Annotated in this window: 47 protein-coding genes (1 of these 47 running past the window's edge); 25 read left to right on the top strand and 22 right to left on the bottom strand. The window is 65.6% G+C overall.

The features are described from left to right. On the top strand, positions 1–106 hold the 3' portion of the coding sequence (locus Rhe02_RS30415) for a tetratricopeptide repeat protein (protein WP_203911844.1). It extends 2,246 nt beyond the left edge of the window; 106 of the gene's 2,352 nt are visible here — the last part of the coding sequence; the start codon falls outside the window, past its left edge; it ends in the stop codon at positions 104–106. A gap of 313 nt (positions 107–419) precedes the next feature. Here Rhe02_RS30415 and Rhe02_RS30410 read toward each other — a convergent pair whose 3' ends face one another. Then, entirely contained in the window at positions 420–1,271 is an 852-nt protein-coding gene (locus tag Rhe02_RS30410) for a toll/interleukin-1 receptor domain-containing protein (RefSeq protein ID WP_203911843.1), read from the bottom strand. Between the two features lie 1,200 nt (positions 1,272–2,471). Here Rhe02_RS30410 and Rhe02_RS30405 point away from each other — a divergent pair. The 3 genes from Rhe02_RS30405 to Rhe02_RS30395 all read left to right on the top strand — a co-directional run bounded on the left by Rhe02_RS30405 (position 2,472) and on the right by Rhe02_RS30395 (position 6,376). Beyond that, entirely contained in the window at positions 2,472–3,467 is a 996-nt protein-coding gene (locus Rhe02_RS30405; RefSeq protein ID WP_203911842.1) for a hypothetical protein, read from the top strand. 1,417 nt (positions 3,468–4,884) lie between these two features. Further along, positions 4,885–5,361: an NUDIX hydrolase gene (locus Rhe02_RS30400; RefSeq protein ID WP_203911841.1), complete on the top strand. Its 477-nt coding sequence runs from the start codon at positions 4,885–4,887 to the stop codon at positions 5,359–5,361. Positions 5,362–5,677: 316 nt separating this feature from the next. Further along, positions 5,678–6,376, top strand: coding sequence for a hypothetical protein (locus tag Rhe02_RS30395; protein WP_203911840.1), 699 nt, complete (start codon positions 5,678–5,680; stop codon positions 6,374–6,376). Between the two features lie 774 nt (positions 6,377–7,150). On the opposite strand, the gene Rhe02_RS30390 is transcribed toward Rhe02_RS30395, so the two are convergent. Further along, positions 7,151–7,687 carry a hypothetical protein gene (locus tag Rhe02_RS30390; protein ID WP_203911839.1) on the bottom strand — a complete coding sequence of 179 codons (537 nt, stop codon included), beginning with the start codon at positions 7,685–7,687 and terminating at the stop codon, positions 7,151–7,153. 156 nt (positions 7,688–7,843) lie between these two features. Here Rhe02_RS30390 and Rhe02_RS30385 point away from each other — a divergent pair, with 156 nt between their 5' ends. Further along, positions 7,844–8,179, top strand: a complete 336-nt coding sequence (locus tag Rhe02_RS30385) for a hypothetical protein (RefSeq protein ID WP_203911838.1) — start codon at positions 7,844–7,846, stop codon at positions 8,177–8,179. Between the two features lies 1 nt (position 8,180). On the opposite strand, the gene Rhe02_RS30380 is transcribed toward Rhe02_RS30385, so the two are convergent. Next, the gene (locus Rhe02_RS30380) at positions 8,181–11,264 is read right to left on the bottom strand and encodes an AfsR/SARP family transcriptional regulator (RefSeq protein ID WP_203911837.1); all 3,084 of its coding nucleotides are present in this window, start codon (positions 11,262–11,264) and stop codon (positions 8,181–8,183) included. 99 nt (positions 11,265–11,363) lie between these two features. Between Rhe02_RS30380 and Rhe02_RS30375 the strand changes: the two genes are divergently transcribed. From Rhe02_RS30375 to Rhe02_RS30350, 6 genes are all read left to right on the top strand, one after another. After that, the gene (locus Rhe02_RS30375) at positions 11,364–12,335 is read left to right on the top strand and encodes an SMP-30/gluconolactonase/LRE family protein (RefSeq protein ID WP_203911836.1); all 972 of its coding nucleotides are present in this window, start codon (positions 11,364–11,366) and stop codon (positions 12,333–12,335) included. 222 nt (positions 12,336–12,557) lie between these two features. Continuing rightward, positions 12,558–14,039: a peptidoglycan-binding domain-containing protein gene (locus tag Rhe02_RS30370; protein WP_203911835.1), complete on the top strand. Its 1,482-nt coding sequence runs from the start codon at positions 12,558–12,560 to the stop codon at positions 14,037–14,039. 181 nt (positions 14,040–14,220) lie between these two features. Next, positions 14,221–15,315, top strand: a complete 1,095-nt coding sequence (locus Rhe02_RS30365; protein WP_203911834.1) for a ricin-type beta-trefoil lectin domain protein — start codon at positions 14,221–14,223, stop codon at positions 15,313–15,315. Positions 15,316–15,427: 112 nt separating this feature from the next. Beyond that, positions 15,428–15,781, top strand: coding sequence for an ArsR/SmtB family transcription factor (locus tag Rhe02_RS30360; RefSeq protein WP_203911833.1), 354 nt, complete (start codon positions 15,428–15,430; stop codon positions 15,779–15,781). Between the two features lie 62 nt (positions 15,782–15,843). Next, positions 15,844–16,050, top strand: coding sequence for a hypothetical protein (locus Rhe02_RS30355; RefSeq protein WP_308442033.1), 207 nt, complete (start codon positions 15,844–15,846; stop codon positions 16,048–16,050). Beyond that, complete coding sequence (locus tag Rhe02_RS30350; protein WP_203911832.1) at positions 16,050–17,024, top strand: NAD(P)-dependent alcohol dehydrogenase; 975 nt, start codon at positions 16,050–16,052, stop codon at positions 17,022–17,024. The genes Rhe02_RS30355 and Rhe02_RS30350 overlap by 1 nt, the downstream gene beginning before the upstream one ends. Here Rhe02_RS30350 and Rhe02_RS30345 read toward each other — a convergent pair. Further along, positions 17,021–17,314 (bottom strand): antibiotic biosynthesis monooxygenase family protein, encoded by a 294-nt coding sequence (locus Rhe02_RS30345; RefSeq protein ID WP_203911831.1) that lies wholly within the window; start codon positions 17,312–17,314, stop codon positions 17,021–17,023. The genes Rhe02_RS30350 and Rhe02_RS30345 overlap by 4 nt on opposite strands. A gap of 24 nt (positions 17,315–17,338) precedes the next feature. On the opposite strand from Rhe02_RS30345, the gene Rhe02_RS30340 reads away from it, so the two are divergent. After that, positions 17,339–18,217 carry an LLM class F420-dependent oxidoreductase gene (locus tag Rhe02_RS30340; RefSeq protein WP_203911830.1) on the top strand — a complete coding sequence of 293 codons (879 nt, stop codon included), beginning with the start codon at positions 17,339–17,341 and terminating at the stop codon, positions 18,215–18,217. On the opposite strand, the gene mug is transcribed toward Rhe02_RS30340, so the two are convergent. Then, positions 18,210–18,710 carry a G/U mismatch-specific DNA glycosylase gene (gene mug, locus Rhe02_RS30335; protein ID WP_308442031.1) on the bottom strand — a complete coding sequence of 167 codons (501 nt, stop codon included), beginning with the start codon at positions 18,708–18,710 and terminating at the stop codon, positions 18,210–18,212. The genes Rhe02_RS30340 and mug overlap by 8 nt on opposite strands. A 157-nt stretch (positions 18,711–18,867) precedes the next feature. On the opposite strand from mug, the gene Rhe02_RS30330 reads away from it, so the two are divergent. Beyond that, positions 18,868–20,883: a glycosyl hydrolase family 28-related protein gene (locus Rhe02_RS30330; RefSeq protein WP_203911828.1), complete on the top strand. Its 2,016-nt coding sequence runs from the start codon at positions 18,868–18,870 to the stop codon at positions 20,881–20,883. Positions 20,884–21,168: 285 nt separating this feature from the next. On the opposite strand, the gene Rhe02_RS30325 is transcribed toward Rhe02_RS30330, so the two are convergent. The 3 genes from Rhe02_RS30325 to Rhe02_RS30315 form a co-directional block, all read right to left on the bottom strand. After that, positions 21,169–21,339 (bottom strand): hypothetical protein, encoded by a 171-nt coding sequence (locus Rhe02_RS30325; protein WP_203911827.1) that lies wholly within the window; start codon positions 21,337–21,339, stop codon positions 21,169–21,171. Positions 21,340–21,477: 138 nt separating this feature from the next. Continuing rightward, a complete protein-coding gene (locus Rhe02_RS30320; protein ID WP_203911826.1) occupies positions 21,478–23,025 on the bottom strand; it encodes an AMP-binding protein in 1,548 nt (515 codons plus the stop codon). A 12-nt stretch (positions 23,026–23,037) separates the two neighbouring features. Further along, positions 23,038–24,228 carry an FAD-dependent monooxygenase gene (locus Rhe02_RS30315; RefSeq protein WP_203911825.1) on the bottom strand — a complete coding sequence of 397 codons (1,191 nt, stop codon included), beginning with the start codon at positions 24,226–24,228 and terminating at the stop codon, positions 23,038–23,040. A gap of 152 nt (positions 24,229–24,380) precedes the next feature. Between Rhe02_RS30315 and Rhe02_RS30310 the strand changes: the two genes are divergently transcribed. Then, the gene (locus tag Rhe02_RS30310) at positions 24,381–25,295 is read left to right on the top strand and encodes a TetR/AcrR family transcriptional regulator C-terminal domain-containing protein (protein WP_239124144.1); all 915 of its coding nucleotides are present in this window, start codon (positions 24,381–24,383) and stop codon (positions 25,293–25,295) included. Here Rhe02_RS30310 and Rhe02_RS30305 read toward each other — a convergent pair. Further along, positions 25,276–25,875: an HD domain-containing protein gene (locus Rhe02_RS30305; protein ID WP_239124143.1), complete on the bottom strand. Its 600-nt coding sequence runs from the start codon at positions 25,873–25,875 to the stop codon at positions 25,276–25,278. The two genes, Rhe02_RS30310 and Rhe02_RS30305, sit on opposite strands and share 20 nt — an antisense overlap. Before the next feature lie 8 nt (positions 25,876–25,883). After that, positions 25,884–26,867 (bottom strand): GlxA family transcriptional regulator, encoded by a 984-nt coding sequence (locus Rhe02_RS30300; protein ID WP_239124142.1) that lies wholly within the window; start codon positions 26,865–26,867, stop codon positions 25,884–25,886. Positions 26,868–27,309: 442 nt separating this feature from the next. Between Rhe02_RS30300 and Rhe02_RS30295 the strand changes: the two genes are divergently transcribed. Next, on the top strand, positions 27,310–28,539 hold the full coding sequence (locus Rhe02_RS30295) for an RNA polymerase sigma factor (protein WP_203911823.1): 1,230 nt from the start codon (positions 27,310–27,312) through the stop codon (positions 28,537–28,539). On the opposite strand, the gene Rhe02_RS30290 is transcribed toward Rhe02_RS30295, so the two are convergent. Next, a complete protein-coding gene (locus tag Rhe02_RS30290; RefSeq protein ID WP_203911822.1) occupies positions 28,523–29,194 on the bottom strand; it encodes a hypothetical protein in 672 nt (223 codons plus the stop codon). The genes Rhe02_RS30295 and Rhe02_RS30290 overlap by 17 nt on opposite strands. A gap of 321 nt (positions 29,195–29,515) precedes the next feature. Further along, positions 29,516–30,001 (bottom strand): transglycosylase SLT domain-containing protein, encoded by a 486-nt coding sequence (locus Rhe02_RS50100; RefSeq protein ID WP_239124141.1) that lies wholly within the window; start codon positions 29,999–30,001, stop codon positions 29,516–29,518. 329 nt (positions 30,002–30,330) lie between these two features. On the opposite strand from Rhe02_RS50100, the gene Rhe02_RS50615 reads away from it, so the two are divergent. Then, positions 30,331–31,752 carry a helix-hairpin-helix domain-containing protein gene (locus Rhe02_RS50615; RefSeq protein ID WP_275412654.1) on the top strand — a complete coding sequence of 474 codons (1,422 nt, stop codon included), beginning with the start codon at positions 30,331–30,333 and terminating at the stop codon, positions 31,750–31,752. Beyond that, positions 31,749–32,744: an OmpA family protein gene (locus Rhe02_RS30275; protein ID WP_203911821.1), complete on the top strand. Its 996-nt coding sequence runs from the start codon at positions 31,749–31,751 to the stop codon at positions 32,742–32,744. Before Rhe02_RS50615 ends, Rhe02_RS30275 begins: the two co-directional genes overlap by 4 nt. On the opposite strand, the gene Rhe02_RS30270 is transcribed toward Rhe02_RS30275, so the two are convergent. Further along, positions 32,707–33,264: a GNAT family N-acetyltransferase gene (locus Rhe02_RS30270; RefSeq protein ID WP_203911820.1), complete on the bottom strand. Its 558-nt coding sequence runs from the start codon at positions 33,262–33,264 to the stop codon at positions 32,707–32,709. The genes Rhe02_RS30275 and Rhe02_RS30270 overlap by 38 nt on opposite strands. Positions 33,265–33,312: 48 nt before the next feature. Here Rhe02_RS30270 and Rhe02_RS30265 point away from each other — a divergent pair, with 48 nt between their 5' ends. Next, positions 33,313–33,879, top strand: coding sequence for a TetR/AcrR family transcriptional regulator (locus tag Rhe02_RS30265; protein WP_203911819.1), 567 nt, complete (start codon positions 33,313–33,315; stop codon positions 33,877–33,879). 80 nt (positions 33,880–33,959) lie between these two features. Then, complete coding sequence (locus tag Rhe02_RS30260; RefSeq protein WP_203911818.1) at positions 33,960–35,570, top strand: MFS transporter; 1,611 nt, start codon at positions 33,960–33,962, stop codon at positions 35,568–35,570. Between the two features lie 8 nt (positions 35,571–35,578). On the opposite strand, the gene Rhe02_RS30255 is transcribed toward Rhe02_RS30260, so the two are convergent. The 5 genes from Rhe02_RS30255 to Rhe02_RS30235 are packed head-to-tail and all read right to left on the bottom strand — an operon-like array spanning position 35,579 to position 44,348. Beyond that, positions 35,579–36,412, bottom strand: coding sequence for an ABC transporter ATP-binding protein (locus Rhe02_RS30255; RefSeq protein WP_203911817.1), 834 nt, complete (start codon positions 36,410–36,412; stop codon positions 35,579–35,581). Continuing rightward, complete coding sequence (locus Rhe02_RS30250; protein WP_203911816.1) at positions 36,409–39,372, bottom strand: FtsX-like permease family protein; 2,964 nt, start codon at positions 39,370–39,372, stop codon at positions 36,409–36,411. The genes Rhe02_RS30255 and Rhe02_RS30250 overlap by 4 nt, the downstream gene beginning before the upstream one ends. Continuing rightward, positions 39,369–42,320, bottom strand: coding sequence for an ABC transporter permease family protein (locus tag Rhe02_RS30245; protein WP_203911815.1), 2,952 nt, complete (start codon positions 42,318–42,320; stop codon positions 39,369–39,371). The genes Rhe02_RS30250 and Rhe02_RS30245 overlap by 4 nt, the downstream gene beginning before the upstream one ends. Before the next feature lie 48 nt (positions 42,321–42,368). Then, on the bottom strand, positions 42,369–43,031 hold the full coding sequence (locus tag Rhe02_RS30240) for an ABC transporter ATP-binding protein (RefSeq protein WP_203911814.1): 663 nt from the start codon (positions 43,029–43,031) through the stop codon (positions 42,369–42,371). Positions 43,032–43,079: 48 nt separating this feature from the next. Beyond that, positions 43,080–44,348 carry an FAD-binding oxidoreductase gene (locus tag Rhe02_RS30235; RefSeq protein WP_203911813.1) on the bottom strand — a complete coding sequence of 423 codons (1,269 nt, stop codon included), beginning with the start codon at positions 44,346–44,348 and terminating at the stop codon, positions 43,080–43,082. An 81-nt stretch (positions 44,349–44,429) separates the two neighbouring features. Between Rhe02_RS30235 and Rhe02_RS30230 the strand changes: the two genes are divergently transcribed. Next, complete coding sequence (locus tag Rhe02_RS30230; RefSeq protein ID WP_203911812.1) at positions 44,430–44,795, top strand: STAS domain-containing protein; 366 nt, start codon at positions 44,430–44,432, stop codon at positions 44,793–44,795. Here the strand turns inward: Rhe02_RS30230 and Rhe02_RS30225 are convergent. Beyond that, a complete protein-coding gene (locus Rhe02_RS30225; RefSeq protein ID WP_203911811.1) occupies positions 44,706–45,674 on the bottom strand; it encodes a sigma-70 family RNA polymerase sigma factor in 969 nt (322 codons plus the stop codon). The two genes, Rhe02_RS30230 and Rhe02_RS30225, sit on opposite strands and share 90 nt — an antisense overlap. Positions 45,675–45,812: 138 nt before the next feature. On the opposite strand from Rhe02_RS30225, the gene Rhe02_RS30220 reads away from it, so the two are divergent. From Rhe02_RS30220 to Rhe02_RS30200, 5 genes are all read left to right on the top strand, one after another. After that, positions 45,813–46,670, top strand: a complete 858-nt coding sequence (locus Rhe02_RS30220) for a hypothetical protein (RefSeq protein ID WP_203911810.1) — start codon at positions 45,813–45,815, stop codon at positions 46,668–46,670. A 79-nt stretch (positions 46,671–46,749) separates the two neighbouring features. Continuing rightward, positions 46,750–47,580, top strand: coding sequence for an SMP-30/gluconolactonase/LRE family protein (locus Rhe02_RS30215; protein WP_203911809.1), 831 nt, complete (start codon positions 46,750–46,752; stop codon positions 47,578–47,580). 23 nt (positions 47,581–47,603) lie between these two features. Further along, positions 47,604–48,518, top strand: coding sequence for an ABC transporter ATP-binding protein (locus Rhe02_RS30210; protein WP_203911808.1), 915 nt, complete (start codon positions 47,604–47,606; stop codon positions 48,516–48,518). Next, positions 48,515–49,402, top strand: a complete 888-nt coding sequence (locus tag Rhe02_RS30205; RefSeq protein WP_203911807.1) for an ABC transporter permease subunit — start codon at positions 48,515–48,517, stop codon at positions 49,400–49,402. Before Rhe02_RS30210 ends, Rhe02_RS30205 begins: the two co-directional genes overlap by 4 nt. Before the next feature lie 79 nt (positions 49,403–49,481). After that, a complete protein-coding gene (locus Rhe02_RS30200) occupies positions 49,482–49,682 on the top strand; it encodes a hypothetical protein (RefSeq protein ID WP_203911806.1) in 201 nt (66 codons plus the stop codon). Between the two features lie 3 nt (positions 49,683–49,685). On the opposite strand, the gene Rhe02_RS30195 is transcribed toward Rhe02_RS30200, so the two are convergent. The 3 genes from Rhe02_RS30195 to Rhe02_RS30185 all read right to left on the bottom strand — a co-directional run bounded on the left by Rhe02_RS30195 (position 49,686) and on the right by Rhe02_RS30185 (position 57,018). Then, positions 49,686–53,330: a glycoside hydrolase family 48 protein gene (locus tag Rhe02_RS30195; RefSeq protein WP_203911805.1), complete on the bottom strand. Its 3,645-nt coding sequence runs from the start codon at positions 53,328–53,330 to the stop codon at positions 49,686–49,688. A gap of 160 nt (positions 53,331–53,490) precedes the next feature. Then, a complete protein-coding gene (locus Rhe02_RS30190; RefSeq protein WP_203911804.1) occupies positions 53,491–53,988 on the bottom strand; it encodes a hypothetical protein in 498 nt (165 codons plus the stop codon). Between the two features lie 126 nt (positions 53,989–54,114). Further along, positions 54,115–57,018 carry a glycoside hydrolase family 9 protein gene (locus Rhe02_RS30185; protein ID WP_373320728.1) on the bottom strand — a complete coding sequence of 968 codons (2,904 nt, stop codon included), beginning with the start codon at positions 57,016–57,018 and terminating at the stop codon, positions 54,115–54,117. Positions 57,019–57,671: the final 653 nt, after the last annotated feature.

Raw genomic sequence — 57,671 nt, 5'->3', positions numbered from 1 at the left:
GACCCTGGCCGACCGGATCCGAGTACTGGGAACCGACCACCCCCACACTCTCACGTCACGCAACAACCTCGCCGCTGCTCTACGCGCCGCAGATCAAACCACCTAAGCCCCACAAATTCGCTGACACCGAGCATCCACTGCGTGCCCTCAGGCCGGCTCAAAGCCAATCCCGGCTCCCGGCCAAGCGACGTCCGCAAACATCACATGATCGGCCAGCCGCATCACGGCATGGAAAGTATCAACTGGGACACACAGGGGAGAGCATCACCCGAGACAAGACATCCGGGCTGTTTCCGCACTGCCGAGTTGTTCTTCATTGTCATTAAACGGCCGCGTACGCGGCCGACCCTGGCCGCCGACGGGACACCCGAGGTTCAAACCTCTGCCAGGTCAGTTTCATCAGTCCATCAAACACGACGCTACGAGGTTGCTGCCTGAATCGTGGAGTGGATCACCGTTGTGACCTCGTCCTCTAGTTCATCCAGCAGAGACAAGGCGCGTCTCAACGGATCTCGTAACTTTCGTATCGCATCATGCTCCATCCAATTGCTTGAGGGAGCAGCAAGGAACGCCATTGATTCTTCTTTGAACGCCGCGATGCGTCGGTCGACCGCGACCAGAGGTTCGATTAGATCTGCGATCTCCTCGACCGCCTGGTTGATGCGCATATCATATCGATCTTCATCGAGTGGCTTCGTGGAAAGCTTTCCGTCATTCAGAATGCTGCGATCTTGGAACCACTGCGCCCAGCCGATCACGAAGTTCAGGTAACCAAGGTACTCATTCAAGACGTGACGTGCATCTCGCATCTTGCGGCCACTCTCAAGCCACCAGGCAGTCAGCTCACCAGCTATCGGCACCAATTTCACATCTAGGCTTGCCAATAGCTTTCCCAATGCAGCGCGATAGCGAAGAGGATCTTTCCACTGACGCATGTCTGCATAACGAATGTGCTTAACCGAGATAGGTACGTCGCAGTCGTCAACTAAGACTGGGAGGATTCGAAAACCGTCGGTCTGCTTCTGCTTTACTTTTGCAACGCCAAGTTCCTCGGCGACCCACGCCGAATTCACAGAGGACGTTGACACGACATACAGCAAGTCAGTGGCCGCAGCCAGCCCTTCGTAGATTCTTTCGACAAATGAATCGCCAATTCGGATGTCGCGGTCATCGAGAAAGGTCTCCACGCCAGCGGCCGTCAAGCTAGCATCCAGCATTCGCACGATCGATTCATCTCTATGGCTATAGCTAATGAAGACGCGCCGTGCCATTAAACCTCCCAGCTCCGCTGTTCTCACTCGACCCTTAAGGGCCATCCGAGCCGCTGAACCTTGGCAGCGCTCGCTGAAGTAAGTATTGCGCCGTGCCAGCTGAACACAATGCTTATGTTCATACCGAAGAGTCAGATCAACGACCAGTTACGGGACCGCCCACCCCCTTCTGGCATTATGGCCGGGTCCGCGCCGCCGGGCTCGGCCTCCGGCCGCCCAGCGGGGCGGAGCCGGCCGCTTCCTCTTTGTCTTAAACATTGAGAATCGCAAAGTTGGCCGCGTTCGCGTGCGGTCATTTCATATTTTCAGATCCCCGGATCGAACTAATTTTCTCATCGACATGCCCCGAAAGTTCTAGCCCATGTCGCAGGTCCGTTGTGGTTCCACTCCACTGCTCCCGCCGAGGGTCGTCGCTTCGCTCCTCCACCGCCGTGCTTCCAGACCTCTCGCCTCCGGCGGGGAGCTCAAGCTCCGAGCTGGGGGCACGCGAAGGCCACCCCGCCGGAGGTCGCTCCCGGGCAGAGCCCAGCAGACAAGAAAGCGGGCCGCCAAGCGTCCGTGCGACCGCCGCCGGGTCCGCGACTGCGGGGCAGCCCGCTTTCTCGCCCGCTGCCCGAAGGGCGGGAGCGACGGTGACGGGCAGGGGCAACCTCTACGGAAACCGAGATCGAACGGGCCAGCGGTGGGCCAGTACCCCAGTCCCAGAGTGGTCATGAGCGGGCACCATCGGGCGGATTCACCGCTGGTCACACTATCCAAAACAGACGTATGTTCGAGTTGATCGGAAATTCCCAAGCTGACGGTGCAAGAGACGCAATGGCGGTTGTGGGATTCCTGTCCTCTACCCAATCACCAATCGCGAACGCGACTCCACTTGAGACCAAGTTGAGGATCAAGTTTACGTTGGCCTCTGCGAGTCCAAGCTCACCGACGGCCCAGAAGTAGCCCACCAAAGCTACGGCGGCAAGCCAGAGAGGACGTATGTCGCGAATACGATGTGCCGCACCAGCGGCCCCTTCCGGGGTTGGGAATCGAGTACAGGACAGGAATCCTGCCCAAGTCTAGGCTACCGCGCCCAAGGTGTAGCCAAGATCGACGTTGGCTAGTCAACTCCTCCAAGGTCAGGTAGTGAGCAGGAACCGCTAAAGTTGTCGATCGCAGCTATTCAGGGCCCATCCGACAAGCCGAGAGGATGTGTACGTGCGCACCGTCGAGATTGAGGCTTGGGCACTTCGAGTGATCAACCGGCTAACTGCGGGTGCGAAGGTCGAGGATTCCAACGTTGAACTCAAGAGCGTGTGGCCGAGTGAACCCAACAAGGCGGCTCGCCGCATCGCCGGTTTATGCAACTCCATCGCCGGAGATCAAGCACTTTGGCTGATCGGCGTCGACGAAAAGTCCGGCGTCACCGGAGTTGCCGCCGACGATCTCGCGACGTGGTGGCCGGCCGTCAGCGCCAACTTTGACGGCGCCGTACCAGCCCTGCGCGATGTAGCGTTCCAGGTCCAAGGTAAGGAGGTCGTCGCTCTGCTTTTCCAGACGGACCAAGCGCCGTATGTCGTTCAAAACGAGGTTTTTGGCAAGCAAGGCGGAGGACCCGTGGCACTGGAGGTGCCGTGGCGTAACGGCACTACCGTGCGTACCGCCACACGCGCAGAACTGATCCGCATATTACTTCCGGCGTCCGACCTGCCGACGTTGACCTTGATGGACGCCGAAGCGGCCCTAGACCGCCGCGAGGAGGACTCCTATTCCCTCACCCTCACAGCTGTGTACTACGTCCATGCCGCGATGGGTGACTCAATCGTATTGCCCAACCACCAGGCCGAGGGATGGCTGGCCTTTCCCAAGGACAAGGCCTACTTTGACGATGTCGAGGTCGGCCTATTTGCTCAGCGCCAATCTCGATGGGGCTCGATCGGTGTCGTCGCCCGCACCGAGGACCGCCGTGTGCACACTGTGCACCAAGGAGAAGATCAGATAATCATCGACGGCCCGGGGTTCTTTAGGTCCTATCTCCGATGCTCCCTTACCAAGGAAATGTGGGCTGGCAAGGTTGCGGTGATGTTGGACTTCGGCATCACCATGCGCCCCGCCAGAAGTGACCTCGCCATGACAGCGCAAGGCACCGTGCATCTCACGAAACATGAAGACGTTGCAAAAGGTCGTCGGGCAGCTGAATGGAAGAGCAGGTGAGTAAGCGATCTCCAGCCTGGCGCTGTGCCATGATCTGAGCTCTCAAGAAGACCCGGCGAGTACACCCCCAATCAAAGCTCATCAGCCGTCCGGCCATGGCGTCTTCCATACAGCAGCAAAGTACAGCAACGCCATCGACCGATAGCGGACCCCGGAACACCGCGATGGCCGTCTGACCTCTTGTTTGACCGTTAGCGATCTTCCTGCGGTTAATCCGTAGGTTCAGGGTCGCTGTTCCTGCGCCGGGTGATTCTGCGGCAGGTCCGTGGCCCGAGGCGGGTCAAGAGTGCGTCACCTGAACGGCTATGTCTTTCACCTGATTAACCGGGTTGCCGTGTCTGCAATTGGGTCAGAGATGACTGGGTGGTGGTTTCAGGTATTCCAGTGTCGTACCAATATGGATACGCCTGTTATGTCTAGCCCAAGCAGGAGCTTGGCTTGTGGAGTGACGTCCGGTGGGAGAGCTAATGATGCAGGACCATGAGAGTGGCCAGATCTTTCTCCAGATTGGGAAGCCTCCGACTGCGCCGCCGAAGAGGCGAAGGCGCTCAAGACGGTTCACGATCTTGCTGGCGGCGCTCGCTGTACTCGTGGTTGCGGGTGGCGGGGTTGTCCTTTGGTTGGCGGTCAACGACAAGTCCCTGGCAGATGCCGCTCAGGAAGTGACCGAGTCACCGTTAGAGACCGCGAAGAGGAAATGTGCACCAAGCTCGGCGTACGCCACTGTTGGCGACGAGGGAAACACTTTGATCTTAAAGTCTCAAGGGGAGGAGCAGCCAGGGATCAGCTATTCACAGCTGGAGTGCTTCTGGACCGAGCTCGACGTCTCTGACGCCTTGAGGTCCGAGTTGGGTGCGACTCGGGCTCTCGACGGCCGGCGCTCTGGAGACTGGGGGTCCTTTCACGCCTCCTGGTCCTACCATCCCGACAGCGGCGTCAACATGACCATCACGAGAAAGTAAGAGGATCGCCGCTCGGCCGCACGGATCAGGCATCACGTACGGCCGAGGTGTAGCTGCCCATGAGGGCCTGAACTGAGTCTCGACTTCTGGTGGGCTGCTGTGATCCGTGCCTGCAAGGACGTCTGGGAACGGGCCTACCGTCCTGGCCTGTTCGCGTGGGCCGGAAGGATCAAGGTAGGTGAGCAATGAGTCGGATCGCTGTTGATCACGCCAACTTGCTAACGGATTTGCTAACGAAACGAGTCGGACCGTGACGTTCGCGTGAGACGAGGCGGACGCGATCATGTGGTTGGCCAGGACCGTCGAGACTGCGATGAGCGGGTGGGACAGGACTTGGAATCCTCATAACCCAGAGGTCGCAGGTTCAAATCCTGTCCCCGCTACAACGGGAAACGCTCGATCAGAGATCACTCTGGTCGAGCGTTTTTCATTTCCCCGGAAATGAGGCACCAGCCGTGCCAGGCCGCATCGACTATTTCGACGACCCAGCCGCTCCGCGCGCTAACAGCGTCGTCCCCTCGGCCAATGCGTTGGTAGTCAACGATTCTGGTGACATCCTCATGATCCGCCGCTCAGACAACGGCAACTGGGCTTTGCCAGGCGGTGCGATGGAACTGGGCGAGTCACTTCCCGCCGCAGCCGTCCGCGAGACCGCCGAGGAAACCGGCATCCAGGTCGAGGTCACTGGCCTTGTCGGCATCTACACCGACCCGCGACACGTCATCCTCTACACGAGCGATGGCGAAGCGCGCCAAGAGTTCTCGGTCGTCTTCCTCGCTCGCCCGTTATCCGGTGAGCCCACACCCAGCGACGAATCCCGCGAAGTCCGCTGGGTGCCGCGAGACGAACTGGCCGGCCTCACCATGGACCGCTCCATGCGAATGCGCGTAGACCACTTCATTGCTGCGCTCGACCGGCCGCACCTTGGCTAGCAACCGGGCACAGAAGGCTCCTCGTAGGGTTCATCCCGCTGCGCGCCGAGCCGGTGCCGGCCGGCCAGACCGTCCGCGCGCAATGCACTCGGATTGGCGGATGATTCGCAGGAGGCGGAGATCGTCAGGGACGGCCTGGTGACTAGGCAAGATCCAACCCGCATGAGGACGGGGTGCGTGGTCACCCCGATCTGCTGACGCTTGATCATCCCTAGGCCTCTCCGGGGCACGACTCGCCAACACCATGCCGGCCCGGATCAAACGGGCTCGCTCCACACTGGACGACGGCTTGTTTGCCCCTGATAGAACTATGGCCATGGATCTCAATGACGACTCGCCAGACTGGGCGCGTACCCAGAGATACCAAGGTCTTTCGCCTATTTGGCGTTCAGTCGCAATAGTTATCGGCACCGGCCTCGTGGTCTTTCTTGCCTCGGTCACGTCGATATGGCTGCTCCTCGGGCGCCCGAGCATCGCGACACAACGGCTCGACACCGACGCTCTGCTTGAGGTTGCCCGGATCGCGCTGATCATTACTGGGGGCATCGGCGGGATAGTGGCATTGGTCGTCGCGTACCGGAAGCAACGTATAACGGAACGAGCGGATGCACGCCAGGAGCTTTCGGCCCGTGAGGCCAATTACCAGCTGTTCACCGAGGTTTTCAACAGCACGAGTCTCCTACTTGGGAATGCATCACCTGCCGTTCGGCTCGCAGGCGTCTATGCGATGGCTGAATTGGCGGACGGCTGGCCGAGGTTTCGGCGATTGTGTGTCGATGTGCTATGCGCATATGTGCGACTACCGATGGTGGACGACCACGACAGAGACGCGGAGGAGACCGTTCGGCACACGCTCTTGACCATTCTCGAGGAGCGTATTGAAAGCAACGCTTGGTCCGACGCGAAGCCGCATCTTGATGGCATCGAGTGGGGTGACATGTCCGCGAGCGGAACGATGCGCTTGCGAAAGCTGGTCCGTGACACGGTAAGCCAGCACGAGAACGACAGTCGATGATGGAGCGGCTGCCGTGGGCCGTGCGCCGGAGGGAATCGGGGCAGCGGATTGTGGGCGGGTTTGCCTATGATGCTGGCTCGTCCTTAAAGGAGCAGAATGGTCATCGAGATACCCAGCCATTGGCCGAATGCGGGTTACGGCATCCCTTCCGTGTGCGCCAAACATGGCCGGCCGGAGGTGCAGCGCACGAAGGTGAAGCTGGAGACCGCCACGCCCGATTGGCAATACCTGCTGCTCCTCTTCGGGGTTGTCGTGTACTTCCTGGTCCGCGGTTTCCTCGGGGATGACGTTGGCGGTGTCGGCGTGGCCGTTCTGCGACAGATGTGTGCGGGAGCGCATTCGCCTCATGTGGATCGCGGCAGGCTTCGCTGTTGGCGGCTTGGCGCTGTTGGTGGTGGCGATCGGCTGGTCGAAGCCGTTCTGGGCCGTCTTGGCCGCGGTGCTAATGGTGACCGGGATGGTAGCGCTGGTCAGAAGGGGCTGGCTGTGGCGGCGCCTGTTGGGGGCGAAGCTTAGTGAGAACGCCGCTTGGATTACGGTGGCGAAGCCGCATCCCGCGTTTGAGGAGCAGCTGGCACCGTATCTGCCGGCCGTGGCGGAGTTCCGCACCGCAAAGGGTGGTCTGGCGCCCGCGAAGACTGGCAGCGCGGTCCCATGGATTGTGGCACTGATACTGGGATCCCTGTGTGTTCTTGGGTCGTTGACGGAGATTCTGGCGCAATTGTGGTCAGCCGCCGTAGGAGCCGCTCCGCGAAGCCGTAATTGCGCTGCGGCTCAAGACTTTGACAGCCGCTGCCGCACCATTTGCATCACCCGGATGATTTCGCGGACCCGGTCGCCGCTTGTTTTCAGCAACGCTTTCACGTCGCCCGGGTAGCTGTTCAATACGAAAAGCACGGTGGATTCGCCTGGCGGCAAGGTCGCGCCGAAGTATCGCTCGTGAGGTGATTTGGTCTCCACGATGGTGCCGTCGGCGCTGACTCCCCACGAATGCTGTCGCCACAGGTCTTCGTGCAGGGCGTAGCCGGTGCCGATGGCCGCGATCCGGCTGTCGAGCCAGGAATTGGCGACATTGGCGTGGCAGTCGCCGCCCAGGTCCAAGGCAGTGACCGTGGTCTCCTGCAGCACCCCGATCGCGAGGAGCAGATCGAGGTCGGGCTCGGGATGGAGCGGGGGGACGACGAGGTCGCCGCCGTGGGCCAGGAGCAGGCGGCACCACGCCCGCCATCGGTCGCGGAAATTCTCGTCAGCGTCGTAGCCGGTCACTCGCTCCCGGTATAGCGCTAATAGGCGGTCACGGTCGGCCAGCACCTGCCGACCCTAGCCCATCGGCAACGGCTGCTGCGGCTCGTTGGCTTAGTTGGTCTGGCGTGTGGGCGATGTATGAGTGGAGGGTGCCAGGCTCTGCGTGCTACTCGACGGCAGTGACCGCGAAAGCGTTCTGCCATCAGGATGAAGGAGGGTGCGTTGAGAAGGAAAGCTGGCTCGATGGCTATGGCGGTGCTGGCCGCGGCGGCGCTTGGGGCGGTGGCTGCGCCGGTGGCGGCCCAGGCCGGAGATACCTGGGGCAGCCAGAACTGCACGCTTTACTCGTTCACCGCGACCCGCGGGGCGATTCAGTGTTACATCGGCAGTTGGCGCGCGCGGGTCAAGGTGGACTGCTACAAGTTTGACGGCACCTACACCGCGCGTTACGGCAGCTACGTCGACGTCGGGACTTCGAGCGCTACGTGCCCGTCGGGCTATGAGGCGGGGGAAGTCTACGCGCAGTACAACCAGGGGCCGACAAAGAAGTTGACCTGACCTAGCGCGCCACGGCAGCCCTGGCCCGGTCCAGGCAGAGGCTGTAGCCGGTCTGTTCACAGATGGCGAGCGCTTGCCGTGCGGCCGACGGCGAGCGCTCGATCTCAGCGATGGTGGTCAGCGCTTGTGCTTCTTCTTTCCGGTACCCGTCCGTGTCGGCGAGGGTCAGTGCTCGGCGAGCCAGGGCAAGGGCCTCATCGCGATCACGTTGTGCGTAGCGCAGCTGGGCCAGCAGGTCGAGCGCCTGCGATTCCGATTGGCGAAGCTCGATGGCCTCGCTTTCGCGCAGGGCCGCCTTGACCGCGTCGGCCGCGTCGGCGAGGTCGCCGCTTGCCCGGTGGATTCGGGCCAGCGTGATTGTGGCGGAAACATGGAGCCGAATGTCATCGATCTCCCGGGACAGCCGGATCGCGGCATCGGCATGTTTGCGAGCCGGGCCAAGGCGCCGCGCGTGCAGGTAAAGATTGGCAAAAGCGTTGGCGGTGATGGATTCGATCGACCGGTCGTTGAGGCTTTCGCTCATGGCCCGAGCCTGCTCGAGCTGCTCGGTTGCGGCCGGTACGGCACCGAGCTCGATGTAGGTAAGGCCCAGGTTGGCCAGGGTGGTCGCCTCGCCGAACCTGTTGCCGGTCTGACGATAGAGATCGATGGCCTCGGTGAGGCGTTCGACGGCTGGATGAAGTGCGCCGAGGTCGCGCAGCAGCAGGCCGATGTTGCCCAGGTTGACCGCGACACTGGCGGGTCGGCCGAGCCGTCGGTTGATGGCGAGCGCCTGTTCGAAGTGGTCCAGGGCGGCTCGAGGTTCGCCACGATCGGCGTGGGCGATTCCGAGACTGCCGACGATGGTGGCGGCACCCTGTTCCCAGCCGGCCCGGCCCGCCTGCTCGCGTGCCTCGCCGAACAGCTCGATCGCCCGTGGCATGCGGCCCGCGCTGCGGTGCATGATGGCCAGGCTGAGCAGCATCGCGGCCCGCCCGCCCGGGTCGTCGGCCTCGGTGGCGGCGGCGAGCCCAGCGGTGGCTGTGGCTTCCCACGCGTTGATGTCTCGAACGATCCAAAAGTAGCCGCGCAACGCATCGGCAAGCTGCCAGGCCATCGAGGGCGGCCCGTGTTTGGCCGCGTACTCGGTGGAGGCGACGAGGTTGGTCTGTTCGTTTCGCAGCCAGGCCATGGCGGCGACCGGATCTGGGTGGATTTCCGCGGTCTCATCGCCGGGATGCAGCCGCACGGTCTGCGGCGAGGCCACGGTCGCCGCGGACCCAGCCATCCGCAGATAGTAGGTGAGGAACCGGTCCACGGCTTGCCGTCTTTCGCGCGGCGCGTCGATGGTCTGCGCCTGGGCCGCCGCGTAGAGCCGGGTGAGGTCGTGTAGCTGGTAGCGGTCCTTCCCGGTGTCGGTGACCAGGCTGGCCTGGGTGAGCGACGTCAAGGAGTCCTGCGCCAGCGAAGGCGGGCCACCGATGAGCGCGGCCACCGCCGCGACCGAGAAGTCTTCAGCCGGCGCCAGCCCCAGGAGGCGGAAGGCGCGTGAATCCGATGTGGACAATGTGGAATACGAGCGGTCGAAGACTGTGCGGATACTCAGTTCGTCGTCTCCCGGCACCGCCAGCGCGGCCAGGCGGTCGCCCCGGGTGAGTTGAGCGACCAGCTCGAAAATGGGCAATTCTCGATGCAGCGCAAGGTTGGCCGCAGCGACGCGCAGCGCGAGGGGCAGCCGTCCACAGGCGGCGGAGAGCTCGGCTGCGGCGGCCGGCTCTGCGGCCACCCGTCCCGGCCCTACGATGCGTGTCAAAAGCTCAACGGCGTCCGTGTCCGGCAGCGGGCCGAGAGTCACACTGCGCGCGCCGTCGCGGGCGACCAGACCGGCCAGAGCGTCGCGGCTGGTGACCACCGCCAATGAGCCTTCCGCAGGAGGCAATAGCGGTCTGACCTGTTCGGCTGATTGGGCATTGTCGAGCACGATGAGCACGCGCTGTCCAGCCAGGGTGGAGCGGTAGAGTGCGGAAGCACCCTCGAGCGTGTGCGGGATACGTTGCTCTGGAACATCGAGGATGCGCAGCAGGCCGGTGATTGCCTCCAATGTGGACATCGGGCGCTGCGAGTCGAAGCCACGCAGATTGACGTAGAGCTGACCGTCCGGGTATCGCGGGGCCACCCGATATGCCCAGTGCACCGCCAACTCGGTTTTGCCTATCCCGCCCGCCCCGCCGATGGCCGTGACGATGACCGAGGCGCTCGCGTTGACAGAGCCTTCGGCTATTCGGTCGAGTTGCGCCAACTCTTCGGTGCGGCCGGTAAAGTCCGGCACCGCCCGGGGCAGGAATCGGCGGCGCAGACCGTCTGCGAGCTGCGACAAACCCGGATCGTTGTTGAGAATCCGGCGATGGAGCAGGTCAAGCTCGCCGCCCGGCTCGGTGCCCAGATCGGTGTTGAGCCGCTGGCTGAAGGCCCGGTAGACGGCCAGGGAATCGGTCTGCCTGCCACATCGGTGCAGCGCGAGCATGAGCTGGCCGGCCAGTTTCTCGCGTAACGGGTACCCGTCAAAGGCTTGAAGTATCTCGTGGACAACTTCGGCGTGCCGGCCAAGCCGCAATTCAATGGTGAAAAGCGATTCGAGCGCATCCGCCCGCTGCGCGTCGAGCTGGGCACGGGACTGCTCGACAAACGCGCCGTTTATCCCGCCGAGGGGCGCGCCGCTCCACTGCCGCAGGCCTTCTCGCAGGCTCTGCGCGGCGGCTTCGCCCAGCTGCTCGCGCGATCGCTGAACCAGGTGGCGAAAGGTAGAAAGGTCAACATTTTCCGGTGAAGTCGTGAGGTGGTACCCAGCTGGGCCGCCATGAAGCCGATCCGGCACGGTCGGCTCGCGCAGGCTGGTGCGCAGGGCGGAGACGGCGTTGTGCACCTGGCTGCGGGCGGTGGCCGGCGCGGCACCCGCCCACATCGCCTCGATCAACTCCTCGACAGGAACCGGCCGGTTGGTGTGAAGCAGCAGATAGGCCAGGATCGCGCGACGCTGGGCGCGGCCGAAGCCGACCGGACGACCGTCGATGGATGCCCCGACCGGGCCAAGGACCGTGAACCGCACTTCTCGATCCTCTCATTGAGGGTGTTTAAGGATCTCCCCACGCAGGTACGCACGGGACACACGTCATCGACAGATGCAGAAACTAGAATGGAGGCTCGCATGAAACGCGCCATCCTGGCAGCGGTTGCCGTTGCCTGTATGGTCGCCGTGGCGGCGGCACCCTATCCGGTAGCGCAGGCCAACGAGCCTGTGTCGGCGCCGGACGTCCTGGCACTTCCTGGTGACCAATTCTTTCCGGAGAGCATCGCCTCCGGCCCGGACGGAACGCTTTACGTGTCAAGCCTGGTGACCGGGGAAATCGTCCGATTCCGGCCCGGATCAGCGGTCGCCGAAGCCTTTGTATCCGCTGACGTGAACATCGGCACTGGCGGTGTCGCCGTCGACGCTCAGCGTAACGTGCTGTGGGCGTGCGCGGTCGACATCACGTTCCAGTCGACATTTATGTTGCGCGCCTTCGATTTGCGAACCGGTGCGCTGAGGGCTAGCTATCCGGTCGCCGACGAAGGTCTCTGCGCCGACCTCGCGCTGGCCAATGGCGATGTCTACGTGACCGACGCGACGGACCCGACAGCGGTGCCGCTGCGACCGGCGCGCCTGCTGCGGCTGCGCACACCGGATCCGCGCCAGCCCACCGGTGGGGTCCTGTCGGTGTGGTCAGCTGATCCTCTCTTCACCGGCCAAGGCGGAACCCTGCAGATCGACGGTATCGCCTTCGACGGCGGCTCGACGATTTATTTGACCAACGTGAGTACCGGCCAGATGCTGAAGGTCGGCATCGCTCGCGACGGGTCGGCGCTGCCGGCGGCCGAGGTGAACTTCGGGGAGCTTTTCTCGTCCCCGGACGGGATCCGCATGCTCAACCGCTTCGAGTTGCTTGTCGTGGAACTGACCGGCCGCCTGTTGCGGGTCAACGTGGTGACCAGAACGAAGACTGTCCTGCGCGAGGGCCTGGACGAGCCAACGGCCGTGGCCATCACCCGCACGGGCAAGTGGGTCACCGAAGGGCAGGTGTTGCGCCAGCAATCCGGTGAGCCACCACATCTGCCGTTCAAAGTGCGCCGGGTGCAATAGGCGGGAAGTATAGGGGCCCTGCTGGCAAGCGTCGCAGAATCTGTGAAGTGGCTGGTGGGGCCCGGTGGAGTCGCTACCGTCGAGATCATGGTTGTTAGCTATAGGCGATTGCCCAATGTCGTAGCCGGACCTCTGGGCGAACGAATGATTGCATTCTTTGAGAAGTACTATCCAGAATCTACCGAGCTCTATGTGACTTCCGCCAGGGACGGAGACCATGGCATGAGCTCCCACCACTACGGCTTGTCGTACAACGGCTGGCCGACTGCCGCGATCGACCTCGGCGGCTATGACGACATCGAGTCGAACACCAAAGACCAGGAAGACATGGGCCGGGCGGCCGACTGGATATTCGAGTATTTTTCCGATCTGACCGTCGAACTCATCCACACTCAGCCGCACAACGACCACGAAACCTATGTGCGCGACCAGGTTCGAGTCCCACCGTATGCCGCCGCCGACCACGTCAACCACATCCACTGGGCCACTTCAACGGAGTTGATGGACCGCATCGAGGAACGAGCCCGGTCCCTGTGGGGCGACGGTTCAGGGCCGGTCAAACCCGGCGGAGGCGTCGATCCGCAGGAATTCGACCTCCCGCCGGGCCACTACTACGGACTGATCGACGGACCGGCCGAATCGCATGGCGGCTACTACGCCGTCGAGCGGCCGGTGGTCAGGCGCATCCAGGAACGCTTGCAGGCACTCGGATTCGCGCCCAACGTGGCCGGCTGGGCGGACGGCCTTTTCGAGGAAGCCACCGAGTCGGCGGTCAAGTCGTTCCAGACAGCGCAGGGACTGCCGCCAGACGGACGAGTCAACCACGAAACGTGGGACAAGCTCTTCGACAGCGAGACGAAGAAGCAACCGGGGCCCGGCCCGACCGGCATCATGTTCGGCTGCGACATCTACGATTTCACTGTCCAGAACGGACTGACCGAGAACCACGTGCGAAGCTTCGTGGAGAACGGCGGGCTGACCTTCATCAACGCCAAGTTCTGGGAGCAGGACAAGGACGGCGCGACCTACCCGCATAAGAAGGCCGCCAAGATGCTTCGGGTGGCAACCGAAGCCGGGCTGCCGTTCCCGTGTGGTTTCGTCGCTCCGCGCACAGGTGTCAGCCCACAGGTAACGGTCACCAACCTCATTGCCTTTGCCGACAGCAACTTCCCGATGTGGCGCGAGCATCCCGGGTTCTGGTGGCAGGTGGATGTCGAGCACTGGGCGGACGCGAACGGTGACGTTTACGACCCTGTCGACATCAATCTCGGCGTCGCCGTCGCCAAACATCTCATGAAGGAAGGCCAGAAGCCGGCATTCCTCTACGCGGCTCCGTGGGCATACCACGACACGGTTCCGAACTACCAGGGCCGGAAACTCTGGGCGTCCAACTACAGCGGCTCAGGGGCAAGCCGCGACTACCGCGAGATGTATCTGGGCGACAACGCTCCCGGATGGAAGAGCTACTCCGGGTCCGTGCCCACCATCAACCAGTTCTGCTCCGACGGAAAGGTCAACGGCTGGGGGCCTCTGGTCATGTCGGCCTTCCGCGGTGGGCAGGAAGACTTCCGCCGCGCACTTGGCGAAGCACTGGCGCCGTACAAGAAGAAGAGGATAGAACGGCCGACGCCTGAGCCGGTCATCCGTCTCAACGGCGGCCCGCGCGAGCGCACGCTGGTGGCAGCGAGCGTGTACAGGCACTAGCCAAGTCGATATAGGGCGAGCCCACGGCCGGTTTCCGGCGGTGGGCTCGCCGCCGTTTGGCGCGCCGACCGTGCCGCTCGGCGCAATTACGAGCACGAGGTGACGCAAGACATCGATAACCATGAAATACCTTGGGGTGTCGCGCTCTTGCCCGCAGAGCGGAAACTCGAAGGGAGAATTGATGCGAAGGCTCACCTCCACGCTATGCGCCGCCACCCTCGCGGCCGCATGCGTCCTGCTGGCCCCGGCACCGGCATACGCCGAGACCAACGGCGGGGTCAGGATCATGCCGCTCGGTGACTCGATCACCGATGGCTTCAACGTGCCGGGCGGCTACCGGATCAACCTGTGGCAGCAACTTGCCTCGGGCGGGTACACGGCCGACTTCGTCGGCTCGGGGTTCAACGGTCCGGCGAACCTCGGCGACCACGACCACGAGGGTCACTCCGGGTGGCGAATCGACCAGATCGACGCCAACATCGTGACCTGGTTGCGCAACACGAATCCGCATACCGTGTTGCTGCATATCGGTACCAACGATGTGAACCAGAACTTCGATGTCGCCAACGCGCCCGCCCGGCTGTCGGCGCTCATCGATCACGTCCTGGCCAACGCGCCCGGCGTGGAGCTGTTCGTCGCGCAGATCACGCCCGAGTCCAACGCCACGCAGGAAGCCCGAGTCCAGGCCTACAACGCGGCGCTGCCGGCGATCGTGGCGAGCAAGGGTACGCGCGTGCATCTGGTCGACATGCACAGCGCGCTGACGACGGCCGACCTCGCCGACGGGGTGCACCCCAACGCGACCGGATACAACAAGATGGCCGCGGTCTGGTACAACGCGCTGCGTTCGGTGCCGGGAAGCCTTGTGCCATCGGGGCCCGCCATCGGTACCCCGGCAGCATTGGTAAACCCGAACTCAGGTCGCTGCCTTGATGTTTCGGGCGCCTCGACGACAGCCGGATCGGCCGCCATCATCTGGGACTGCCACGGCCGGGCGAACCAGCAGTGGACCCGCACCGCAGCGGGCGAGTTGCGCATCTATGGCACGAGCTGTCTCGACGTGTCCGGTGGCGGAACGGCCAACAACACCAACGTGATTATCTGGCCGTGTCATGGCGGCAACAACCAGAAGTGGACCTTCCGGCTCAACGGTACCGTGCTGGGCAACGCAGCTAACAGGTGTCTCAACCTTGCCGGCGGCGCGTCCGCGAACGGCACCCGCGTGCAGATCTTCGACTGCAACGCCACCGCCGCCCAGCAGTGGGGCGTGCGCTAGATCCGCTGGGCGTCCGGTGCTGACCGGGCGCCCACTTCTTTACCCTTTCGCCGGTTGATGGGACATGCTAGCGTTTCATGTGTAAGAAAGTTCTGACACGTGAAGGAGCGCTATGACACCGCGGCGGCCGACCGGTGACGAACTGGTCGAGATGCTCGCGGCGCTGGCCAACCCGCTGCGGCTGCGCATCGTCGCCCAGCTGGCGGTGGTCGGGCGGGACTATGTGAGCCACCTGGCTCGCGAGATCGGCATCAGCCGGCCCCTTCTTCACATGCACCTGCAACGGCTGGAGGCGGCCGGCCTGATCGTGGGCAGCCTCGAGCTCTCCGAAGACGGCAAGGCGATGAAGTTCTTCGAGGTTGCCGACTTCGACCTGCATCTGAGTGCGGCCACGCTGGCCGAAGCGGTCGCCACCCTGACCCCACCGGACTCCGACAAGGGTCCCTCACACAAGGAGCGCTCCTGATGGACTTCAACACGTGGCCGAGCGTGATTTTGACACTTGGCGGGTTCGCGCTGATCACCCTGATGTTCCTGGCGATCATGGCTTCGATCCACGAATTCCGCAAGCTCAAGGTGACCGCCGCGCAGGAGGATGGCTTGCGGCAATTGGTTCGCCGCTACGAACAGCTCTCCGAAAACACTTTGGACACCCAGCAGCGCGTCGCCGCGGATATGGCCGAGCTGCGCGCGCGAACAGCATCCATTGAACAGATCCTGAGGACGGTGGAGTGATGAAAGCCATTACCCATCGCGGGTACGGCCCGCCGGAACTGCTCCGGTTCGAAGAGGTGGACCCGCCCGTGCCCGGCGATGGCGACTTGCTGGTGAGAGTGCACGCAGCCGGGGTGGACAAGGGTGTCGCGTATGTGATGAGAGGCGAGCCCTACCTCGGGCGTTTGGCTTTCGGGCTGCGCAAGCCGAAGCGGCTGATTCTCGGCCGGGATGTCGCGGGAACCGTCGAAGCGGCTGGCAAGCAGGTCACCGGTTTCAAGCCGGGCGATGAGATCTACGCCGAGATCGACGGCGGCAGCTACGCGGAATACGTATGTGTGCCAGCGCATCGAGCCGCGCTCAAGCCCGCCAACCTAAGTTTCGCGCAAGCCGCGGCGGTGCCGGTCTCCGGCAACACCGCACTGATGGGGATACGGGACAGCGCAAAAGTGGTGCCGGGGCAGACTGTTCTGATTATCGGCGCCTCCGGCGGTGTCGGCACCTTCGCCGTTCAGATTGCCAAATCGCTTGGAGCACAAGTAATCGCCGTGTGCAGCACAGGCAAGATAGACCTGGTCAGGTCGATCGGCGCTGACCGTGTCATCGACTACCGCAAAGAAGACTTCACCACCGCACGGCAGCGCTACGATGTGATACTCGACCTGGCCGGAACACACTCCCTCGCCGCGCTGAGGCGTTCCCTTGCCCCGCAAGGGACTCTAGTGCTCTCTTCGGGAGAGGGCAGTCGCTGGATCGGTCCCATGGGCCGCATCTTCCACGCGGTCGCCGCGTCCCCGTTCACCCGCCAAAAGCTGCAGCCACTGATAGCCAAACCCAGTGCCGCGAACCTCAATGCACTGACAGAACTCTTCCAAACAGGCAAAGTCACCCCGGTCATCGACCGGACCTATCCACTGAGCCAAACCGCCGACGCGCTGCGGCGCTTCGAAGCCGGTGCCGCCCGCGGCAAACTCGTGGTAACCGTCCTCGATTAGGTGCTGGCGATGACCGAATAGCGAGTCGCCGATGCCACAACGATTTCCAGCGCCACGTAGCGGGCGTGAACGTCGACGGCTTCCTCACCCTGAATCGCGGCCGCGCTGTCTTCACGGCTGCGCCAGGTGTCCATGATGACCAGCTCGCCCGGGGTGCCCGCATCCAGTACACGGAAGTCAATGAAGCCTTCATTGACCCTGATGACGGAAAGCATCTCCTCGCTCAGGAACTTGGCGACCTCCTCGTGCTTGGTGGGCGGGAAGGTCAGATGCAGGATCGCGGCGTACATGGGGGAGACAGTAACGTTGTGCTCGTGCAGGTTGGAGTGGTTTTTCCGCAGACCGAGATCGGGGCCGACCCGGTCGTCATCAGGGCCTACGCGGCCGCCGTCGAAGAGCTGGGCTTTCAGCACATCCTGGCCTACGACCACGTGGTGGGGGCCGATCCCGAGGTCTACCCCGGCTGGTCCGGGCCCTACGACATCGACACCACGTTCCACGAACCGTTCGTGCTCTACGGCTTCCTCGCCGCGATCACCTCGCTGGAGATGGTCACCGGCGTGATCATCGCGCCGCAGCGGCAGACGGCTCTGCTGGCCAAGCAGGCCGCCGAGGTGGACATCCTCACCGGCGGCAAGTTCCGGCTCGGGGTCGGCCTTGGCTGGAACCACGTTGAATACGAGGCGCTGGACAAGGACTTCTCCAATCGCGGGCGTCGGATGTCCGAGCAGATCGAGCTGCTCCGGCTGCTGTGGACCCAGCGCAGCGTGACCTTCGCCGGCCGGTTCGAGACCGTCACCGGCGCCGGCCTGGCCCCGCTGCCGGTGCAGCGCCCGATTCCGATCTGGATCGGCGCCTCCACCGTGCCGGCTCTCAAACGCGCCGGCCGTCTCGCCGACGGCTGGTTCCCCCAGCTGCCGCCGGGCGAAAGGTTCACCGAGGCGCTGGCCGTGGTTCACGAGTCAGCCAGGGCCGCCGGCCGCGACCCGGCCGCCATCGGGATCGAAGGGCGAGTCGGGCTGTCCAAGGGGGCCGAAGCGGCAGCGAAGGGCGTCAGCGACTGGCGTCTAGCCGGAGCTACCCACGTCTCGGTCAACACGATGGGTTTCGGTGCCACCGGCGTCGACGCCCACATCGCCGCGCTCGCCGAGGTCGCCCACCTGATCGGTTTGCCCCGAAACCCGGTCAGCTGAACGCCTTCTCCCGCAACGCGGCGAACTCGTCGACGAGGCGCGGCAGCGTGTAGTGGGCGTTAAGGCCGCTTGGGTTGGGTAAGACCCAGACCCGCGTTTGGCCGATGGCTTGTGCCTGCTCGCCGACCTGCGCGCGGGGCGCGGCGAAGGCGGAACGATAGGCGCCGACGCCCAGCACCGCCAGCCACGATGGCGCGAACTTGCCGACCTTGGCCACCAGCAGCCGGCCGCCCGCGATGAGCTCTTCGCGGGTGAGCTCGTCGGCTCGCGCGCTGGGGCGGTCTACGACATTCGTTATTCCTATTTGGTACCCGAGAAGACTGCTTTGTTGTGAAGGGCGCAACTGAGCGGGAGTAAAGCCGCTTTGGTGCAGAGCGGGCCAGAATCGGTTGCCGGGACGGGCGAAGTGGTGGCCGGTCGCCTCCGACATCAGGCCGGGGTTGATGCCGCAAAACAGAACGCGCAGCCGGGGAGCGATGACGTCGGGGAGCACTTGACGATGGTAGACGGGCGTTCCATTCCGGAAGCAATCGTGCAAGAAGGAGACTGAACGTCGAATAAATCTGACGAGATTGTTTCAAACATCTTGCGGGACGATGTCCGGAAGCCTAGGGTCACCTCAATCTCTTCCGAGAGAAACGAGTCACTCGATGTTCAAGAACATCAACCAATTCACCATCGCCCTCGCCACGGCTTCGGTCGTGGTCGTCGGCGTGGCTGGCAGCGCCAACGCCAGCCCCAGCGCGCCCGCCAATCCCGCGGTGACACGAGCCGCACTTGATCCGGCGCTGGTCGCCGGGCGCGGTGCGAGCGTCAGCTTCCTCGAGCAGGAAGCGGAGAAGGCGGCGACCAACGGCACGGTCATCGGGCCCGACCGCACGGCATACACCTTGCCGGCCGAGGCTTCCGGCCGTTCCGCGGTAAAGCTGTTGCCGGGGCAGTATGTCGAGTTCACGCTGCCGCAGGCGGCCAACGCGATCACTGTCCGCTACAGCCTTCCGGACGCGCCGAACGGTGGGGGTATCACCGCGCCACTCGATGTCAGCGTCAACGGCAAGAACCGAAAGACAATGACGCTCACGTCGCAGTTCGCGTGGCTCTACAACCAGTATCCGTTCGCCAACGACCCCAACGCCGATCTGCTCCATCCGGATTGGTGGGTCACCGAATGCGCGTGTGTACCGGCGTTCACCACGCCGGCGCCGGTGTTCGCCAAGCCTTTCCGCCCGACCCACTTCTATGACGAACAGCGGCTGCTGCTCGGCAAGACGTACAAGGCGGGCGACAGGGTGCGGCTGACCGCCCCGGCAGGCAGCAACGCCGCGTGGACAGTCATCGATCTTCTCGATTCCGAGCTGGTCGGGCTGCCCTATGTGAACCTCGTGGCAGCCAACGTGCTGCTGTTCGGAGCCGACCCGACGGGCCAGCGCGAGTCCTCCGACGCCATCGACCGTGCGATCGCCTTCGCGAAGCGCTGGCACCTCGAGGTCTACATTCCGCCCGGCACGTATCAGGTGAACCGTCACATCGTCGTTGACAACGTGACGGTCAAAGGCGCCGGTAACTGGTACACCATCATCAAAGGCAAGCAGGTAACCCTGCCCGCGCCGTTGCCCGACAAGTCGATCCACACCGGGGTCGGCTTCTACGGCAAGTATGTCGCCGATGGCGGCAGCAGCAACGTGCACCTCTCCGGTTTCACGATCGAAGGCGACGTGCGCGAGCGCATCGACGACGATCAGGTGAACGGGATCGGTGGCGCGATGAGCGACTCCACCATCGACGGCCTCTACATCCACCACACGAAGGTCGGCCTCTGGTTCGACGGTCCGATGAACAACGTGAAGGTCACCAACAGCATCATCGCCGACCAGATCGGCGACGGGCTGAACTTCCACGGTGGCGTCACCAATTCGTTGGTAGCCAACAACTTCGTACGCAACACCGGTGACGATGGCCTGGCCATGTGGGCGCAGCCCGTGACGAACTCGAACAACACGTTCGACCACAACACGGTGCAGACCCCGGTGCTGGCCAACGGCATCGCGCTCTACGGCGGATCGGACCTCACCGTCTCCAGCAATCTGGTGGCCGACCCGATCCGCGAAGGCAGTGGTCTTCACGTCGGATCACGGTTCGGGGCGGAACCGTTCGGTGGGACGATCCTGCTCAAGGACAACACCACCGTCCGGGCCGGCACGTTCGAGCTGAACTGGAACATCGGGCTCGGCGCGATCTGGCTCTACGCACTGGATCGCAACATCGACGCGAACACGCAGGTGGTCGGGAATCACTTCCTCGACAACACCTACAACGCGATCATGCTGGTCTCCGACTGGCCGGTGAAGGACCTGGTCTCGATCTCGAACGTCCACTTCAAGGACGTCCGGGTCGACGGCACCGGCACCTCGGTGGTCAGCGCACGCGTAGCCGGTTCGGCCTCGTTCGAGAACGTGGACGCCCGCAACGTGGGTGCCGTTGGCATCAACAACTGTGGGTCGTTCAACTGGCCGGCCACCGGCTCGGAGTTCTCGCTGACCGATCTGGGTGGCAACGATGGTGGCGGAACCACGGGTCCGTGGTTCGGCTCCTGGCAACTGCCAAACACCATCACCTGCAACGACCGCCCGCCGATTGTGGTACCCCCTGCACCATCACCCTGGTGAGAAAAGCGGCCCGGCTCCGAAATGGAGCCGGGCCATTTTCCTTATGGCTGCAACCACAGACCCGCGATCGCGAACAGGGTGGCGTGATCGGTCAGCGCCGCCACGTCTAGCCCAGCCTCGAGGTGTCCAGCCCGACGAACCCATAGTTGACCTCGTGGGCCGCGGGCGCGGGGTGATCGTGGTGGCAGTGGTGGTGATGGGAGTGTTCACTCATAGACCTACATCTAAGTACTCACCGGTGACCAGCACCACCCCACGACGTCGACGATCAGGAAAACACTCGCCTCACGTCGCCCGCTTCTGCTCCCAAGGCTTCTCGAGGGCGTCGAGCCTCGCCAGGTGCTCGCGGTGGCGGCGCGCCGAGTCAACCCAACCCTTGGCCTCAGCCTCCTCCGCCCAGGCGCGGATCTCTGCGATGTCGTCCTCGTACTCAGTGCGCCATAGTGCGTGCAGCACAGCGATATGGTCCTCGAGCGGCTGACCTTGGCCGTGAGGTCCATCCGGGTGAACTCATCCTTGACACGTTGCTCGTCCATCTGTGTCAACCTCCCCGTGTGCTTGATGGGGACAGTGAAGCACGGTGGGGTGACAGTTTTAGAGGGTGGCGCGGAGGTCTTTGCGGAGGATTTTGCCGGAGGCGGATTTGGGAATGGTGTCCACAAAGGACACTGCACGTACCTTCTTGTACGGGGCCACTCTTTCGGCCACGTAGGACATGATGTCCTCGGCGGACAGGGTGCTGGCCGGGGCGAGCGCGACGAAGGCGTGCGGGATCTCCTCGCCGGTGGCGTCGTGGCCGGCGACCACGGCCGCGTCGGCGATGCCGGGGTGGGCCAGCAGCACAGCCTCCAGCTCGGCCGGCGGGACCTGGTAACCCTTGTATTTGATGAGCTCCTTGACCCTATCGACGATGAAGAAGTCGCCCTCGGCGTCGACGAGCGCCAGATCGCCTGTGTGCAGCCAGCCTTCGGCGTCGATGGTGCTTGCGGTCTCCGCGGATTTTCCGAGGTAGCCGAGCATCACCTGGGGGCCGCGTACGAGAAGCTCGCCCGGCTGGCCAGGGCCGAGGTCTGCGCCGGTGGCCACGTCGACGACACGGGCTTCGGTGTTGGGCAGCAGGCCGCCGATCGAGCCGGGTTTCGCCGAGGCGGTGCCGAAGGGCTGGGCGTGGGAGACCGGCGACAGCTCGGTCATGCCGTAGCCCTGTTGCACGGCGCAGCCGAGCCGCTCGGCGCAGGCCGCGGCGAGATCGCCGTCGAGGGGGGCCGCACCGGACATGACCCACTGCAGGCTGGAAAGGTCGTGTTCGGCGACGGCCGGGTGCTTGGCGAGGGCCAGCACGATCGGCGGGGCCACCAGCACCCGGGTAACCCGTTGCTGCGCAAGGGCACCGAGGAATTCGTTGAGGTCGAAACGGGGGAGCACGACGATGGTGGCGCCCGCGGCCAGGGCCGCGTTCATGACCGCGGTCAGGCCGTAGATGTGGAAGAAGGGCAGCACCGCGATCACCCGGTCTTGTGGGGTGTAGGCGATGACGGGCTGGAACTGGGCGAGGTTGGCCACGAGGTTGCGGTGGGTGAGCATGACGCCCTTGGCCACTCCCGTGGTGCCGCTGGAATAGGGCAGCACGGCCACCGTCGTCTTTGGATCGATTGCGACACTCGGCGTTGGATGGTCGTTGCCCATCAGGCCGACTACTGTTTGGTACCCCTCAAAGGAATCGCAAAGAAAGATCTGCTCGACCTGACCGGAGGCCTGTTCCACCCGGTCGAGAAACGCGGAGATGGTGACCAGGAAACGCGCGTTTGAGTCGCGCAGCTGGGCGCTGAGATCCTTGCCGGTCGAGAGCGCGTTGACGGTGGTGACCGTGGCGCCGGCCTTGAGCGCGGCGTGGAAGACCACCGGGTACAGCAACGTGTTCGGGCTGAACAGGGCCAGCACTTCACCGGGGCGCAGGCCCGCTGCGGCCAGGCCCGCGGCCAGCCGGTCAACCCCGTGGGCGAACTCGGCATAGGTCATCGTCTGACCGTTGCGGCCATCGATGAGTGCGGGGTGATCGCCCCGCGCCGCAGCTCCGGCGAGGACGTGTTCATGCACGGTGGATTCGGGGATCTCGACGTCGGCCCAGCTGCTGCGAATCATCCTGAATGCATATCAGCCGTATTGCTTGAGGGCAATGGCTCCGGACTTCGCCGCCTGCCTGGCCATGACGCCGCGCATCGGCCATCTGGTCATCATGCGCATGGACAGGTTCCTGAGGCTAATCATGAACTGGAATCTAGGCGCCAGCCCGTTGATCCCGCCGGGCGGCAATTCCATGGCCTGCTGGATAAAGGGCTTCATTTCTTCTTGGTACCGGTGAAAAGCCCCCTCGTGATCCTCGCGACCTGACGCAAGCTCCCCCGCGAGCACGTAGGCCCCGATCAGAGAAGCGCTCGTGCCGAGGCCGGACAGCGGAGATCCACAATGGGCGGCGTCGCCGACGAGGGCGACCCGGCCCCGGGACCACTGCGGCAGATGCACCTGGCAGATGCTGTCGAAGTAGAAGTCGGGCGCTTCCCACATGGCGGCCAGCAGCTGAGGAATCCGCCAGCCCACGCCGGCGAAGGTGCGGGCGAGGATCTCCTTCTGTTCCTGGATGTCCTTGCGGTCAAAGGAAAGCGTCTCGGTGGCGAAGGTGAGCGAGGCCTTCGCGGTGTTGCCGCGTTCGGGCCGGATCCCGGCGCAGAGCCCGCCGGAGGCGTTGAACATGAGGAACCAGTCGTCGAGGTCGCCGGGATCGGGGACGGTGAAGTATGCGGTATAGCCACCGAGATAGTGCAGGAAGTCCTCTTCCGGCCCGAAGGCCAGCGCGCGCACTCCGGAGTGGACGCCGTCAGCGCCGATCACCAGATCGAAGCCGCGCACCGTGCCGCTGGCGAAGGTCACCTTGACGCCCTCGGCGTCCTCGTCGAGCGCGGTGATCCGGTCACCGAACATGTAGTCGGTGAAGCTTTCCGTTGCGCGGTAGAGGATTTCGCTGAGGTCGCCCCGCATGATCTCGATTTCGGCGACGATTCCCTCGCCGCCGAAGGCTTCGGCCGACAGCCGTGCCTTGACCTTGCCACGTCTATCGACCAGGGCGAAGCCGCGTTCGGGCACGCTCGCGGCGCGGATCTGCGGCATGAGGCCCATCTCCTCGACTACCCGGCGGGCCACCCCGCGGATGTCGACGGCGTGCCCGCCGGGCCGCAGGCCGGGAGCGACCTCGACGATGGTCGGCTGGAAGCCCCGTTTGTGGAGCCAGAAGGCGAGGGCTGGGCCGGCGATGCTGGCGCCCGAGATGAGTACTGTTCTGTTGCGCATGGTGGACCTCCGCTGGTTGTGTACGCTGTATGCGAGCTGGTGCGTACACCGTAAGCAGGCCCCTGGAACACCCGCAATGTGTACTAGTACAGCGGCTTGGAGCGGGCCACGTCGGCCGGCTCGGTGTACTAGTACTGCAAGCAGGAGGAGCCGTGGCGAAACCCCCGTACCAAGTGATCGCCGACGAGATCCGGCAGCGGATAGCCAGCGGCGAGCTGGCGGCGGGTGCGCGCGTGCCGTCGGCCCGACAGATCACGGCGCAATGGTCGGTGGCCATCGCCACCGCCACCAAAGCGCTGGCTGTGCTGCGCCAGGAGGGCGTGGTCAAAGCCGTACCGGGGGTCGGCACGGTGGTCGCCGGTCAGGCGAAGCTGCTCGCGGCCGCCAACGTGGACTCGCCCAGCCTGCTTGACCGGGCTCGGATAGTCGCCGTGGCCATGCAGATCGCCGATACCGAAGGCTTCGCGGCCCTGTCGATGCGCCGGATCGCCACCGAGCTGAACGTCGCGACGATGTCGCTTTACCGCTACGTCCGGGGCAAGGATGAGCTGGTCCTGCACATGATTGACGCCGCGTTCGGGGAGAGCCCGCCACCGCCCCCGCCGCAGGGCTGGCGCAACAGCCTCGATCTGGCCGCCCGTTTCCTGTGGGCGCTTTTCCGTCGGCACCGCTGGCTGGCCTCGGTCATGTCGCTGACCCGGCCACAGATGGCGCCCAATGGCTTGCTATACACCGATTGGGTGCTCAACTCGCTGGACGGGCTCGGCCTTGACGAAGAGGCCATCATCCATATCCACGTCATGCTGTTCAGCTATGTGCGCGGGCTGGCGACCAGCCTGGAGGCGGAAGCCGAGGCGGAACAGGACACCGGCCTGACCAACGACGAGTGGATGGTCACTCAGGAATCCACCATCCGGGCCATCCCCGGCCTGACCGAGCGCTCAGTGTTGATGCGCATCATGCTCGCCTCCAATGTGGCGCTCGATCTCGACTCGCTTTTCGACTTCGGTCTGAAGCGGCTGCTCGACGGGCTGGCAGTGCTCATCGCTAGTCATCGAAAGGGGTAGCGGCGACCAGGTCCTTGAAGTGGAATTGTTTGACGTAGGTGGCGATGCGGGAGCCGGGCTTGAGATCGGTCTGGCGATCGATCAGCTCGCTGAGCAACTGCTTGAACCCGAGCCGGGGATACTGCTCCAACGCCTGTTCCACGAAATGCTTGGGCAGCTCGTCCAGGCGTAGCCCGAGCACGTCGACCGATGCGCCGATGCTGACCCCGACCACCTCCGGTCGCGGGTCCTCCGCCGTGGAAGCCTTGAGGTGCAACGCTATCGCCTCCTTCACCAGGCTGGTCAACTCGGGCGCGGCGCCCCACTGAGCCAGCTGCTCGGCCGCGACCGCGGCGCCGCGCTTCTCGAACGGGGTGACCCCGTCTTCCCAAGTCTCGGTCAAACCAAGGTCGTGCAGGATCGAGGCGAGGTAAAACGCTTCGGTGTCAAAGCTTTTGTGGGCCTGGTTGAGCAGAGCCGCGCCGAACAGGTAGGTGCGACGGCAATGGTTCACCAGCGGCAGCGGCGAGCAGCCGAGCACAAAGGCGTTCGCCGCCTGCGCCAGAGCCGTGTCGGGGAAGGTGGGGATGTCAGCGGTCATGGGAGCTCCTAGAGCCGGAAACGATGTCTGTATTCATTGGGTGTGGTGCCGAGACGACGCCGGAAAGTGCGGTAAAGCGTTTCAGCAGAACCGAACCCGCATCGGGTCGCGACGACTTCGATCGGCGCGTCGGTCTCCTCCAGCAACCGGCGAGCCGCCTCGGTGCGGCTCGCCTCCACAAAGGACGCCGGGGTGGTTGCGGTCTGTTCGGCGAATACCCGCGCGAAATGTCTTTCGCTCATGTGCGCGCGGCGGGCCAGGGCTGGTACCGACAGGTCGGTGGCGAGGTTGCCCACCACCCAATGCTGGAGATCCCGGATCTTTCGCGATCGCGGTTGCGGGGTGGCGGCCGGTGCGGCGCTGAACTGGCTTTGATGACCGGGCCTGCGCAGGTACATCACCAGCCAGCGAGCCACCTCGCGGGCCAGCTGCTCGCTGTGGTCATCGGCGACCATCGCCAGCGCGAGATCCATGCCCGAACTGACCCCGGCACTGGTCCAGATGCGTCCCTCGCGGACGAAGATGGGATCCGGATCGACCTCGATCTCGGGATGTTCCTGCGCCAGCAGGGGCGCGGTAAACCAGTGGGTGGTGGCTTTGCGGCCATCGAGCAGGCCCGCCGCGGCAAGCATGTGCGCGCCGCTGCAGACCGAAGCGACCCGCCGCCACCGCGGCGACGACTCGGCCAGCCAGCCGACCAGATTCGCGTCGATGACCGGGCGCGGCCCGTTCAGGCCGTGCTGCAGCCCGCCGGGCACGATGACGGTGTCCACCGCGCCGGTCACGGTGGCCCAGCTTTCGTCGGCGATCAGCTGAATTCCGGTTGATGTCCTAATTGGACCAGTCTGCTCGGCGACCAGCCCAACCCGGTAACCGTGCGCACGCCGGCCGGCGAGCCGTGAGGCGGCGGCGAAAACCTCGGCCGGCCCGGTCACGTCAAGCATCCCTACGCCGTCGAATACGGCTATCAGGATCCGTCTCGCACCTCGCACTCCCACAGCCTGCCTGGCCGAGGTCATGGCGGCAACGCCACAACTATGGCAATTTCTGCCAGCCGGGGCGCCGTGTGCACGATCCATGCCCGGCAGGCCTCCGGCGGTGTCGGCGAAGGCGAATGGTTCCAGGCCGACCATCGGCCCGTCACGCGAACCGCCGCAGGTGGGCCATGCCTACCCCGCACCTTTGCTCTGCACCCATAGGCGCAACTTCATGGTCAATGTGCGTCTATGGGTGCAAAGCAAAGGTGCGGCGAGAGCGGTGTCCCCCGCTGGTCGGCGGCGCAGCCGCCGGGCGCGACCATGCACGGGCCGAACGTTCGCCGCCGGGAGATACGGCGCGCAACCACGGCGAGCCGGCGCAAGGAAGGGTTTGAACCCGATGTCCGGGCCGGGGGCGGCGCTCCGACGTCCATACTGAGAGGGGAGATGAGAGGGCATGGCCGAGATCGAGGAGCTGCTGCGCAGCCTGACCCCGCAGGTGCTCGCGGCGGTGGTCAGGCGCTATGGGCACTTCGACGCGGCCGAGGACGCCGTGCAGGAGGCGTTGCTGGCGGCGGCGCTGCAATGGCCGAAAGAGGGGATGCCGGACAATCCGCGGGCCTGGCTGATCACCGTGGCGTCGCGGCGGCTGACCGATCTGTTGCGCAGCGAGCAGGCCAGGCATAGCCGCGAGGAGACGGTGGCCAGGTGGGCGCTGGCCTCCGATTGGCTGGCGCCGGCGGCGGACGGGCCGGTGGGCGACCGCGACGACACGCTGATCCTGCTGTTCATGTGCTGCCATCCGGCGCTGTCACCGGCCTCGCAGATCGCCCTCACGCTGAGAGCGGTCGGTGGCCTCACCACGGCCGAGGTGGCTCGGGCATTTCTGGTGCCGGAGGCCACGATGACGCGCCGCATCACCCGTGCCAAGAAGAGCATCAAGGAAAGCGGGCTGCCCTTCGGGCTTCCGCCGCAAGGCGAGCGCTCCCAACGACTATCAGCGGTGCTGCACGTGCTTTACCTTATTTTCAATGAGGGGTACGCGACAACCGCCGGCCCGAGCCTGCAGCGTACCGAGCTTTCGGGTGAGGCGATTCGCCTGGCGCGCATGGTGTACAGCCTGCGACCCGACGACGCGGAGGTGGCGGGTCTGCTGGCCCTGATGCTGCTGACCGATGCACGGCGGCCCGCGCGCAGCGGCCCGGACGGAGTGCCGATTCCCATGGCGGAGCAGGATCGTAGCCGCTGGAATGCCGCCTTCATCGAGGAGGGGGTAGCCCTCGTCACGGCGGCGCTGCCGCGTGGACCCGTTGGGCCCTATCAGATTCAGGCCGCCATCGCGGCGATCCACGACGAAGCCCCCACCGCCGAAGCGACCGACTGGCCGCAGATTGTCGGGCTCTACGAAGTGCTGAGGCAAATCTCCGACAACCCGATGGTGTCGCTCAACCACGCCGTGGCGGTCGCCATGGTGGAAGGTCCCCAGCCGGGTCTGGATCTGGTGGCGGCACTCGAATCGGACGAGCGGCTGGCCTCCGATCACCGCTTGCATGCGGTGCGCGCCCATCTGCTGGAGATGGCCGGGCAAATGCAAGCGGCGCAAGAGTCCTACGAACGGGCGGCCCGCCTCACGACGAGCCTCCCGTTGCAGCGCTACCTACACCGCAGAATCACGGGAAGTAGGTGACCACGACGCCGTTGTCGTCGGGGTCGCCGATCCGGCAAATCTTGCTGTACTTCGCCAGCACCAGCTTGCCGTTGCGGGCATCGGACTCGTTGTTGAAAAGCTGCAACGGGTTGTTGTGGTCCAGGACCCGCCAGCCGTCGTTGCCGCCCATGTTCTCCACGGTCAGGTTGTTCTTGTCGTAGTTGCCGCAGTTCTCGTCGGGGATCGACGGATTGTTGCCCGAAGAGTCACGCCAGTATTCGAAGATGTATTGGTTGCTTTCCTCGCGGGTGTTGCCGCGGCCCAGGAAGCACAGCTTCTTGTATCTCTTCGCCAGGGCAACACCTTGCTGGCCAATGTTGCTACCGGGTCCACCGGCCAGGCGCAGCAGCTCCTTGCCGCCATCTCTGATCATGTAGAACCCGGCTTCGTAGACACTGGTGACGTTGCCCGGGTTGTAGGTGATGCAGGTCTCCGGGGTGGGCCACACCGGAGCGGCTGGAGGCGCGCTGCTGGTCGCCGGCTTCGGCGTGGAGGCAGTAGCTCCGGCGGATGCCGTCGCCACCGAGGAGAACTCCGGCGCCGGGCCGGCGTTGTCCGACTTGCTGTCACAGCTAGCGCCGGTGGCCAGGAGAAAGACAATGGCCAGCGGGGCGGCAAGGGTAAGGCGACGCATACCGCCTCACGCTAGGCGGACGGTGATCCGCGCGCAGTCAGGAAGGCGTCTGCGCAACAGTCGCGTCCTTGCTCAGAACCGGCTTCGCAAGGCCCGCACACTCTCTATATAGGCATGGTTTATGTAGTACCCGGGGACATCATCGGTGGCGGATTTGTCGACAGTTCCGTGGCCCACGTTATAAGCGGAGATGACCGCGTTGAGCAGACACCATTCCTTGTAATCGGCCAGGTCGGGATCCTGCGAGCAGTCTTCCTCGCGCAGGGCGTAATCGCCTTGCAGGCCGTCGAAGTATTTGTCCGCAAAGTACTTGATGAGCCATTACAGGAATTTGCTGCCCTGCATCGCATTCCCGCTGACTGTCCGCAGGTCGTAGTCCGGATCGAACTTCGTGTTCATCCAATCGGAGGTCGACGGAAGCACCTGCATCGCGCCGACCGCCCCGACGCACGAGACGATGGCGGACTGCCATCCGCTCTCCTGCTCGGCGATCGCCTTGATCAGGTTGACCGGAAGGCTGACCTGGGACACGGTCCAGAAACGCTTGGCGGCGGCGGCGTCCAGAGCGACTCCTACCTCCGCCCTCGGCGCGTTGGTGCCCTCCAAATGGGACTGACAGCCGGGCGGTTTGGTCGGCGGCGGAGGCGGAGCCGGCACCGAGCTTGCCGCGGGCTTGGGGGTCGGCTTCGGCTTGGGCTTGGGGCTGGCCGATTTGCTGGGCGAAACCGACGGCGACGGTGCCTGGGTGGGCGCCGAGGTCGGCGACTCAACAACAGACGGAGAGGGAGACGGCGTCTGAGAAATCACAAACTGCGCATTTGCCGCGGCACCTGGGTCGCCTCCGCCGGATAGCAGTAGGACACCACCACCCGCAGCCGCTAGCACTACCAACACCATTCCGGCAATAACCGCATACCTGCTGTTTATCCGCACTATCCGTCCTCCCCGTCTCAAGCCCGACCACCGTAATCCCATAGGGGCACTATCGCCAGGCGGGTTCACCGGCCGCTTCGCGGTTTGATCACGCCGAGGGTCCGGCTTTATCAAGCGATCGGACCTCGCCATCGAGCCGTCGAATGTGGAAAGCTCCCCCCGGATATTCGGCCGCTTGTGGGCGGAACGTGGAGGTTGCAGCGGTGGCATGGTTTATCGGACAGTCGCTTTTGGTCATTGCGGCTGCCTTCTTGCTGGGCATTCTCGTCGGCTGGCTGATCTGGGGCCTCAGACGTGATGGCCCCCAACCTGCCATGTCAAGCCAGGCAGCCATGGCGAACGTCACGCCCTCACCAACCCACGACACCCCCACCGAAACCCACAAAGCCCCCGACCCACCCCTCCTCGCCGCCCCCGACCCCGAGCCGGTCACGGCTCAAGCCGACCCAGAGCCGGTAGCTGAGCCAGAGCTTGAGCCAGAGCCGGTCGCTGAGGCTGAGCCGGTGGCCGAGGCGGAGCCGGTAGCAGAGCCGCAGCTTGAGGTTGAGGCCGACCCGGAGCCGGTAGCAGAGGTTGAGCCGAAGCCGGTGGCTGCAGCGGAGCCAGTGGCCGAGGCAGAGCCGGAGCCGGTGGCTGCAGCGGAGCCAGTGGCCGAGGCAGAGCCGGAGCCGGTGGCTGGAGCAGAGCCAGAGCTGGTGGTTGTGCCGGAGCCGGAGCTGGTGGCAGCGGTTGAGCCAGAGCCGGTCGCTGCGGCGGAGCCGGTGGCTGAAGCAGAGGCGGAGCTGGAGCCGGTGGCTGCGGCGGAGCCGGTGGCTGAAGCAGAGGCGGAGCTGGAGCCGGTGGCTGCTGCTGAGCCGGTGGCAGAGGCGGAGCCGGTGGTTGAGCCAGAGGCTGAGGCTGAGGCAGAGGCAGAGCCGACGGCTGAGGTTGAGGCGGAGGTTGTCGCTGCGGCGGAGCCGGTGGTTGAGGCGGAGCCGGAGGTAGAGCCGGTGGTGGCGGCTGCTGGGGATGGGGTGGCGGCGGAGCAGTTGCGGGAGGCGGCGGGAGCTGCTGCTCAGCGGGCTGCGCTGGCTGAGGCGGAGCTTGAGCCTGAGGGTGAGCTGCGGCAAGAGCGGGAGGCCGCCGCCGAGCGGGAGGCCGTGGCTGAGATCAGTGCGGCGCTGGAGCAGGAGGGCGAAGCTGCGCCTGAGGACGAGACGATAACGTTAGCCGGGCTGAACGACCCGGCGGCCGAGCCCGAGGAGGCCGCGGGGGCGGCTGAGCCGGAGGCTGCTGCGGTAGTTGACGAGACAGACACGGCGGAGCGAGAGGTGACGGTCGCGTTGGCGGGGGAGATGGAAGCGGCTGCGGAGATTGCGGAGCGGCGCGACGATCTGGAACGGATCGAGGGGATCGGGCCGCAGATGTCGGGGGCGTTGCTTATGGCCGGAATTCGCACCTACGAGCAACTCGCTGCGGCGGATCAGGGGACGCTGCGGCGGGCGATCGAGTCTCGGGGGCTGAAGTTCGCGCCGAGCCTGGTGACCTGGGCGCAGCAGGCACAGCTGCTGGCCGACGGTGACGAGGAAGGGTTTGCCGATCTGACGCGCCGTCTGGTCGCTGGGCGAGATGAGGGCAGATTGTGAGCGCGGCAACGAGGCGTCCGGCGTGGGTAGCCGCCGTGGTCGCGATCGCGGGGCTGAGCGCGATCGGTGTGGCGCAAGGGTTTCCGAACCGTGATGCGATCGAGGACAACCTGACCCAGCGGTCGTCGGCCGCGCTGGAGCAGGCCGGTGTGTCCGGGGTGCAGGTGAGCTTCGTGGGCCGAGACGGGACGCTGCTAGTCCCGACGCAGGCCGAGGTGGACCGGGCGCGGACCATTGTGGCGGCGGTGGAAGGGGTGAGAGTCGTTGAGGCCCGTGCGGTTCAGGCGCCCAAGCCGGCGCGCTCCCCGGCCGTCACGATCAAGGTTGACTCTGCGCGGGTGACGATCGAAGGCTCCGTACCCGACCAAACCATCAAAAACACGTTGACTGCCATAGGAAACGGGGAGAACCTCACCGTCGACCCCGGTGTGAACGACACCGGGCTGGCCGGGCTGCCGGGGATAGTGCACGCCATGGGCACCAAGGCGATCGACGCGAGCATCCTGCTGCGCGACGGCGAGATCACCCTCACCGGCACGGTGGAGTCGGTGGCGGTGCGCGACGCCATCGTGGCCGCGGCGGGTCAGGCGGTTTCGGCGAGCAAGGTCACGGACAGGTTGCAGGTGAAGGCGCCGGTGGGGGTCCAGCGGGAGCTGACCGACCTGCCGAAGATCACGTTTGAGAACGACCTCGCCACCCTGACCGTGGAAGGTCAAGCGGCCGTGGTCAAAGCGGCGGAAATCCTGCGCGCCAACCCGAACGCCAAGGTGCGCATCGAGGGACATACCGATAGCAATGGCACGCCCGAGTCGAACCTTGTGCTGAGCCAGGCGCGCGCCCAGGCTGTCCTGGATGCCCTTGTGGCGCAAGGGATCAGCGCAGACAGGATGACCGCGGCCGGCTTCGGTGAGACGCGGTTGCAGGTGCTCGGCTCGACGCCGGAGGATCACGCCATCAATCGCCGGGTGGAGTTCGTGGTCGCGTCGTCGTGAACGAGAACGTGATGATCGGGCCGTCGAAGCTCCACTGTGGCTCGCCGTCGATCTGACGGGACATTTTGCGGATAAGCCGCAGCGCTGGGGTGTTGCCGGCGTCGAGGTGCAGCTCGACGCCGTCGATGCCGTGCTGCGGTGCGACATCGAACAGGTGCCGCATCATGGCCGTGCCGATGCCGCGGCCTTGCCACGAGTCCTCGACCAGGATGGCCGCCTCGGCGCAGGAGCCCTGGCCCACGAGGTTGGCCACGGCGATGACGCAGGTGTCGACGGCGACCAGGCTGCAGCCCTGTGCAGGGGAAACCAGCTGTGCCAGCTGCGCCGGGGTCGGCCGGAAGGTCCCGGAAAGATAGCGATAGCTCAAGCTGCGCGCGGTGCATCGCTCGTGCATGGCCACGATGGCGTCCACGTCGGACGGATCGGCGAGCCGGATGGTGGGCGGGGCGGGCGCTACCTGCAAACGCTTGTAGCGGCGGCCAATGACGACGTCGGGAGCCCACTCTATGTCGAACGTCATAGTCACGAGCCTGGGCTATGATGACCGTCATAGTCAAGGAGTAGTGACGTGCGTGACGATTCTCGTCGCTCGATGGTTCGGGCGGCAGCGCTGCTGTTTCAAGAACGCGGTTATGCCGCCACGTCCTTTCAGGACGTCATCGCCCGCAGCGGGGCTCCGCGCGGCTCCATTTACCACCATTTTCCCGGTGGCAAGGAGGAGCTGGCGATCGAGGCCCTGCGGTGGTACTCGGAGCGCACCACGGCGTTGATGCGCCAGAAGACCCAGGAGGGCACCGCGATCGAGGCGGTCGCCGGGTTCCTGGCGGTCAGCCGGGAAGCCTTGCGCAAGAGCGACTTTCGGGCCGGTTGCCCGGTGGCGGGGGTCGCACTCGACCTGGCCGGCGGCGACGACGCGCTTCACGCCGCGGTGGCCGCCGCGTTTGAGGACTGGCGTCGGGTGCTGGCCGCCGCCTTCGAGCGCGATGGGGCGACACCTGCCAAAGCGCGGCGGTTGGCGGCGTTTGTCTATGCCGCTCTGGAAGGGGCGCTGATGCTCGCTCGGGCCCAGCGGGATCTGAGGCCAATGGACGATGTGGCCGCCGAGCTGCTCGATCACTTGGAAAGCAAGTCCTAGCCGAAGTATGACTGTGCCGGGGCCGCCGCTGGCGCATAGGATCAAATCAATCGAGCTATCGGCTGGGAGTGGAGGCGGGAATGCTGCGCGGCCGCCACGTCCGGACAGGAGGCAAACCCGCCCTGGTCTGGCTGATGGTGGCGATGACCGTCAACAGCATCGGCTCCAAAATCTCCCTTTTGGCCATTCCCTGGCTGGTGCTGGTCACCACCGGAAGCCCGGTGAAGATGGGCTTGGTCGGTCTGGCTCAGACGCTGCCATACGTGATCGTCGGGGTTCTCGGCTCGCCGCTCGTCGGGCGTTACGGCGTCCGGAAAATGGTTATTCACAATGACACCGCCAGTGCGGTCCTGGTCGCCCTGATAGCCATGTTCGCGCAGTTTGACTTCACGTTGTTGCTCGTGCTTTCGGCTTTGGTGGGTTCGGTTCAGGGCGTCGGCGACAAAGCCAAACGCATGCTGGTGCAACCGATCGTGGAGGGCGCGGGTGCGTCGCTGCCCCGGATGGTGGCCGTATTCACCGGAAGCGAACGGGCCAACACCGTGGTCGGCGCGGCCATTGGCGGCCTGGTCATAGCCTGGATCGGGCCGACCGGAGCAATTTGGATCAACGCGATCTCGTACGCCTTGAGTGCCTTGATGATCGTGGCGTTCGTGCGGATGCCGCGCAGCGTGGAGGAGGCCGACGCCAAACCCGCGCCGGAGCCGTATACGCGCGCGCTCGCTCGGGGGTTCAGCTTCCTGCGCGAGGACAAGCTGCTTTCCCGCATCGTCGGCATGATGTTCATGACGAACATGTTCAATCAGGCCAGCGGTGCGGTGCTGGTTCCGCTGTGGGTCATGCATCAGTTCAACTCGCCGGTGGCGCTCGGCTGGGTCGCCAGTTCGCTTGCGCTGGGCGCAGTTCTGGGCAATGTGGCATTCATCGGCCTTATCAAGCGCCTTCCGCGGTACCTGACCTTCGTGCTCGGCTACGTGCTCGGCGGCTCACCACGATTCCTGGTGCTGGGGCTCACCGATGACATAAGAGTGGTGCTGGCGGTGACCTTCCTGGCCGGTGTGGCGGGTTCGGTCATCAATCCCGTCTACGGCGCGCTGCTCTTCGAGCGGGTTCCACGCGCTATGCAACCGCGCGTCTTCGGCCTCACCGGCGCGATGACCTTCGGCGGCATTCCGCTCGGTGGCCTGGTGGGCGCGTGGCTCGTGCAGGGCTTCGGGTTGGACTGGAGCCTGATCCTGGCGGGTCTCGGGTTCCTGACGATCACCATGTCGCCGATTATCGGGTACCGGGTGTGGAAGCAGATGGATGCGCCACCGCTCGACCCGGCCCGGCCAGACCAGAGGCACGCGCCGCCGCCGTTGCCGGACTGGATCGAATCGCTTGGCCTGCTGGCCCAACGCAAACTGCCGCTCGCGGTCACCGGGGTGCTGCAGGCGCCCATCGTGGTGACACTGTCCTATTGGGACGGTGTCTGGACGGTGGAGGCCTATCAGGGCAGACACCGGGTGGCAGAACCGGCCCCCATCAGCGCGGCCAAGGTGCTGCAAACGGTGAAAGTGCTTGATCTGCCAGAGATCTACGAGTCGGTGGAGCTGATACACAACGCCGACACGGCCGCCATCGAGAGCCGAATCAAACGGCTTCGCGATGAGCTCGCCATCCACGACCGCATCTACCGCGGCTACCCCTGACCCGGCAGCTAGTCTTCGCGGTCGGCGACCAGCATCACCTTGCCGTTGAGGTGTTCCACGGCAAGCAGGGTGCCGGGCGGATAGCTGTCGAGCAGCTCCGGTGGGAGCTGAACGGTGCCATCGCCCGCGATGACGGCGAATTCGCGGCCGTTGCGCCCTTCCGCACCGACCCGGCCGTCTCGGATCGTCACCACCCGGCCGAGCTTGGCGCCCACCTCGGGGTCGTGGGTGACCGCGACGACGGTGGTGCCCCGTTCGGCGTTGATGGCGGCCAGCGCGGCGAGCACCTCGTCGCGGGCCGCCCGGTCGAGCTGGCTGGTTGGCTCGTCGACGAGCAGCAACCCGGGTGAGGCGGCCATGGCGACCGCGAGCGCGGCCCGCTGGGCCGCACCCGGCGCCAGGTCTTCGACCCGCTGGTGCCCGGCACCGGTGAGGCCGAGCAGGGCGAGGATGCGCTCGGGGGACTCCACGTCACCGGGGCGCACCTTCGCGGCCCGCCGCTGGGCCAGCCAGATGTTGCTGCGCACTGTCGCATAGGGCAGCAGGTTGCGGCGCGCCCCCTGCAACACGACCCCGAGCTCGGTTCCGCGCAGGCGGGCCATTTCGCCGTCGCTGACCCGGCTGATGTCCACCGTGCCGATGCGCACCTGTCCCGCGCTGGCGCGCATCAGCCCGGCCAGCAGGCCGATGAGAGTGGACTTGCCCGAGCCGGACGGCCCGACCAGAGCCACCATCTCTCCGGCGGCGATGTCGAGGTCGACACCCGCCAGAGCGACCACATCATTGCCGTCGACGCGATAGATGTGCACCACTCGGCGGCAGACCACTGCGAGTCCTGTCATTGGACTGTCCCCTCCCCTTCACGCCTGGCCACCCGGGCCGCAACCCAACAGGTACCCAGAAGAAACACAAACGCGGCCAGATAGCCGTTGCCCACGGTGGGATCCGGCCATGTCGGCAGCGGGATCGCGGCGACCGCCGTGGTGTAGACCGGCACCACCTCGCGGGCCACCAGCCAGGCCGCCGCGGTCGCGATCGCACCGGCCACCACCGAAATCAGCACCAGAAATGCTCTGCCCAGCACCGCACTGCCACGTGCCGTGCGCCGGGACAACCCGTGGGGGAGAAGGGCGGAGAGGTCCTCGGCCCTTCGCGACCGGTCGAGGATCGCCGCCACGATGAGGCCGGCCGCGGTGAGCAGGATGGCCGCCAGTGCCGCCAGCCGCAGGAAACCCAGGGCGAGCGCCGGTGCCTGGCGGCTGAACAGCTCGAGGCGGTCGGACTCGCGGATGTCCTCCTGGATGGTCAAGCCCGCACTGCCGATGCGCTGCAGGATGTCTTCTGGAGCGTCCGCGGACAGCCACACCTCGGATCGCTGCGCCTCGGCGCGCGGCATGATCGACAGTTCGGCGTACCGGAGATCGAGCATGATCCCGTTGTCGCCCAGGCGCGGCAGCATCGGTGTGGCCAAGGCGCGTTGCACCGAAACGGTGGAGCCGACCGCCGCGAAACCCTCGGGCACATCGCCGGTGGAAAGCAGCGGCATCGGCTCGGGTACGGACCTGACCCAGATCCGCAGATCGACGGCGATCGGCGAATTCGCCTCGATGGTCAGCCCGTTGCCGGCGGCCGACAGGTCACCGGTCGGCTTCCCGGCGGTGTCCTTGCGCTGCACCCAGCCGGTGAGATCGGTGAGCTGGCCGCGGTCGACGACGACCTCGCCGCTCTCGTTGCGGATCTCGCCGACGGTGACGCTGACCTGCTGCCGGCCGAAAGCGGCCAGGCTGACCGCCATACCCGTGAAGCGGCAAGCCTTCTGAGCACAGTCCGGGGTGGTCACCTCGTAGATCGCGGTGCCCGGCTGGATGGCCGAGGTGATCGGGTTGAGCCTTTCGCCGTTGGGTTTGATCATATCCAGCTCGAGGCGGGCGGTGGAGTTGTCGCCAATGTTGTTCAGCGTCAACGGAATGAACAGGCTGTTCCCTCGGACCAGCTTCGTCACGGGCTCTTGCGGGCGCATGGTGGCGGCGGCTTGCGCGGCGGTCGGCTGCCCCGGCCCGGCGGGCCAGTTCGCCACCCGGGCCAGGCGGGTGCTGTCCACCGCGACCACCGGTGGCGCGTCGGGCAACTGCACGGTCGCCGCCGCCATGGCGAAATTCCCCTGCGGGTCAACGGCTTTGACCGCGTCCATCAATCGGGCCGCGGGTACCGGGACGATCGAAAGCACCCGGTAGGCACCGGTCTCCACGTGTGCCCGTTCCTCCCACGCCCGCGCGGCGGTGTCGGTCACCGTGAGCGCGAAGCCGAACAGTCCAAACGCGACGGTCAACAGCGCCACCATGGCCCGTGAGCCGGGACGGCGTGAGACCGAGATGGTCGCCAGGCCCAAGGCCAGCCGGCCACCGCGGATCAGCCTGCGCCCCAAGCGTTCCGCGGGCGCGGCCACCAGGCGGCCGGCGAGCATGCCGATCCCGAGACCGAAGCAGAGCGGCACGAGCAGGGCAAGCCCGCCCGCGCCCGCCGCGGTGGCGGCCTGGAATCCGGCCACCAGCGCGAGCACTCCCGCCACCGCCTCGACGGCACGTGCCGCGTTGCTGTCCCCGCGCCGCACCACCTGGCGCAGCAGGTTGGACACCGGCTCCCGGGTCACCCGCCATTGGGCGATGACCGCGGTGAGCAGGGCACCCACCACCGAAAGCACGGCCAGCGCGACGGCGGGCAGGGTCGGCGTCACCAGCGGCGCCCCCGGCAACAGCCAGGCGGCCAAGGCGGCGGTCACCGCGTAGCCGAACAGGAAACCTGGAATCGCCCCGGCCAGCACCGGCACCATCGTCTCGGCGTTCGGCAGCCACCAGCGCAACCGCCCGGGAACCCCGCGCAACGCGGTGACCGCCAGCTCGCCGCGGCGGTGCTGAACGGCGCCGACTATGGCCAGGAACATGACGTACCAGCAGATGGCGATGAGCGGCAGGGTGGCCACGATGAGGCTGGAGAGCAGGGTCTCCTCAGCATCCTCGATGTGATCGATCAGGCTCTCGACCTCGGTGTGCGGCTGGAACTGGGTGGCGCTCAGAATGTCCATCGCGGCTTTGATGTCGGCATCGAGGGTTGACCGATCGCGAAACGCTTCCTCGGTCGCGATGAGGTCGGTGGTCAGCAGCTGCGGGCCGTCCGCGCTGCGCACCGTACGGTCGTTGGTGAAGAACGGCCCGCCTTCGCTGCCCGCAAGCATGAACCGGTCGGCCCAATAGACATCCGTGGGCAGGTAGGTCTGGTAGACGCCGACGACGGTGAGCCTTATCGACTCCTCGCCCCGCCCGCCACCGAACGACGACGCCATGAACTCCACATCGCTGCCGACATCGAAGCCGTGTTCCTTCGAGGTGTCCTCGCGGATGACAATCTCGCGGTCGGCGTTGGCGCAGCGGCCGCGGATCAGGGTCAGGTGCTCACACACGCCGGTCCGTGAGCCGAGCCAGAAGGTCTCCCCGACATCGGGATTCAGCACGCCGTTGGACAGGACACTGGTCACCGTTTCGAAGCCACGGATGTAGGGCTGCTTGATCTTTCCGCTGACGACGTCGACGGCCGCCGGGCCTCTTACCCCGGTCAGCAGGTCACCGGTGATGACCCGTTCGACGGTCGGGGCGGCGTGAACCTCGACGGCGAGGGCGGAGTCGGCCGCGGCGCGCGCGTAGAGCGGCCCGGCCAAGGCCACCGCGACGGCGAAGATGGTCAGCACGAACGTGGTCGCGGCTATCCCCAGCCGGGCCCGCAACATGGCCAGCAACAACGTGATCACTGTCCGGCCTCCGCGGTCAGGCCGGGTGCCGCCACGGCACGGGCCACTCGATGGTCGGCCCACCACGCCGCCGCCATCATGACCAAGGCGGTGGCGAGCAGAGGTGGAGCGACCGAGAACAAGGAGAGGTGTGCTTTGGCGAGCCACCAGGCCACCGCGCAGGCCACCAGCGCCACCGGCAGCGCCGCCACGACGACCCCGAGGTAACCGGCATGCGCCACCCGGCGCACCCGGTGCCAGGACAACCCCTGCTCGCGCAGGGAGACCAGCTCGGCGACGCGGTTACGGCGGTCGGTGTCGGCGAGCACCAGGATCGCCAGCAACGCCAGCGCGACCGCCAGCGCCGCCGCGATGAGCTGAAGGCGCAGCCCTAATCCGTCGCCGCTCAGCCTTCCCCGGGCGGCCCGCTCGGCGACGCTGTCCGCGCGAACGAGCACCAGCCCGGCTGCCTGAAGGCGGTCGATGGCATCGTCCGGTGCGGCCGGACCAAGCCAGACCTGAAGCTCTGCGGCATTGTCGACGCTGTCGGCGATGCGGTCGGTGTACTCGAGGTCGACCAGCACGCCGTCTGCCGGTACCCCGGCAAGGGAATCGAAGGTGCGCACCACGGCGATCGGCCGTTCCACTCCGGTGAACAGCGAATCCGCGCTCATCTCCTGCGTCTCTTCCAGCTCGCGCGGGCCGACCACGGCGACCGGAAGCGGGAGCGGCGCGTCGGCGACCTGGAGCCGGATGTCACGGCTGATCCTGCGGGTGTCGGCGGGCCGATAGCGCAGCGATACGGTGTCGTCCTTCGCCGTGATGGTGACCTCCGAGGCCAGGTCGAAGGACGCTCGCCAGCGGGCAGCGGAGGCCATGGCCGGCCCGGTCAGCAAAACCTTGTCGGGCCCGCTCTGGCGCAAGCCTTTGAGCTGTATCTCGTCGGGTGAGCGTTCGAAACTGAACCAGGCGAGCCGGCAACCCTTGGCACAGGCCGGGACCGGGATCTCGACGGCCTGGTCTCCAGCCTGCGCGGCGATGAGCGCTGTTGCGGTGACGGTGGCGCCGTCCGGGCCGAGCAGCACAGCGGTGACCGGGGTGGGGGCGACGGCTTCGAGCAGTGTCGTTTCGAGCACCAGCCCGGTGCCTTGAACCACTATCGGGGCGTTCACGGGTGGGTGCAGCTGCCGCAGCAGCTGGGCAGTGTCGTAGCCGGAGGCCACGCCCAGCCTTGCCGTGTCGACCGCGATCATCGTGCGGCCGTGACCGAGGCGGGCACGGCTGACCGCCATGGCCCATTTGCCCTCCGGATCGGCTTTATGGGTAGCCGCAAGCAAGGCCGGCCGTGATTCGGCGGCGACGGTGAGCACCTGCTGCGCGCCGAGTTGGGCGACGGCTTGGGCGGTGGCCTCCCGCGCCGTCCTGTCCCATGCGTCGGCGGTGAGGCCGACCAGGGCCACGCAGATCACCACTAGCGCCACCACCTGCGCGGCGCCGGGGCGGCGGGCCAGCTGGATGGCGGCCAGGCCCGACACCAGCCGGCCGCGGCGCAGCCGGGCACCCCCGAGCAGGGTGGCGGTGGGACGAACGAGCCTGGTGGCGAGCAGGCCGAGAGTAACCGCGGCGAGGATCGGCGCGGCCAGGGCCACGCCCGCACTTGTGGTGTTCTGCTCACCGAACAGTGTCTGCCCGATCGCAGCCAAGGCCAGAGCTGCCACCACGAAGTCGAGGATGAGCCCTGTCCGGCGCTGGCGCGGCGGCACGCCACGCAGCGCCTCCAGCAACGGGCCTGAGCGCCGCGATCGCTCGGTGGCCACCACACCGACCATGGCCAGGAACAGCACCACGCCACCGGCGGCCAGCGCCTGCCAGCTCATCGGCAACGGGCCTTCATCGCCAAAAACCGTCAGGGTCAGCGCTCTGACCAGCAGCCAGCCCGCCGCCGCGCCGAACGGCGCTCCGATCAGCAATACGACCAGGGTGGGTCCACGCATCAGGAAGAAGCGATGGCGGCCAAGCGTTCCGCGCAACACGCCGAGGGCGTTCTCCCGCTGGCGGCCACGGGCGAGGTGACCCGCGGCGAGAATGAGGATGGCCAGCGCCAGCAGGAGAAGGGTGACCGCGCCCAGTGGAGCGCTGATCCGCAACCGATCGCGCGCCTGCTGGATGTTGCGCAACAGGAACGGCAGGCCGTCGTTCAGCTCGTAGCCGTTTTCCGCGGCCGCCTTGGTCATGTCGATGCGCAGATCGCCCAGTTGCTCGTAGGGCCAATCGGGGCCGGTGATGACGAGGTCGACGGTGGCGTAAATGCTTTCCACGTCGGCGGTTTCGAAGGTCTGAATGGGGGTAAAGACCGGATTTGCCACCCGCAGCGGCTGCGGGACAAGCTGTGGTCGCCCGGCCCAGAAGCTGTCGCGATCGGTGTTCAGCTCCGGCTCATAGCTGCCGACTACACGCAGAATCAGCGGTTCTGGGCTTCCGGCGAGGTTGTAGCGGAACTCTCCGTCCAATCCAGACAGTCCCAGCCGGCTCAGGGTCGAGGTGCTCACCAGCGCCTCGTTGGCCGCTTCCGGGCACTTTCCGGTCATCCGGACGTGTTCGCAAGCGCCGGGCCGTACCGCCAATGGCGAAGCCGACCACAGCTCCTGCGTGCTGTCCAGGGCGATGCCGCGGTTGAGGATGCCGGTGATCGCCGTCAGCTCCTGCTGCGGTGCGCTTTCACGCACCTCGGTCACCAGCGTCTGCAGCGAATACTCTACCGAGTCGATCACCGGGGTCTGTGAGGTGATGGCGATGCTCCGGTCGACCGGAGCGGCATGGCGGAATTCGCTTTCCACCGCGAAGCGATCGGCGGCCATGGTGTAAAGCGGCACGGCCACCCCCGCGGCGACCGCGACCACGCCAAGCAGAAAGAGAGCCAGCGTTGCGCCACCGCGATAGCGAAGGGCGGCCAGCACCAATCGGAGCATGATGTTCATTCCTCGTCTCTATGGCGCAGATCCGCGACGCCCGAACGCTTAGGCCTTTCCGCGTACCAGCTCGGCGGTGCCGTCGGTCAGGTGGAGCTCCGCATCGCAGACGGCGGCGGCCTCCGGATCGTGCGTGGCCAGCACCACGGCCGCGCCCCGGCGGGCCTCGGCCCGCAACAGATCGAGCACCCGCTGTCGGTTCACCGCGTCAAGCTCGCTGGTCACCTCGTCGGCCAGCACCACTACACCGCGCAGCGCGAGCCCGCGGGCGATGGCGGCGCGTTGCTGCTGCCCGCCGGAAAGCTCCTCGACGAGCTGACCTGCCTGCTCGGCAAGGCCGACCGACTCGAGCGACTCGGCCGTGATCCGCCGGGCGTCGTCGGGTGAGGTGCCGTTGGCCACCAGGATGACGTGGACGTTCTCCCCGGCGGTGAGGATCGGGGCCAGCCCGTTGTGCTGGGGCATCCAGACGATCCGGCGTGCGATGGCATCGTCGCGATCGCGTACCGGCTGACCGTCCATGGTGACGCTTCCCGAACTCGGCCGCAGGCTTCCCGCCATGGCCCGCAACAGGGTGGTCTTCCCCGCGCCCGAACTGCCTGTGACGGCGAGCAATTCGCCTGCTCGCGCTACTACCGAGATGTCACGCAGGACCGCACTGTCCGATGTGTACCCAACCGTGATGTGCTCCACCGCCAGCGTCGCTGACATCGATCCCTCCCGTGCGCGCGCCATCGCGGCGTCGCTTATCGCCGCAATCTAGCTGACATTTCCCGCCGATGACACCCCCGCGGGTACCCCGACCAGGGCTGCAGGGGCAATGTTGTGGTTGATCCGGAAGAAATTGTCCGGGTCGTAGGCGGCTTTCACCTGCTGCAGCCGCCGGAAGTTAACGGGCGTAAAGGCCGTGGCCACCCGCGACGGGTCGGCCAGGAAATTGAGAAAGGTTCCCCCCATTCCATACCGGCGCAGCGTCTGACACATCGACGGCACAGCTGTGTCCGCGATGACGGACAGGCGCGCTTCGGGCCGGGCGGCAGGCCCGTCGCCGCGACCCAGCGCGCCGCCCCAGTGTCGAACCTCCACATTGGACACTTCACCGGTCCGGTGCGCCTGCGTCAAAGCCGCGATGGCCGGGTCGGGCAGATCGCGGAAGAAGTCGAAGTAGCGTGCCGCGGTGCCACCCATCACGGCCTGGGCATAGGTCATCGGGCGCAGCTCGTCGGTGAGGGCCGGGCCGGCCGCGGCCCAGAGCGGGGCCAGGTGACGGCGTGCTGACGAGGCATCGCCGGCGTACATCGCTTTGACAGTGAGCACCTTCTGGGAGTCGGGCAGCGTGCGCAGCACCACGGCGGTGCTCAGCTCGTCGGGCGCGGTGGACAGCCAATCCCGGTACACAGAAAGGAAATCGCAAGCCCCGCCGATGGCGAAAGAGGCCATTCCGGCGTAGACCCGAGCTACCGGGTGCAATTGGAACTCCAGTGCGGTGACCACGCCGAAATTTCCGCCGCCGCCGCGCAACGCCCAGAACAGCTCCGGGTGCCGGCTCGGGCTGGCCACCACCAGCTCACCATCGGCGGTGACCACCTTGGCGCGCAGCACGCTGTCGGCCGCGAAGCCGAACTTGCGGCCCAGCCAGCCCAGCCCGCCGCCGAGTGTGTAGCCGGTGACGCCCACGGTCGGCGACGAGCCGGAAAGCGGGGCCAGGCCAAACGGTGCCGCCGCCGCGAGGACATCGGCCCACCGGGCACCCGGACCGACCCGGGCCACCCGCCGATCGGGATCCACCAGAACATGGGCCATCGCGGTGGTCTTCAGCAACATCGCGCCATCGGCCGGGACGTGAGTGCCATGGCCGGTGGCCTGGACCGCGAAAGGCAGCTCAAGGCGCCGGGCGGCCAGCACCGCCGATTGGACGTCACCGGCGTTGAACGCCTCCACCACCATCGCCGGACGCGGGTCCACCGACGGTGAGAGCGGCTTGCGGTGCAGGTCATATCCGGGCTCACCGGGCAGGATCAGATTCATGCCCGGTAAGACCAAACGGGCCCGCGAAACTCATCGCCTCGGGCAGCGATGAGTTTGGGCCCCGGCGCGAGTCCTATCTGGGTGACCACCGAAGTGATCTGGCTGCTAGGCCCGCCGTTGCGCCGCGGCGACATTCCACAGCTGTGCGACCAGCTGGGCATGCTGATCACCTACACCGGAGCACTCGTGGTGATCTGCGATGTGGGTGATTTCGCCGAGCCCGACATGGTGGTCGTCGATGCGCTCGCGCGGCTTCAGTTCACCGCCCGTCGCAACGGCGCGCAGATCCACCTGGCCAGGGCGAGCCCCCGGCTGCGGGGCCTGCTGGCCCTGGCCGGACTCGGCGGCACCGTGCCGCTAGCCGGTGACCTGCGCCGGGAGACCGAAGAGCGGGAAGATAGCGTCGGTGTCGAGGAAGTTGTTGACCCCGGCGATCTTTCCGTCTGAAATCTCCAGGACGATCAGCGCCCAAGGCAGCCAAAGACCACTGGTCTCAGTCGGCCTGTACTGGCCGAAAGCGGGCAGGCCGTTGGCGACGGTGGGGATGAGCTTGGACCCGCGACAGCCACAGCCGGTGCCCAGCATCCAGGCTCGAATCTCGGAGATGCCCTGCAGCCACAGGCTCAGCGGCGGCATCGACAGCCTTGCATCCTCGTGCAGCAGCGAAGCCAGCGAATCCATGTCATAGCGCTCGAACGCGTCGACATAGCGCGCGAGTAGGGCAAGCTGGTCGGAGTCGAGCGGCTGAAGCGTCGCACTCGTATCCACCGCCGTCAACGTGGCACGAGCCCGCTGCAGGGCGCTGTTGACCGATGCCACGGTGGTGTCCAGCAGCTCAGCCACCTCCGCGGCGGACCAGGCGAGCACCTCGCGCAGGATCAGCACGGCCCGCTGCTTGGGGGGCAGGTGTTGCAGCGCGGCCACGAAAGCCAGGCGGATCGTCTCCCGCGCCACGGCGACATCGGCCGGATCTCCCTCGGGCAGCACCCGGCTGTCCGGCACCGGCACAATCCAGGTGCTTTCCGGCAGCGGATCCGAGGGCATGGCCGTGGCCGGCGAAGACGGGCCGAGCTCCATCGGGCGGGCGCGGCGCTGGCTGCTGCCGAGCATGGTGAGACAAACGTTGGTGGCGATGCGATAGAGCCACGATCTGAGGGCCGACCGGCCTTCGAACCCGCTGAAACCGCGCCAGGCCCGGATCATCGTCTCCTGCACGGCATCTTCGGCTTCAAAGGCGGAACCCAGCATGCGATAGCAGTAGCCGGTCAGTTCCACCCGAAACGGTTCGAGCAGATGCTCCACATCGGAGGTGAGGACATCACTCATGTCCCAAACCTACACGATCACCGGAAAGTCGTAATGGCGACTGCCTGGCAGCCAATCAACGGATTGTGCGGCAGGTCACGGAGGGTGTTTCCTTGGCTCGTATATCCGCCAATGTCAATCGCGACAAGGATAAATTCAGTGGATCTGTTGGTGTATGCGGTAGCCGTGCTGCTGCTTGGCTCTGTAGTGCTCTTCGTAAAGGTGGCGCTGTTCAACCGCCGCCCGCAAAAGACGGGATTGCTGTTCGCGCTGCTTTCTTTGCCGCTGTACGCGATCTACTACGCCGATCATTGGCCCTGGGGCGACCTTCCCCTCCTGCGCCAGTCCATCGAGTGGCTCAAGAACTTCGAGGGCGCTGATACCGCCTTCAAGTCCGATCCCGCTCCCGCCTTCCTGGTCGCCGGGATCCTGCTCGTGCACATGACCGTGGTGCAGCGCGTCGCCGCGGGCAAGCGGCTGGAACGGATTCAGGATCCGATCGCCAACTTCTTCGGCAGCACCATGCTGGCCAGCCTCGCCGGCGGCATCGTCGTGTCCACCTTCCACCTCGGCTGGGTTGGCGCGCTTGTCGTGGGCGTCGCCTACACCCTGGTCTACCTCGGTGTGCTGGCACTCCTTGCCGCCATCGTCGAGGTCCTGGTGGAGCTGGCCAAGCTGATGCTGGTGTGGCTCAAGCGCTGGGCCTTCCTGGTCGCCACCTGGATCACCCGGGTCAGCAGCTTTGTCTCCTCGCTGGCCGGCCGTCTCGGGCTCACCTCGCTTGCCGATCGGATCCGCGCCGAGCGCGGCGAGCAGGAGCAGGTCTTCCTCACCGAGCAGGATCGCCAGGACAAGGAGCTGTACGAGGCGTTCCTGCGTGACCGGGCCAAGCAAAGGCGCATGTCCGGCCGTACAGAGCAGCAGGTTCAGGACGAGATCGCCGAGCTCACCGCACCTGAGGCGGAGCCGGCGCCTTCCCCGGCCGTCACTGCGGCATTGCCTTCCACGCCCGCCTGACCTGCCGTCCGCGCGCTCCGATCTGGACAGTGACCGATGGGGCTGCGCCGATTCGCACCACACGCTAGCGTGCGGTTTCATGACCTTCGAGGAGTACGTTCTGCCCGGCGATCGGGTCCTGCCAGAGGGAATCGTGGTGGGGCCCGATCGCCAGTTCTATTCCGGCAGCAGCGCCGACGGCACAGTCTTCCGCGGCCACCTGGATAGGCCCGTCACCGAGGCCTGGCTGGGGCCGGGTCTGGACGGCCGGATCTCGGCGCTGGGCATGGCTATTCGCGATGGTCGGCTGGTGGTCTGCGGCGGGCGGGCCGGGCGTCTGTTCGTCTACGACCTGTCCAGCGGCGAGCTTCTCGACTCCAAGGCCGTAGACGGATTCCTCAACGATGTGTGCTTCCTCGGTGACTCCTGCTATGTCACTGATTCCTCCCGGCCGGTGCTTTGGCGCTATGACTTCGGCGGCGACCTCATTGAGGTGGGCTTGCCGGCCGCGACCGAGGATGCCTACCTCAACGGCGTCGTGGTGACACCGAGCGGCGAGGCATTACTCGTTGCGGCGCAAGGAACTGAGACGCTTTGGCGACTTGAGCCCGACTCCGGCAAGGCGGAGCTGGTGGCGCAGGACTATTGCGCTGACGGCCTGCTGCTCATCGGCGACACGCTTTACGGCGCGTGCAACCGCGGGGAAACCATGGAGGACGCGGTCTTCTTCCTTGCGGCGCTACGCATCTGCGACGACGGGCGGAGCACGATGCCGCTGGGCACCTACGTGGAGGACAGGTTCAGCACTCCAACAACATTGGACACCGACGGCGAGCGGTTGCTCATAGTGAACTCGCAGTTTGCCAAGCGTGACGCTGCAGCGCCTCCGTTCCAGGTCATCGCGGTTCCCTTGCCGCTGATTTGGCAGTGACACGCTGCGGTAGCGTGCCCTGCATGACCCTCACGGAAGACGGGCAGATCGTCGTCTCCGGCTTGACCAAGCATTATGGCAAGGTCAAGGCGGTAGACGATCTGTCGTTCGCGGTGCGGTCGGGCCGGGTAACCGGGTTCCTAGGCCCGAACGGCGCCGGAAAGACCACCACACTTCGCATGATCCTCAATCTGGTCACCCCGACCTCTGGGACAGCAACGATCGGCGGGCAGAGATACAGCGACTTTCCCCATCCGGTCCGGCAGGTGGGCGCGATCCTGGAAGCGTCCGCCGCGCACAAGGGCCGCACCGGCCGCAATCATCTGCGCATCATGTGTGCAGCCGCGGGGTTGCCGCTCAGCCGCGCCGACGAGGCACTCGAGCTGGTCGGGCTCACGCCGGCCGCCAAGCGGAAGTTTCGCGGCTACTCGCTGGGCATGCGCCAGCGGCTCGGAATCGCCTCGGCGATGCTGGGCGACCCGAAGGCGCTGATCCTGGACGAGCCAGCTAACGGGCTTGACCCGGAAGGCATCCGCTGGATGCGTGATCTGCTCAGGAAGTTCGCCGGTGAAGGCCGCACGGTGCTGGTCTCCAGTCACCTGCTCTCGGAGATGGAGCTGCTCGCCGACGACATCGTCATCATCGCGAACGGCAAGCTCGTCAAGCAGGGGCCGGTCGAAACCATCGTCAATGGCATCTCCCAGGCCGAGCGGGTGCGGGTGCGCACACCCGACGCGGACAAGCTGGCGCAGGCGCTGGCAGGAAAGGCCACCGTGACGCAGGAGAACGGTGTGCTGCTGGTGACCGGGATAGGTGCGCCCGCGGTTGGCGAGGCGGCGCTGCGGGCCGGGGTCGTCCTGCACGAGCTGGTGGAGGAACGCCCCGACCTGGAGCAGGTCTTCCTCGAGCTCACCGCGGGAAAGGCGGGCATCCGATGAACCTCATCCGCAGCGAGCTCATGAAGATCCGTACAACCAATGTCTGGTGGCTGTTCGGCATCGGCGTGCTGGTCTTCACCGCCCTCTCCGTCACCCTGTGGATCTTCGCGGGCAACCAGTTGATCGACGATGCGAGCAGCAACGCGGTCTTCCAGCCGCCGCCGCCCGAGTTCGAGATGAGCCCGGAGCAGCTCGCGGAGGCCCAGCGGCAGTTCGAGCTGCAACACGACATCAGCCGGGTGCTCTCCGGCGCCGCGGCGCAGATCTACACCTCGGGCCAGTTCTTCGGGCTGCTGTTCGTCTCGCTGCTCGGCGTGATCCTGGTGACCAACGAGTACTACCACCAGACCGCGACCGCTACCTTCCTCACCACCCCGCAGCGCACCAAGGTCATCCTGGCCAAGCTCGGCACCGCTTCGCTCGCGGCGCTCATCTTCTGGGTGGGCACCACCGCGATCAGCGGGATAGCCGGCAGCATCTTCTTTTCCAGCAAGGGATACAGCAGCCAGCTCGGCGAATGGCCGGTGACCCGGGCGGTGCTGATGAATGGCCTTGCCTACGGTCTATGGGGAATCCTGGGCGTAGGCCTGGGAGTGCTTATCCGCAACCAGATCGGGGCCGTCATCACGGTCGCCGCCGGTTATCTGCTAGGCACCTACGTCGTTCAGATCGCGGCGTTTCTCGCCTCGCAACTCTTCAAGTCCGACTGGGTGCAAAAGGCAAGCGTCATCTGGCCCTCCGTGGCCTCCGAGGCGATGGTCTCGACCGAGCCCATCTTCAGCAACCCACCACCCTGGTGGGTCGGCGCCCTGATCCTCATCGGCTGGGGTCTCGTGCTGGGGCTGGTGGGCACCCTGATCACCCGAAAGCGTGACATCGCCTAGCCGCGTCACCGATGGCCGGGGTGCTCGTTATTCAGGGCACCCCGGTTTGTGCTTCCAGATTGGGAAGGGGGCACATTCCATGAAACAGGTCACGCCAGGCAACGCCGCCCTCGCCGTAATCCTCATCGGCGCCCTTGCCGCTATCGCGCGCTGGCTCGGCTTCAGCGGCCAGGAAACCTTGACGATCCTGGGCGCTGCGCTGACTCTCGCCGGAATGATCGCGGCCGGCCGGGCGGGACGTCGCCGTACCCATCCGACCGACCGCGACAAATCTAGCTAACCCTTACCCCGTGGGGAAAAGGCTGCCGTAATCCGCGAATGCCATCGCGATATCGGCCTGCGCCCAGAACCGGTGGTACTGGAACGAAGGCGCCGCACCGGTGCCGTTCATGTAAGCCTGCACGGGGCCCCAAGCGGGGTCACTGGCATAGAACGGGCGGATGCTCATGAAGGTGGAGTTCGAGTTGATCTGAGCTCCACTGGGCATGGTGCCGCTGAAGCCGGGCGGAATGAACAGACCCGTTTGCGAGGTCGAGTTCCACACGTCGTCGAAGCGGTTGTAGTCGGTACGGGTTTCCGAAACGACAATGCCCTTGCCGGTCGCGTCATTGGCCTTCAGCAGAATCATCCGGTCGAGCAGGCCCTTGGCGGTGTTCTTCGCTTGCGTGCCAAGGGTTGTCGCGCCAGCCTTCGCTGCGTACCAGCTCAGTGTCCGAGCGTAGGCCGCGGCCACGCCAACGTCGTTGGACGTGTTCGCGATGGCCACGTGCAGGTTCGGGTTGGCGCCAGGAACGGTGCCGCCACTGATCGACGCGGCAGGCGCGCCAGACCATGTCATGTCCGACGGGATGGTGAAGGCCGAGCCCGTACCGAGAGTGGTGTTGGCGATTGCCCAAGGCACCCAGCGGTCGAGGATCGTCTTGGCCTTCGCGTCACCGGTGACGAAGTAGTATTCCGCCACCCGCTCCAGCGACCACGCCTGGAAGCCGAACCACTGGTTCGACGGCGGGTCGTGGAAGACCGGCTGGAAGTCGTAAGACCAGCCGTAGAAGGTCGGAGTACCAGGCGCCGGCGCCGAGTAGGTGCCGTTCACGCTGTTCGTCGCGCCGCCGGCGATGCCGCCTTCGGCCGACTGCAGCCACAGGTACGAGTCGAGCTGACGGCTAAGGCTGGTGGTCCAGTCCGTAGCCGCGGTTGCCGACTGGGGCCTGAGCGAGGTCGGGCCGGCCCCCGAGAGCACCCATGCGGCAAGCGGGTTCTGGTAACCCTGGTGCCAGGAGCTCGAGCCGATCCGCCACGACCACGCGTTGGCGATGTCGCCACCCCATGCGTAGTACCAGGTCAGCATGTAGGAAGAGCTGCTCTTCCCACTACCCGGGGTGCATGAGGTCGAGGTGCAGCCAGGGTTCTTGAAGTACTTGTCGAAGAACGCGTACCGCAAGAAGTCACCCATCTTGGCGGCCTTGGTCAGGCTTGCCGAGATCTGCGACTGGTTGCCCTGTGCCGTAGCCCATTGCAGCGCCCAGTAGGTCGCCTGAACCGCGCGGGCGTCGGCGTCGGGAGCGTTGGTGTAACGCCATTGGTTGCCGCCCGAGCCGGAGATGAACAGCGCCGGGTAGTTGGCAAACCGTGCGGTGTCACAGGACGGGTGGGCCACTGTCTCCCACACCGATTCCTGCGCGCCGCGCTGGTAGGTGTTGATGTAGGTCACGCGCTGCGTGTTGTCACCACATTCGGCGGCGGTGCGGCCGGTGCCGTAGCCGTAGACGTCATCGACGTCCAGCAGCCAGTGCATGCCGTAGATGTTGCGGTTGCCGTAGGTGGTTTGCAGCTCGTTTGCCAGCGGGTCGGAACCCGCGATCACGCCGGTGTTCAGCGTGGCCGGGTAGCCGCTGGGCTGCGCCGCCTCAGGGGCGTAGTCGGCCGGGTCGGCGGGGTTGTAGCTGGTCGATCCGCCCGGCTGGCCTGCGGCCGACGGGATGATGTACTGCTCGGTCAGGTTCCAGGCGTTGTTGAACGGCGTCCAGTTCCCGGTCACCCGGCCGTACTGAGCCTCGAGCCAGATCAGGAAGCTGAACGCCTCCGAGGTGGTCTCGTGGCCGTGGTCGGGCGCTTCGACCATCAGGGTTTCGATTGAGTGGTAAGGAATGCCCTCGGGCGACAGGTAGCCGCTCGCCGGGTTCTTGATCTTGTCGTACTGGGTGGTGAACTCGGTGATGTACGAGTTCTGCGTGGCCTCGTCGTCCACCTCGGTCGCGTTGACCGTGACCGAAGTCAGCCCGGTCGAAGCCACCGTGATGGCGCGGGTGCCGTTGGCGCTGTCCGCGTCCTGGGCCGCGGCCAGAGTCACGCTCTGGTCCATGTTCCAGTTGGCGGTGGTGAAGGTCAGCGACGCTCCACTTGAGACAGTGATGTTGGTGTCGCCGGTGCCGGCCGTCGAGGTGACGGTGACGTTGGCGGTGGGCTGCGCCGCGAGATGCACGGCGTAGACAGCCGTGGAGCCCTCGGGCACGTTCACCGTGGTCGGGGTGACCACAAGTGCTTGCGCCGGGTCGTTGTCGGCCTCGGTCGCGGTGACCGCTACCGAGGTCAAACCGGTGGACGCCACCGTGAAGGTCCTGCTGCCGTTGGCGTTGTCCGCGTCTTCCGCGGCCGCCAGCGTCACGTTCTGGTTGACGTTCCAGTTCGCCGTCGTGAAGGTCAGCGAGCCGCCGGCCGAGACGGTCAGGTTGGTGTCGCCGGTGCCGGCCGTCGTCGTGACGGTGACGTTGGCGGTCGGCTGCGACTGCAGCCGCACAGCGAACGTGTTGGTGCCGCCCTCGGGAACGCTGAGGGAGGTCGGCGTCACGATGATTGATTGACCGGCCGGGTCGTTGTCGGCCTCGGTGGCGGTAACCGTCACCGTGGTCAGACCCGACGATGTCACGCTGAACGTCCGAGTGCCGTTCGTGGTGTCGGCATCCTCGGCCGCGGCCAGGGTGACGTTCTGGATGACACTCCAGTTCGCCGAAGTGAAGGTGAGAGTGCCACCGGCGGAAACGGTCAGGTTGGTGTCACCGGTGCCGGCCGCCGTCGTGGTGACGGTGACGTTGGCGGTCGGCTGTGTCTGCAGCCGCACGCCGAAGGTCGCGGTGGCCCCTTCCGGAACGCTTACCGCTGTCGGTGCCACGACGATCGCCTGGTTCGGGTCGTTGTCGGCCTCGGTGGCGGTGACCGTCACCGATGTCAAACCGGTGGACGCGACCGTTATAGGTCTCGTGCCGTTGGTGGCATCGGCGTCCTCGGCGGCGGAAACCGTGACGTTTTGAGCCACGTTCCAGTTCGCCGAGGTGAAGGTGAGCGTGCCGCCGGCGGTAACGGTGATGTTGGTGTCACCGGTGCCCGCCGTCGAAGTGACGGTCACGTTGCTGGAGGGCTGTGACTGCAGGCGCACCGAGTAGGTCGTCATGCCGCCTTCAGGCACGCTGATCGCGGTCGGATTGACCACAAGCGCCTGTGAGTTCGGGACACCGGTACAGGTGACACCGTTGATGGCGAAGACCGTCGGGTCGACATTGGATCCGCTGTAGGAACCGTTGAAGCCGGCCCCGAGCGAGGCGCCGTTGCCGAGGTTGCCGTTCCACGGCATGTTGGTCACGGTCACGTTCTGACCGGTCTGCGACCAGTTTCCGGACCATCCGCCACCGGGTGGAATCGTCTGGTTACCCGGGAAGGCAAAAGTGAGCGTCCAGCTGGTAAGCGGGTCGCCGAGATTCTGAATGGTGACGTTGGCACCGAAGCCGCTGCCGTTGTCCCATTGCTTCGCGTAAGTCACCTGACAGGCGACGGCTGCTTGCGCCGGGCTGGCGTTGACGGCCAGCCCGGCGACGATCAGGACGCCCACCGCCAACAGGGCAGTTTTACGGGGGCGCCGCATTATGCGGAACACATTGACTCCTCGCGGGATTTCCGGTGCGAGGCAACGCACCGGCCAGGAACGGGTCGCGGCGCCGCATCTGCCCTAGCGGTGCCGTCATCGCGTGCCCTTGCTCCTATCGCGAGTCGTTCTTAGTTTGTCATGGAAACGCTCCCATGACAACGTTCGTCGATCAGCAGCCACCACAGTTGTAGTAGAGGATGTCCCAGTGGTTGCCCTCGTCGGTGTAGAGGTTTCCAGCGCCGGAGCGGTACTGGTAGCCCCAGCCGGAGATGTATCCGACATAGGTGAAGTTGTTCTTGATGTAGTTGCCGACACACGTGTACTTGCTGATGTCTAGCTTGTAACCATTCCAGTGACTGTAGGTGCCGCTGCCGTGCCCGGTCTCGGTTCCACCGGTGACATTGATGGCGCACCCGCTTGCGCTGCGCAGTGTCCTGATTCCAGAGATGGTGGTTTGCCGGACATTGGTGAACGAGGTGCAGCTCGGGTTATTGCGGTCGCTGCACCCGCCACTCGACGACCAGGAGATTCCCGATGCGCTCAACTGGCTGGTGGCCTGAGCGTGGGTGAGGAAAGTGGCCGCCTGTGCCGGGCCGGCCATCACCGTGACGAGTCCAGCGGTGGCTCCGGCGAGCACGACAAGTCCGCGTTGGACGGTGCGTAGCATGAGTCTCCTCAAGGGGTCGATGGGAGATAAGTTCCATGCCTCGCGAGAACATGTGAAGGATTCCTACCATGACATAGGTCGATGGCGCTACCCCTGGGTAGGGGTAGCGCCTTCCTATTGCGACATTCAGGAAACTGTGCAGGCAGAACCATTGAGAGTGAATGCGGTCGGCTCCGGGTTGGAAGTCGTCCAAGCTCCGGTGAAGCCTATTTGGGTACTAGCGCCAGGCCCCAGGACCCGGTTCCAGTCCAGCGGCACGACCGACACGTTGGCTCCGGTTTGGGTCCAGGTCGCCGACCATCCACTTTGGACTCCCTGGCCGGCGGCCGGGAAGGTGAAGGCCAGCGTCCAGCCGTTGATGGTGGTGGTGCCGGTGTTCTTCACCGTCACCTTGCCGGAGAACGCGCCCGGCCACTGGCTCTCCACCACATAGGCGATGTCACAACTCGCGCCTCCGCCGGTCGGCAGGGTGGTGAAGCTGACCGCAGCCGATGCGGCGGAGACGTTCCCGGCCGCGTCGCGCGCCCGCACCGTGAACGAGTAGGCCGTCGCCGCGGTCAAGCCGGTGGCGTTGAAGGTCGGGCCGGTCGACGTTCCAGCCAGGGTGGTACCCCGGTAGATGTCATATCCCGTGACCGCGACGTTGTCCGTGGACGCCGCCCAGGTCAGCGTTGCCGAGGTCTGGGTGATCGCCGAGGCGGTCGGGGTACCTGGGATGGAAGGGGCGATATTGTCGGCCACCGGCGGCAGGGTCGTCACGTTCACCGCGGCCGAAGCCGGGCCGACGTTGCCCGCCGCATCGCGGGCCCGCACGGTGAAGCTGTAGGCCGTGGACGCGGTCAAACCCGTTGCGGTGAAAGAGGTCGTGGTCGACGAGCCGGCGAGCGTGCTGCCCTGGTAGATGTCGTACCCGGTGACCGCCACGTTGTCGGTGGCCGCCGCCCAGGAGAGGGCGACCGTCGTCGAAGCCGGGGTGGCCGTCGGGGTGCCGGGCGCGGTGGGCGCGATCACGTCACCGCCGCCGGGCGGGTCGCCCCAGACCTTGGTGGCCCCGTCGAACAGCGTCATCTTGGCGTTGCGGCCGAGCGTGGCCAGGTATGACCAGTCGTTGGTGGGATCCCACGTGCCCGAGCTGGCGATGCGGAACTGGATTTCGCGACGCCAGTCCGACTGCCCGGCCGGGGCGATAACCTGACCGGCGCAAGAAACCGTTATGTAGTAGGTGTTTCCGCTCACCTGGGTAGGCCCGGTCGGTGCGGAGCACTGGTTGTAGGCCGTGGTGAGCGTGATCTGGCTCGGGGTCGTGGATCCGTCGAGCGTGAAGTAGTACCGGAAAGAGCCATTGGTCAGAGCACGGGCCGGCCAGGCCGACTTGTTGTAGACCAGCGTCTTCATCTCTGTGAAGTTGGCGCCCGACGCGTTGACATTCGTCTCGATGTACATCTCGTTGTCATCGACGGTCTCGGTGGGCGGGAAGTTGGTCAGCGGGGTGCCGCCGAACTCGCTGTACATGCGCACCAGCGCCGAGGTCAGCCCGGCGTTGTAGTCGGTAGCCACCTCGTTGGCCTGGAAGTTGCTGCGATCGTCGGTGTAGCTGTCGTTGGCCGAGCCCGGCCCGCCCACCAAAGCTCCATAGAGCGTGTGCCGGTTGTTGGTCGGGTTCTGCAGACTGTCGGTCCACGAGCCGTGACCCGTGCGATGGTGTGGGTTGCGCGGCGAGTTGTTGCCAAACCCGATCATGTAGCTGCGGTTGCTCGGGTTGCTGCCCAGAATGTAGTTGATCTGCGAGACCGCAAAGTCGTGGTAGCGCGCCTTCCGGGTCGCATCCGTGATCGCGTCCGAATGGACCATCGCCAGGAACGCGGTGTTGGCCGAGTAGCGCAGCGAACCCCACTGCTGCAACCACGCCTGACCGCCGGGCGAGTAGGTGATGCGCGCCCCGTTCACCCCGACCGTCCAGTAGTCGAGCCACCTGTTCGCGTCGTCGAGATACTGCTGGTTCCCGGTCAGCTTGGCCATCAGCACATAGCTTCCGTAGGACTTGTCGTCCCAGTCGTGGGTCCATTTGTATGACCGGATCGTCGACTGCGGTTCGGTGCTCAGGTTATTGTAGTAGCTGATTGCTTTGTCCAAGTAGGACTGTGTATTGGTGGCGCGGTACAACCAGATCGCGCCCCACACCAGCTCATCGTTGAACCCGCTCCACGACTGGTAGTAGCCCTGGGCGTCGGTGATGCACTCGTGATACTTCTTGCGCACCGTGTCCGCGAACGAATACAACTGCGTCGCGTGCGTCACCAGCGTGTTCGCATAGGTGGCATCGGTGGGCCGGAACACGATCGACGCCGCCGCCATGGCCGCCGCGGTCTCCGCCGCCAGATCCGACCCGCCGCAGGTCGCATTGATCTGGTAGGCCGGCCGGTTCATCTTCATCACCTCAGCCGGACCCCACCACGCATGGTCGAGCCCGCCGTTGCCCACCTGCCCGTAGAGCACATTCGCAGATGGATGGGCCTTGATGAAGTAATCGTTAACGTAGCGCAGGTTGTTCAGCAACGGGGTTAGCTGACCGCTTGCCTGATAGGCGCTTCGGTATTCCACCGCCCCCCACGCGAGCATCGTGGCCGTGCTCGCCATCGGGAACCCAAACTTCACGTGATCACCCGCGTCGAACCAGCCGCCGGTCAGGTCCCGGCCAACATCCGAGCCGTCCGTCATCGCCGAGTTGCCACGCCAGGAAACCCTGTTCCACGCCGGTTTCGGCCCGCTCACCTGGGTCTCGTAGAACCAGATCGACTTCTGCAACGCTTCCGCGTAGTTGTACAGCGGCGCAGCCTGGGCCGGGCTAGCCACCGCCGCGCTTAACGAGCTCGCCGCCAAAGCTGCGGCGAGAAGGAGTCCAAGTTTCCTGGACACTACGATTCTCCTGTCCGAGCAGCCGCGCCCGTTCAGACGGCCGCGGATCGGACAGCGGGGCGGATGTGGACGCATCCGCCCCGCGCCGCCACCGTCTTCCCCAGGCGAGGACATGGGAGCGCTTCCATCGAGCGTTGACACGATTTAACCGCGCTGAAACGGGGTTTGTCTACGCCGCCCCCACCGCGTTGTCCCGCCCCTTTGTCCCGTTCCTTTTCTCTACGCCGCCCCGTCGTGGTCCCTCACCGCAAGCTCCCGCGCGGCACAAAGCTCCGTGCATGGTCCCCCCGGCGGCTCCGCCGCCACCCCCACCCACCCACCCACTCACCCACCCGCGCCCCCTCCAACCCACCGCGCCGTCGCCGCCAATCCCACCCGCCGCCTGCTGCTGCCTGCTGCTGCCCGCCGCTGCTGCCTGCCGCTGCTGCCTGCTGCTGCCCGCCGCTGCTGCCTGCCGCTGCTGCCTGCTGCTGCTGCCTGCTGCCGCTGCCGCCTCTGCCGCTCCCGCTGCCGCCTCTGCCCAGCCTCTGCTGTCGGCCTCTGCCCGCTGCTTCCGTGGCACCTACATCTCTGCGTTGGGATGGTGAGGCAGAGATGTAGGTGCCACGGACCTCCCACCGCCGACACCGCTGCGCGCCGCGCTGCCTCTGCCTACTGTCCTGTCCGGCGGCTGCCAGTGATCTTCGGGTGGGGGAGGGCGCGTTTCAGGGAAGTGGTTGTTGCGCGGCGAGTGGATCGCGCGTTTTCCCTGAAATTGTGATGATCTT

Source organism: Rhizocola hellebori (genome assembly GCF_016862955.1).
GTDB classification, from domain to species: domain Bacteria; phylum Actinomycetota; class Actinomycetes; order Mycobacteriales; family Micromonosporaceae; genus Rhizocola; species Rhizocola hellebori.
The sequence above is the reverse complement of the archived record's forward strand: the minus strand, read 5'-3'. Positions and strand labels throughout refer to the sequence as shown.

What these genes read in the sequence shown, in the direction of transcription:
- Rhe02_RS30270 (WP_203911820.1), bottom strand. Translation starts at nt 33,264, where the DNA reads ATGACGTTCGACATAGAGTGGGCTCCCGACGTCGTCATTGGCCGCCGC.
- Rhe02_RS30355 (WP_308442033.1), top strand. Translation starts at nt 15,844, where the DNA reads ATGTTCCTGGCGATCATGGCTTCGATCCACGAATTCCGCAAGCTCAAG.
- Rhe02_RS30315 (WP_203911825.1), bottom strand. Translation starts at nt 24,228, where the DNA reads ATGCGCAACAGAACAGTACTCATCTCGGGCGCCAGCATCGCCGGCCCA.
- Rhe02_RS30210 (WP_203911808.1), top strand. Translation starts at nt 47,604, where the DNA reads ATGACCCTCACGGAAGACGGGCAGATCGTCGTCTCCGGCTTGACCAAG.
- Rhe02_RS30410 (WP_203911843.1), bottom strand. Translation starts at nt 1,271, where the DNA reads ATGGCACGGCGCGTCTTCATTAGCTATAGCCATAGAGATGAATCGATC.
- Rhe02_RS30255 (WP_203911817.1), bottom strand. Translation starts at nt 36,412, where the DNA reads ATGACAGGACTCGCAGTGGTCTGCCGCCGAGTGGTGCACATCTATCGC.
- Rhe02_RS30200 (WP_203911806.1), top strand. Translation starts at nt 49,482, where the DNA reads ATGAAACAGGTCACGCCAGGCAACGCCGCCCTCGCCGTAATCCTCATC.
- Rhe02_RS30240 (WP_203911814.1), bottom strand. Translation starts at nt 43,031, where the DNA reads ATGTCAGCGACGCTGGCGGTGGAGCACATCACGGTTGGGTACACATCG.
- Rhe02_RS30395 (WP_203911840.1), top strand. Translation starts at nt 5,678, where the DNA reads ATGGATCTCAATGACGACTCGCCAGACTGGGCGCGTACCCAGAGATAC.
- Rhe02_RS30215 (WP_203911809.1), top strand. Translation starts at nt 46,750, where the DNA reads ATGACCTTCGAGGAGTACGTTCTGCCCGGCGATCGGGTCCTGCCAGAG.
- Rhe02_RS30185 (WP_373320728.1), bottom strand. Translation starts at nt 57,018, where the DNA reads ATGTCCTCGCCTGGGGAAGACGGTGGCGGCGCGGGGCGGATGCGTCCA.
- Rhe02_RS30290 (WP_203911822.1), bottom strand. Translation starts at nt 29,194, where the DNA reads ATGCGTCGCCTTACCCTTGCCGCCCCGCTGGCCATTGTCTTTCTCCTG.
- Rhe02_RS30260 (WP_203911818.1), top strand. Translation starts at nt 33,960, where the DNA reads ATGCTGCGCGGCCGCCACGTCCGGACAGGAGGCAAACCCGCCCTGGTC.
- Rhe02_RS30295 (WP_203911823.1), top strand. Translation starts at nt 27,310, where the DNA reads ATGGCCGAGATCGAGGAGCTGCTGCGCAGCCTGACCCCGCAGGTGCTC.
- Rhe02_RS30350 (WP_203911832.1), top strand. Translation starts at nt 16,050, where the DNA reads ATGAAAGCCATTACCCATCGCGGGTACGGCCCGCCGGAACTGCTCCGG.
- Rhe02_RS30375 (WP_203911836.1), top strand. Translation starts at nt 11,364, where the DNA reads ATGAAACGCGCCATCCTGGCAGCGGTTGCCGTTGCCTGTATGGTCGCC.
- Rhe02_RS30345 (WP_203911831.1), bottom strand. Translation starts at nt 17,314, where the DNA reads ATGTACGCCGCGATCCTGCATCTGACCTTCCCGCCCACCAAGCACGAG.
- Rhe02_RS30330 (WP_203911828.1), top strand. Translation starts at nt 18,868, where the DNA reads ATGTTCAAGAACATCAACCAATTCACCATCGCCCTCGCCACGGCTTCG.
- Rhe02_RS30320 (WP_203911826.1), bottom strand. Translation starts at nt 23,025, where the DNA reads ATGATTCGCAGCAGCTGGGCCGACGTCGAGATCCCCGAATCCACCGTG.
- Rhe02_RS30190 (WP_203911804.1), bottom strand. Translation starts at nt 53,988, where the DNA reads ATGCTACGCACCGTCCAACGCGGACTTGTCGTGCTCGCCGGAGCCACC.
- Rhe02_RS30370 (WP_203911835.1), top strand. Translation starts at nt 12,558, where the DNA reads ATGAGCTCCCACCACTACGGCTTGTCGTACAACGGCTGGCCGACTGCC.
- Rhe02_RS30305 (WP_239124143.1), bottom strand. Translation starts at nt 25,875, where the DNA reads ATGACCGCTGACATCCCCACCTTCCCCGACACGGCTCTGGCGCAGGCG.
- Rhe02_RS30245 (WP_203911815.1), bottom strand. Translation starts at nt 42,320, where the DNA reads ATGCTCCGATTGGTGCTGGCCGCCCTTCGCTATCGCGGTGGCGCAACG.
- Rhe02_RS30235 (WP_203911813.1), bottom strand. Translation starts at nt 44,348, where the DNA reads ATGAATCTGATCCTGCCCGGTGAGCCCGGATATGACCTGCACCGCAAG.
- Rhe02_RS30225 (WP_203911811.1), bottom strand. Translation starts at nt 45,674, where the DNA reads ATGAGTGATGTCCTCACCTCCGATGTGGAGCATCTGCTCGAACCGTTT.
- Rhe02_RS30365 (WP_203911834.1), top strand. Translation starts at nt 14,221, where the DNA reads ATGCGAAGGCTCACCTCCACGCTATGCGCCGCCACCCTCGCGGCCGCA.
- Rhe02_RS30205 (WP_203911807.1), top strand. Translation starts at nt 48,515, where the DNA reads ATGAACCTCATCCGCAGCGAGCTCATGAAGATCCGTACAACCAATGTC.
- Rhe02_RS30360 (WP_203911833.1), top strand. Translation starts at nt 15,428, where the DNA reads ATGACACCGCGGCGGCCGACCGGTGACGAACTGGTCGAGATGCTCGCG.